Genomic DNA, 56010 nt, shown 5'->3' on the forward strand with positions numbered 1-56010 from the left:
GCAGACCTGGTGGACCCTGCCCTATGGCCCCCGTGCCGACGAAACCAACCTGACTCTGGAAGACTGGCGTGACCGGGTGCTGGACAGCACCCGTGAAGCGGTGGCCATCCGCCAACGGGCAGCGGTGGATGTGGGCGTGCTGCTGTCCGGCGGTGTCGACTCCAGCTTGCTGGTGGGCCTGCTGCGGGAGGTCGGGGTGGACAACCTGTCGACCTTCTCCATCGGCTTCGAGGACGCCGGTGGCGAGCGGGGCGACGAGTTCCAGTACTCCGACCTGATTGCCCGGCACTACGGCACCCAGCATCACCAGTTGCGCATCGACGAACGTGAAATCATCGAACAGTTGCCCGCGGCCTTTCGGGCCATGAGCGAGCCGATGGTCAGCCACGACTGCATCGCTTTCTACCTGCTGTCCCGGGAAGTGGCCAAGCACTGCAAGGTAGTGCAAAGCGGCCAGGGCGCCGACGAACTCTTTGCCGGCTACCACTGGTACCCGCAGGTGGACGGCGCCAGCGACCCCTACGCGGCCTACCGTGCGGCCTTCTTCGACCGCAGCTACGACGACTACGCGGCCACCGTACAACCGCAGTGGCTGACCGCCAACGATGCCGCCGGGGATTTTGTCCGCGAGCATTTCGCCCAGCCCGGTGCCGACGCAGCTGTGGATAAGGCCCTGCGCCTGGACAGCACGGTGATGCTGGTGGATGACCCGGTCAAGCGTGTGGATAACATGACCATGGCCTGGGGCCTGGAGGCGCGCACGCCGTTCCTCGACTACCGCTTGGTGGAGCTTTCGGCCCGTGTGCCGGCGCGCTTCAAGTTGCCGGACGGCGGCAAGCAGGTGCTCAAGGAAGCTGCGCGGCTGGTGATCCCCAGCGAGGTGATCGACCGCAAGAAAGGCTACTTCCCGGTGCCGGGCCTCAAGCACTTGCAGGGCGCGACCCTGGACTGGGTACGCGAACTGCTGCTGGACCCGAGCCAGGATCGCGGCCTGTTCAAGCCGGCCATGCTCGACCGCCTGCTGACCGATCCCCAGGGCCAGTTGACGCCCTTGCGCGGCTCCAAGCTGTGGCAGCTGGCGGCATTGAACCTGTGGCTCAGCGAACAAGGAATCTGACCGATGAAAGCTCACGCCACGGCTTACAGCCAACGCCTGCTGCGCGGCCAGGCGCCGTCCTACGAACGCCTGCAGGCGCGCTTCGCCGAAGACGGCAGCGAACCCGGGTGCGAACCGATCGCGGTACATTGCGGTTGGGGCCGCCTGCTGATCGGCCATACCTTTCCCGACTCCACCAGCCTGGCCGGGGAGTTGCTCAACGAGCGACCTGGCGAGCGCGACATCGCTCTGTATGTGGCAGCGCCGCAACAGGTGCTCGGGCTGGAACCGGCGCAACTGTTCCTCGACCCTTCCGATACCCTGCGCCTGTGGTTCAGCGATTACCGCCAGGCCACTCGGGTATTCCGCGGTTTCCGCATCCGTCGCGCCCAGAGCGAAGCCGACTGGCAAGCCATCAACCAGCTGTACCAGGCCCGCGGCATGCTGCCCATCGACCCGCAACTGCTGACCCCGCGCCATCAGGGCGGGCCGGTGTACTGGCTGGCCGAGGACGAAGACAGCGGCGCGGTGATCGGCAGCGTCATGGGCCTCAATCACCACAAGGCCTACCAGGACCCGGAACACGGCAGCAGCCTCTGGTGCCTGGCAGTGGACCCCGACTGCAGTCGCCCGGGCGTCGGCGAAGTGCTGGTGCGCCACCTGATCGAACACTTCATGAGCCGCGGCCTGAGCTACCTCGACCTGTCGGTGCTGCACGACAACCGCCAGGCCAAGAACCTCTACGCCAAACTCGGGTTTCGCACCCTGTCGACCTTCGCCATCAAGCGCAAGAACGGCATCAACCAGCCGCTGTTCCTCGGCCCCGGGCCCCAGGCGGAGTTCAACCCCTATGCGCGGATCATCGTCGAGGAAGCCCATCGCCGGGGCATCGATGTGCAGGTGGACGACGCCGACGCCGGGCTGTTCACCCTCAGCCACGGCGGGCGCCGGGTACGCTGCCGGGAATCGCTGAGCGATCTCACCAGCGCCATCAGCATGAGCCTGTGCCAGGACAAGAGCCTGACCCACAAGGTACTCAAGGGTGCTGGCTTGAACCTGCCGGCGCAGCAACTGGCGGGCAACGCCGATGACAACCTGGGCTTTCTCGACGAGCACCAGCGGGTGGTGGTCAAGCCCCTGGATGGCGAACAGGGACAAGGCGTGGCGGTGGACCTGCGGACCATCGAAGAGGTGCAAAAGGCCATCGACCACGCCCGCCGCTTTGACAGCCGGGTACTGCTGGAAAGCTTCCACGAAGGCCTGGACCTGCGCATCCTGGTGATCGGCTTTGAAGTGGTGGCAGCGGCTATCCGCCGTCCCGCGGAAATCATCGGTGATGGTCAGCACTCCATCGGCGCGCTGATCGAAGCCCGCAGCCGTCGCCGCCAGGCGGCCACCGGCGGCGAGAGCAAAATCCCCCTGGACCAGGAGACCCAGCGCACCCTGCACGCCGCCGGCTACGACTACAACAGCGTACTGGCCGCCGGGGAGCGGCTGTTTGTACGGCGCACCGCCAACCTGCACACCGGCGGCACTCTGGAAGACGTCACCGGCATCCTTCATCCGACCCTGGCCGACGCCGCCATCCGCGCAGCCCGTGCCCTGGACATTCCCGTGGTGGGCCTGGACCTGATGGTGCCGGCGGCGGATCAGCCCGAGTACGTGTTCATCGAAGCCAACGAACGCGCCGGGTTGGCCAATCACGAACCGCAACCCACCGCCGAACGTTTTGTCGACCTGCTGTTTCCCCACAGCCAACCGGCGCCGTGATCCTTCGCCGGCAAGCCGGCTCCTACCCTCACTGGTAGGAGCTGGCTTGGCAGCGAAGGCGCCCCCTGGCCCTCCATCCATGCCCTCATCGAAACCATCGATGGCCGTTTCTCATCAGGAGTTTCCATGACCCGCAAGATTCCCGAACCCGACCTCGCCTACCTGCAGAAAGTCCTCCTGGAAATGCTCGCCATTCCCAGCCCCACCGGCTTTACCGACACCATCGTGCGCTATGTCGCCGAACGCCTTGAAGAACTGGGCATCCCCTTCGAGCTGACCCGTCGCGGCACCATTCGCGCCACCCTCAAGGGCCAGAAGAACAGCCCGGACCGGGCCGTCTCGGCGCACCTGGACACCATTGGCGCCAGCGTGCGCGCGGTGAAGGACAACGGCCGCCTGACCCTGGCCCCGGTGGGCTGCTGGTCCAGCCGCTTTGCCGAGGGCAGCCGGGTCAGCCTGTTCACCGACAACGGCGTATTGCGCGGCAGCGTCCTGCCGCTGATGGCCTCCGGGCACGCCTTCAACACCGCGGTGGACGAACTGCCCATCAGTTGGGACCACATCGAGCTGCGCCTGGATGCCTACTGCACCACCCGTGCCGACTGCGAATCCCTGGGGATAGGCGTGGGTGACTTTGTTGCCTTCGACCCCTTGCCCGAGTTCACCGAAAGCGGCCATATCAGCGCCCGGCACCTGGACGACAAGGCCGGTGTCGCCGCGCTGCTGGCCGCGCTCAAGGCCATAGTCGACAGCGGCGAGCCGCTGATGATCGACTGCCATCCGCTATTCACCATCACCGAAGAAACCGGCAGTGGTGCAGCAGCGGCCCTGCCCTGGGACGTCAGCGAGTTCGTCGGCATCGACATTGCCCCGGTCGCCCCGGGCCAGCACTCCAGCGAACATGCGGTGAGCGTGGCCATGCAGGACTCCGGTGGCCCCTACGACTATCACTTGTCCCGCCACCTGCTGCGCCTGGCCGGCGAACACGAGTTGCCGGTACGTCGCGACTTGTTCCGCTACTACTTCAGCGACGCCCATTCGGCGGTCACCGCCGGCCACGACATCCGCACTGCGCTGCTGGCCTTCGGTTGCGACGCCACCCACGGCTATGAGCGCACTCATATCGACAGCCTGGCGGCACTCAGCCGCCTGCTGGGGGCCTACATCCTCAGCCCGCCGGTATTTGCCAGCGACGCGCAACCGGCCCAGGGCTCACTGGACCGCTTCAGCCATCAACTGGAGCACGATGCACAAATGGAAAGCGATACCCGGGTGCCCTCGGTGGACAGCCTGGTGGGGCAGAAATCCTGAACCCGCCCCGGAGTTTGTGCACGCCCTGGCTGGCGGCACGGCCCCGGGCGCAGTAGGATCCCGGATTGTTTGCCGGAGGCCCCCATGCTGATTCCCCACGACCAACTTGAAGTCGACACCCTGACCCGCCTGATCGAGGACTTCGTGACCCGCGAGGGCACCGACAACGGTGATGAAACGCCCCTGGAGACCCGTGTGCTGCGGGTGCGCCAGGCCTTGACCAAGGGCCAGGCGGTGATCGTCTTCGATCCGGACAGCGAACAGTGCCAACTGATGCTCAAGCACGATGTGCCCAAGGAGCTGTTCGACTGACCCTACCCCCGGCCCAGCCCCCTGGGCCGGGTTATTCAGCCATTGGAAAAACGCGGGCCGAACAGAATCACACTGGCCCCGATCACGCACAGCGCCAGCCCCAGCCAATCCGAACCCAGGGGCCGTACCCGCTCCACCACCGCCAGCCAGCCAATCGAAGCGACGATATAGATGCCTCCGTAGGCGGCATAGGCGCGCCCGGCGTAGGTGGCCTCGACCTTGGTCAGCAACAGGGCGAACAGGGTCAGGCTGACCAGCGCGGGAATCACCCACAAGGCACTCTTGCCCTGACGCAGCCACATCCAGAACGCATAGCAGCCGGCGATTTCAAACAGCGCGGCGAGGAAGAACCACAGGTAATTGAGCATGCAGGAACTCGTCAGGATTGTCGGATGCCGGCAACCCTAACGACGCCCAGGGGGATTGGGCAAGCTCAACTGGCGCTTTGCTTGGCCTTGGCGCGCATCTTGTCGGCCATCAGGGTCATTTCGTCGTACAGCGCCTGGGGATTTTTCTGCTTCAGGGCCCAGGCCAAGCGGCCCTGCTCGTGGGGCAGGATCATGAACTGGCCGGCATCGACCTGGGCATGGATGTAGTCGGCGATCTCGGCGGCTGTGATCGGCGAGTTTTCCAGCAACTTGCCCACCTGGGCCTTCATGGCCGGCGTCGGTCCCCGGAAGGAGTCCAGCAGGTTGGTCTGGAAGAACGACGGACAGACCACATGCACGCCGATTTCCTGCTGCGCGAGCTCGATCAACAGGCTCTCGGAAAGCGCCACCACTCCGGCCTTGGCCACGTTGTAGTTACTCATGGCCGGGCCCTGCATCAAGGCCGCCATGGAAGCGATATTGATGATCTTGCCCTTGCTCTGCTCCAGCAGCGGCAGGAAGGCCTTGCAGCCCTTGACCACCCCCATCAGGTTGATCGCGATCTGCCAGTCCCAATCCTCCAGCGACAGTTCGCTGAAAAACCCGCCAGAGGCCACGCCGGCGTTGTTGACGATGATGTCGATGCCGCCGAACTTCACCTCGCAGGCCTGAGCGAAGGCGGTCAACTGGCTGTAGTCACGCACATCGCAGCGCTGCACAAAACCGTCACCACCGGCCGCACGCACCAGTTTCAGGGTTTCCTGCAGGCCCGCCTCGCTGACATCGGACAAGGCCAGCCGCCAGCCCTCGCGGGCCCAGCGCAAAGCGATTTCGCGACCCAGGCCGGAGCCGGCGCCAGTGATCATCATGCGATTTTGCATAAGAGTTGCCTTGTTGTTCCGGGGAAGATGAGCCGCAGTGTAGCGAAGGCCCCTGCGCCACCCACGCACCATCAGGGTGCTGAATGCCCCGGGCAAACCGCCGGCCCGGTGCCCCCGACCTGTCATCCGCCCCCCTGCTCCGGGCAGGCGCAAAGGAAATAAGACCAAAAGCGGAAAGCTTTAAAAATACTTGGAATTTTCTAGAAGGGCGCAGAGTCGGACTTATTAAGCGGTTCGCTTTATCCCTAAAACGAACTTGTCCTTGAATAACTGCGTTGTTCAACTCTATTCCAATAAGGAAACAGCCATGGGCACCATTCTGATCGTTATTCTGATTCTGCTGCTGATTGGCGGCCTGCCAGTATTCCCGCACTCCAGAAGCTGGGGTTATGGGCCTTCAGGAATCATTGGCGTCGTGCTGGTGGTGCTGTTGGTACTCTTGCTGCTGGGCAGGATATAACGCCCTTATTGCTCGCCCCAGAGCATGTTTGAACGTAAAAAGGCGCCGGTCTTCACCGGCGCCTTTTTATTAGCCCGAATAAAAAACACCCCACTTGTGGGGTGTTCTATTCACGCGGGCAACTTGCGCCAACCCCGCATGACAGGGCCGGCGCTGCAGCGTTTAGTCCGGTTTCCCGTTGACCACGCCTGCGGTGTTGTCGAGCAAGCTCTTGGTCGCCGTCTGCAGGAAGGATTCCAGCTTCTGCTTGAGCTGCGCCTCATCGGCAGAATCCGGGATCAGTTCGCCCCCCGGTGCCGAACCCAGCTCGTACTTGTACAGCCGTGGCGGCATTTCCTTGGGCAGCACCAGCACCCGGTCCGCCGTCAGCAGCGCTACGGTCTGGTCACTGCCCGAAGGCTTGATCACGCCGAAGCCCTTGTCGCCTTCCGGCAGGTTGAGCAGGTCGCGCCCCCAGCACTGGTGCAGTACGTCGCCACCCAGGCGACCCATGATGGTGGGCACGATGTCGATCTGGGTGCCCACGGTGTGGTCACGCTGGCCGAACTTTTCCTGGATGCCCGGAGCGATCATCAGCATGGGCACGTTGAAGCGCCCCAGGTCCATTTCGGTGATCTGCTGCTCGTTGCCGAAGCCATGGTCGCCCACCACCACGAACAGGGTTTCCTTGAAGTAAGGCTCCTTGCGCGCTTTCTCGAAGAACTGGCCCAGGGCCCAGTCGGAGTAGCGCATGGCCGTCAGATGTTCGTTGAGGCTGCCGCGGTCGGTCACCTTGTCCACCGGCAAAGGCGTGGGCAGGGCATACGGCGTGTGGTTGGACAGGGTCTGCAGCAGGGCATAGAACGGCCCCTTGCCTTCCCGGGCCTTCAACTCTTCCAGGCCGCGGTTGAACATGTCCTGGTCGGACACGCCCCAGGTCGGGTCGGAGAACACCGGATTGACGAAGTCGTTACGGCCGATGAAGTTGGTCATGCCCTGGTTGCTGAAGAACCCCGACTGGTTGTCCCAGGCGAAATCGCCGTTGTAGACATACACGTCATCGTAGTTGCGAGCACTGAGCAATTGCGGCAGGCCGGACAGCTTGTGGCTGCCTTCCGGGGTCTGCATCAGGTATTCGAAGCCAGGCAGGTTGGGGAAGCACGCCATGGTGGCGAACATGCCCTGGTGGGTGTGGGTGCCGTTGGAGAAGAAGCGGTCGAACAGCAGGCCTTCCTTGGACAGTTTGTCGAAGTACGGAGTGATCTCCCCCGGACGTCCCAGGGCACCCACCGAATGCCCGGCGAAGCTTTCCATCAGGATCACCACGACGTTCTTGATCGGCAGGGTCTTTTCCCCATCCGGCGTGTAGGTGCGGCGTACGGCGGCAATATCGGCATCCACCAGCTTGTCACTCGGCACCAGCAGCATGTCGCGCACGGTCTGCTGGGCCAGAGGCTGAGGCAAGGTGGCCTTCCAGATATTGGTGCGGTCCTCGGACAGACGATCCTTGGCCGCCGCCATCAGTTGCAGCGTGCCATTGAGGCCCAACTGGTTGGCGAAGTTGGATTCGGTGGTGTAGACGTCACCCCAACGCATCGGCGGGCCCTGGCGCAGAGTGCCACGGGCTGCAACCACGCAGATCAGCAGACACACCACGAACACCGCAATGCGCGCATACCAGGGGGCAATCTGCCGGGTGCCGACATTGCCGCCGCTGAACGGGCCGCGGGGCCGGGTGGCGCGGTCGGCCCCCTTGAATGCCAGGCTCAGGATCCAGGTGCCCACGGCCCAGGCCAGCAGGTAGCGGACCACCGGGAAGCCGTACCAGAGCATGCTCATCACGGTTTTCGGGTCTTCCTTCACATACTGGAAGACCAGGCCGTTGAGGCGCTGGTGGAACTCTCGGTAGAAGTCCATCTCCATCAGGCCGAGGAACAGCGCGATGCTGGAGGTGACTGTCAGCCAGAAGCGCAACACCCCGCGAGCCGCCATGGCCCGGGCGCTGAACAGCGCCAGCAGCAGCGGTACGCTGAGGTAGACCACCAGCCGCAGATCAAAACGCAGCCCGTTGGCAAACGCTTCGAGGAAGGTCGAGGCCGGAGTGTCGAGAATCATCTCGCGGTTATAGATCAGCAGCGCGACGCGCAACAGGGAAAGCATCACCATCATGACCAGGGCGCACAACAGCGTGTAGGCCAGATGGGATTTAACGGTCGGTTGCAGCAGGCGATTCGAGGATCGCTGCTGACTCAGGGCATCCGAGTTTGCCATGTGGTTTTAGGACCCATTGGAAGTTTAAGTTGCAAAGATAAAGCTGCGTTCTGCCCTCTTGTTGCCGCCAGGGCGACGGGGGAATTCGCGGTGCGCAAATGTTGCACGATCACTCAAGGCATTGCCATTGATTAGTGGGCAGCACCGAAAAACCCACTGCCAACGGCTCTGGGACAAGAGATTGCAGAGAGTTATACCGGGGAAAAAGCGCCGGCGAATTGTCTTAGAGCGTTTGTGAAAATTTCGTTCAACGCATGTTTAGTCACACAAAAAAGGGCCTGACGGCCCTTTTCCCTGTGCAACCTGCGTCTCCCGCTTCAGAGCCGCACATTGCCTCGCGGCCCGGCGATCGCCCAGATGATCAGCCCCAGCACCGGCAGGAGAATGATCAAGAGCACCCAGAGGACCTTCATCCCAGTTTCGGCGCCGCTTTTGAGTACGTTGATGATGGCCCAGATATCCAGGGCCAGAATGATCAGGCCAACCAGGCCATTGAAGGTGGAACCCATGGTGTCGCTCCCTAAATGATGGCGTGCCTCTTTAGGATAGCCGTGCTGGATCAGGGTTCCGTTTTATTCCACAGCCGCTCGGGCTTCAGACATGAACGGCGATCTTCAAGGCCTCCAGGGCCCGCGCTGCGGCGATCCCGACCTCGGCGCACAGCTCCAGCACCCGCGGCACGTCGTTGCCGTAGACCAGTACCATCTGCAACTCGTCATCCAGCAACTGGCTGAAGTTCATCAACACATAGCCGCCGTTTTCCGGGTTCATGCTGCCCATCTGGATCTGGATGCGGTTCAAGGCCGTCAGGGCTTCGATCTTGGCCAACTGCTTGGGCTTGATGTTGAAAGCCACGTCCTTGCCGAACGAGGCGACGATCTGGGCGAACAGGTCGACATAGGTATCGGCCTGAAACAACACGGTTTCCGGCAGGCTGCCGACCACCACCCATTCCCCCAGGGGAATGGGGAAACTGTCGTCGTAGTTGATATCCGGGTTGGCTGCCAGGAATCCCTGAGGGTCGGCGTAGGCCTGGCTCGCCTCCTCGGCGATCTGCTGGATCTCGGCATCGCCCATGCACCCGGAGCTGATCTTGCTAATGAGTTCGATAAGGGCGGTTTTCATGGGCACATCCTGGAAGCGAGGAAATCAAGGGGCGCGAAGAATAGCCTAAAGTGCCCGAGCTATCACGCCAGGCAGTACCTGACGCCCGCGCGCCCCGATCATCGCCGGCTCAGGCCAGGAGTTTTTCCAGCTGCGCCGTGGTATCCATGGCGCCCATGGTCTTGGCCGCTTCCAGGGCACTCACGCCATTGCTGTCGAGGGCCTTGGGGTCGGCGCCCTGGCTGATCAGGTAGGTGACGATTTCAGTGCGGTTGAACATCGCCGCCATCATCAGCGCGGTACGTCCGTCGAAGGACGAGCCTTCCACCTGGGCGCCCCCCTCCACCAGCGCCTTGACCACCGCCAGGTCGCCCTTGAAGGCAGCCCCGGCAATCGGGCTCTGGCCATTGTCGTTGCGGATCTCGGGGTCGGCCTGGTGCTTGAGCAGCACCTGCACCGCGTCCACATGGCCGTGATAGGCGGCGAGCATCAGCAGCGTGTCGCCCTTGTGATTGCGCAGGTTGACCGGCAGGCCACTGGCAGCCAGTTTGTCGAGCATCTGTGCGTCGCCCTGGCGGGCCACGTTGAACACCTGTTCGACAAACTGGGCGGCCTCTTCTTCAGTCATCTGGCGGCTTTTGTCGGTCATCGGAAACTCCAGGTTCGGCAATTCGGAAAGGCGCTAGTTTCCCCAAGCCGGCGCCAGCCTGTCATCCCTTTTTTCCCGAGAGCCACCATAGGCAGAATCAATAACGCAGGCGTCCACCCTGAATGTCCGCGAGAATCTGCGGGGTCAGCCGCACGTAGGTATCCGAGCCCGGCAACCAGGCATACACCGGCTCGTCACCGATTTGTTGCAGATCGAATGCCTGCTCCTTGAGGCGACTCTTCTGGTACTTGAAGGTGCCGGTGGTGTCCATCTTCACTTTGATCCGCAGGAACAGCGGCACTGCGTAGGCCGGCAACTGCTGCAGGGCGAACTGCAGCAACTCGCTGAAATCCAGGGTCGCCAGGGATTCTGCCGGAGTGATCGCCACCATCCCGGCCCGACCGTTGGTGTTGTGGATCTCGACCCCATAGGCCACCACCTCGGCAACCTGCGGGTGCCCCAGGAGGACGTTCTCCACCTCGGTGGTGGAAACGTTCTCGCCCTTCCAGCGATAGGTATCTCCCAGCCGGTCGACGAACTGCACATGGCCAAAGCCGATATCGCGCAGCAGATCGCCGGTGTTGAAGTAGCAGTCGCCCTTCTCGAATACGTCCTTGAGAATCACCTTGAGGTTCTTTTCCGGGTCGGTGTAGCCATCCAGGGGCGCCTTGTCGTCGATCTTCGCCAGCAACAGCCCCTGGCCGCCCTTGGCCACCTTCTGCATGAAGCCCTGGCTGTTGCGCAGCGGCGCGCCAGTATCGTGGGCGTATTCCACCAGCGCCCAGGGGATCAGGGAAAAGCCCACGGTATTGTCGAAGTTGAGGATGTTGCTGAAACCGATATTGCCGTCGCTGGCGGCATACAACTCACAGATATGACCGACGCCGAAACGTTGCTTGAACTCGCTCCAGACGCCCGGGCGCAGCCCGTTGCCGATCATCTTCGAGACCCCGTGCTCGGTATCCCGTGCGCAAGCCGGCTGGTCGATCAGGTAGCGGCACAACTCCCCGACATAACCCACGGTCGTGGCCTTGTAGCGGCGCACATCATCCCAGAACTGGCTGGCGCTGAATTTGCGGCGGATGGCAAAGCCCGAGGCGCCGGTAATCGCCGAGCCCCAGCACACGCACAGACCGGTGGCGTGGTACAGCGGCAAGGTGCAATACACCACGTCGCCGGGCTGCATATCCAGGGCGATGGTGCCGAAGCCGGCAGAGGTGCGCATCCAGCGCCCATGCTTGAAGATCCCGGCCTTGGGCAACCCCGTGGTGCCGGAGGTATAGATATAGAAGCAGGGGTCATTGAGGAAGATGCGCTGGGTCTGCGCCAGGTTGTCCGATGGGTAACCGACGCTCTCGGCCATCAGGTTGCGCATTCCCTCGGGGGTCGGCCCGGGGTCGGCAAAGGTGTCCTGATCGGCCACGAACCAGGTGCGCTGCGGATCGATGCCCACCTGCTCGCGTACCGCCGAGTAAGCGGCCTGCAGCTCGCCGCCGAGGATGATCGCCGCCGGTTTCACCAACGCCAGGCTGTGCGCCAGCACGCCCTGGGTCTGCGCGGTGTTGAGCATCGCGCAAATGCCTCCAAGCTTGGCCACCGCCAGCACCGTGACCAGCAATTCCGGGCGGTTCTCGATGAAGATCGCCAGCACATCACCCTTGCCGATGCCCTGCTCCTGCAGGTAGGCAGCAATGCGGTTGGCCCACTGATTGACCTGGGCATAACTGAGCACCCGGTCACCGTACAGCAAGGCCGGCCCCTCGGGGTTGCGCAGGGTCGCCTGCTCAAAGCTCCAGCCCAGGCCGCAGGGCTGGTCCGGGTTGTCGATATTGCCCGCCTTCATGCCCCGCACCACCCGCGGCAGTGCCCTGGCAATGGAGGGCACCTTACGCAGCATCATGCCCCAGGTGATCATGTCGCTCTTGTGCTTGTTCATGGTTGCTCCGGTTGCACAGCAAGGATCTGGGCCCGGGCCTGGCCGGCCGGGCGTTGGCAACAGCGGCGCAAGGCTCAACCGGGGGTAGCGATCCAGGGTGCGGCGAGCGGCACGCGGGAGCTGTGGATATCTCTCGCAAAGGGATGAAGGCAGGACAAGCGCAGGGCAGCAAAGAGCACCGGCGATGAGGCGCAGGAAAGGTTCATGGAGAGCGTCCTATGTTCTTATTATTGGTCGGGCGGGATAGCAAGATCGCGCCACAACACATTCCATGTCGCAGAAACGCCGTTCAAGCCACTTTCGCGGGGCCGCCGAGGCCAGGTTGAACCCACGTGACTGGCTGGAAAATACGTCAGCTCTCGCGACGCTGTACACGGGGTTTTTGCAAACTTTTGTATCTACCCTCGGTCTCCCCACGCAGCGTGCTTGTCCCCGCTTCAACGATTGAATTTTCCACCCTGGCCCGCGGTCACAACACTGCCACGGCACCCGCCAACAACCCCTGCGGACCTGCAAAATGCAGGATGCACGATGGCCATTCATGCAATTTGCACGAACAGGCGCTTTTTGGATTTTTATAAGCTATTGTTTTTAAAGGACATTTTAAAAAAACGATACTGGCACAATCGCTGCACCTATCACTCCACGCTTGCCCTTCAAGAGCTAACGGAGCTGATAGACATGAGCCTGATCCAAGAAAAATTTTCTTCCCTGTTCTCCAACTTCGAAGTGACCACCCAGCCACGCCCTGACGGTGGCATCCTGTTGACCCTGCGCAACAGCGAAGGCAAACAGTTCAAGCGTTCGATCTCCTACGCACAGTTGCACGCCGCCGACCAACTGTCGTGGGTCATCAGCGCAATTCGTCGGGACTTGGCCGAACAGGCCAGTGAGTTGCCACAGATCTCCATGCTGCAAAGCCAGAACCGCTTTGCCCTGCCGACTTACCACTGCGCGTAAGCCGCTTGCGCTGCACCTGACCGGGCCGGCCCCACCTTGCGTGGGCCCGGTCCGTTGACGTTGTGCTCCCCGCTCAATCGTCCAGGCGCGGGAACTGGCTGGCGATCGCGTCGCCGGTCAGGCTTGCGTTCCAGCCCTGGGGGTTGTTGAACATGCGGATGGCCACCAGGTTCGGCCGCTCGCCCATGTCGAACCAATGGGCGGTGCCCGCCGGCACCGAGATCAGGTCATTCCTCTCGCACAGTACGGCGTACACATAGTCATCGATGTGCAGGTTGAACAGGCCCCGGCCCGCAACGAAGAAACGTACTTCATCCTCGCTGTGGCGGTGCTCATCGAGAAAGCTGGCGCGCAGCTCGGCCTTCTGCGGATGGTCTTCATCGAGGCTGATGACATCCACGCCGACGTAGCCACCCTCGGTCATCAGGCGATCGACCTGCTCCTGATAGGCGCTTATCACTTCTTGCTGGCCGGTGCCCGGTGCAACACGCGTGGTGGCAGGCCAGCGGTCGAAACGAATCCCCTGCTCGGCCAGGGTGGCAGCGATATCGTCGAAGTGGGTCAGGACCTTGTTCGGCAGGTCCGGACTGGATACGTGGTAGACGGACAGGCTGCTCATTACGGCAACTCCTCTTGCATGCGGGTGGCAATGATAACGGCTGCGGCCAAGGCTGCGACGCTGGCAATACTAAAGGTCAATGTGGGGCCCAGGGCATTCCAGCTATAACCCGAATACAGGGCCCCCAGGGCGCCCCCGGTTCCCGCCAGGGCCGCGTACAACGCCTGGCCCTGGCCTTGCTGGCGGGCACCGAAACTGCGCTGCACAAAATGAATGGCGGCGGCGTGGAAACTGCCGAAGGTCGCCGCGTGCAGCACCTGAGCCAACAACAGCACCCCGAGGTGTTCCGCCAGGCTGCCCAGCAGCAACCAGCGCAGAGCTGCCAGCAGGAAGCTCGCCAGCAGCACCCGCCGCACGGAAAAGCGCGCCAGAAGCCAGCTCATCGCCAGAAACATCAACACTTCGGCCACCACACCCAGGGCCCAGAGCATGCCGATCACCCCGCGGGTATAGCCCAGGCGCTCCAGGTGCAGAGTCAGGAAGGTGTAATAGGGGCCGTGGCTCATCTGCATCAGTGCCACGCACAGGTAGAAGGCCAGCACACCGGGGCTGCGCAGTTGCCTGACAAAGCCCTCCCCGGCGTGCCGCGGCCCCTGCACCCGAGGCTGGGCGTTAGGCACCCACAGGCTGCTGAGGACGATGCCCGCCATGATCACCACCAGCGCTACCGGGTAGATGTCCAGGCTCAACCACTCGAACAAACGCCCCAGGGCCACCACGGTAAGAATGAAGCCGATGGAGCCCCAGAGGCGGATCTGGCTGTAGCGCGAGGCCTGGCCTTGCAGGTGCGCCAGGGTGATCACTTCGAACTGCGGCAGCACCGCGTGCCAGAAAAAAGCATGCAGGGCCATGACCATGGCCAGCCAGGCATAGCTCTTGTCGACGAAGATCAGGGAGAAACAGACCAGGGTGCAGAGCGCACCAAAACGCACGATCGCCAGGCGCCGCCCGGTGTAGTCCCCCAGCCAGCCCCAAAGGTTGGGCGCCACGCAGCGCATGAGCATGGGAATGGCCACCAGTTCGCCGATGCGCGCACTGGAGAACCCCAGGTGATCGAAATACAGCGCCAGGAATGGCGCGGTCGAGCCCAGCAGCGCGAAATAGAACAGGTAGAAACTGGAAAGCCGCCAGTAGGGAAGTGCCGCCACGGCCTTCAGACCGTGGCGACTGGCAGGACCGGCATTACAGCTGGCCCAGCACCGGCGTGCTGACGCGCACGTCGGCATTCTGGCCGCGGTGGCGCAGCAGGTGATCCATCAGCACGATGGCCATCATCGCCTCGGCGATCGGCGTAGCGCGAATGCCCACGCATGGGTCGTGGCGCCCCTTGGTGATCACGTCCACCGGGTTGCCGTCGATATCGATGGAACGCCCGGGGGTGGTAATGCTGGAGGTCGGCTTGAGCGCCAGGTGAGCGACGATCGGCTGCCCCGAGGAGATGCCGCCCAGAATGCCGCCGGCGTTATTGCTGAGGAAACCTTGCGGGGTCAGTTCGTCACGGTGCTCGGTGCCGCGCTGGGCAACGCAGGCGAAACCGGCGCCGATCTCCACGCCCTTGACCGCGTTGATACTCATCAGCGCATGGGCCAGCTCGGCGTCCAGGCGATCGAAAATCGGCTCGCCCAGGCCCGGCATCACCCCTTCGGCCACCACGGTGATCTTCGCTCCGACCGAATCCTGGTCTCGACGCAACTGGTCCATATAGGCTTCCAGTTCCGCAACCTTGTCCGGATCAGGGCTGAAGAAGGCGTTGTTCTCTACCGAATCCCAGGTCTTGAAGGGAATCTCGATCGGGCCCAGCTGGCTCATGTAGCCGCGAATCACGATGCCCTGGCTGGCCAGGTACTTCTTGGCAATGGCCCCGGCCGCCACGCGCATGGCGGTTTCCCGGGCCGAGCTGCGGCCGCCACCACGGTAGTCGCGGATGCCGTACTTGTGGTGGTAGCTGTAGTCGGCGTGAGCCGGGCGGAACAGATCCTTGATCGCCGAATAGTCCTTGGACTTCTGATCGGTGTTGCGGATCAACAAGCCGATGGAACAGCCGGTGGTCTTGCCTTCGAACACCCCGGAGAGGATCTCGACCTCGTCGGGTTCCTGGCGCTGGGTGGTGTGGCGGCTGGTGCCAGGCTTACGCCGGTCCAGGTCACGCTGCAAGTCCTCCAGAGTCAGTTCCAGGCCCGGCGGGCAGCCGTCGACAATGGCGACCAACGCCGGACCATGGCTTTCGCCCGCGGTGGTGACAGTGAACAGCTTGCCGTAGGTATTGCCGGACATGCAGGGAGCTCCGTGAAATCAGCCGAAATAACTCAATCTGGATTAGCGCGTGCGCCAGTATACGCAGGCTACCCAACTAGTTCATCCTCGAACCTTCTGCCTGTTACCGAGTCAAACCGGCACCTTATCCATGATGGCGCGATGATGCTGCGAGTTCTTCTCTTGAGCCTTTCCCTGTTCACCGGCCTGGTTCATGCGGCCGTCCTGCAACGCCCCGTGAGCCTGGACACCGGGCACGGTGAGCTGTACGGCTCGCTGCTGCTACCCAAGTCCGAGCAGCCGGTGCCGGTGGTGCTGATCATTTCCGGCTCCGGCCCCACTGACCGCGACGGCAACAACCCCGATGGCGGGCGCAACGACAGCCTCAAGCGCCTGGCCTGGGTACTGGCCAAGCACAACATCGCCAGCGTGCGTTATGACAAGCGCGGAGTGGCCGCCAGCCTCGCCGCGACCCCGGACGAACGTAACCTGACCCTGGACGCCTATGTCGCGGATGCCGTGGCCTGGGGCAACAAGCTCAAGGCCGATCCACGCCTGGGCCAACTGATAGTCCTGGGGCATAGCGAAGGCGCACTGATCGCCACGCTGGCGGCACCGCAATTGAATGCCGCAGGCGTTATCTCGATCTCCGGAACCGCCCGCCCGGTGGACCAGATCCTGCGCCAGCAGTTGAGCTACCGCCTGCCACCGGCGCTGATGCTGCGTAGCAATGAGCTGCTGGACAGCCTCAAGGCCGGCAAGGTCGACCCGGATGTGCCCCCTGCCCTGCAAGTCATCTTTCGCCCCAGCGTGCAGCCTTACCTGATCACCCTGTTTCGCGAAGACCCGGCGGCGGCCTTCGCCCGCCTGAAGATGCCGGCGCTGATCATCCAGGGCAGCAACGACATCCAGGTCAGCGTCGATGACGCCAGGGTCCTCAAGGCCGCCAAACCGGATGCGCAACTGGCCCTGATCGAAGGCATGAACCATGTGATGCGCATCGTGCCCAATGACCTCAAGCGCCAGCTGGCCTCCTACAAGGACCCGCAATTGCCGCTGGCAGCGGAACTGGGCAGCGCGATCATCGATTTTATTGACGGACTTCACACCCGTTAGGCTGTTTTTGCCCTCCAGTCCTGAAAAAAACGGCCGATAAGCCTTTGCCGGCCGTTCAATTGCTGTCGGCGCGCAGCGATTGGACAGGATCTCGCCGTTATGACTGATACCCCGAACTCACCCGCCACCGAGCAGGAAGCCGCCGCCCCGGAAGCGCCGCCGCTGCCGTGGGCCGATGTGCAGGCCGAACACCACAAGATGCTGCGCCTGGCACCCTTGCAGACCGATCGCGCCACGGGCGGACGGCCTCTGCGCTTTGTCGAGTTCGGTTATGCCGAACGCAACAACAAAGAGCACAGCCTGCTGCGCATGACCATCAGCCTCCCCGGCCAACGGGTGCGCAAGGAACAGAATCACCTGGACGTGTGGGTAGAGCACGACACTCGCCGGGTGCACTTCGAGCCCGAAGGCGGCCTGCAGGTCGAACCGCTGAACCGCGGAATCGGCCGTTTCCTGCTGGCCCAGGCAGCGCAGTGGGCCCAGAAGAAGTGGCCGCACTACCGGGTCGACGGCTTCGACCTGGCGAACAAGGATGCCCTCAACGAAGACACGCGCCTGCGTCGTGACCACGTGCTGCGCACCCAGGGTTTCGATGTGGTGTATGCCGATGCCCAGCACCTCAAGGGCAGCGTCAAGGATGTCCAGGTGGGTGAACTGCTGGGCCAGTGGAATAGCGAAAAGCTGCAGTTCGTGGAGATTCTGGAAGCGGCGCAGATGCTCCAGCAGGCCGAACAGAATCTTGAAGAACTGGAAGTGAAGCTGCGCAAGCAGGAAGAGAAAGTCACCAAGTACAAGCGCGAGGACACCGGTCTGCGCTTCACCATCACCTGCCTGGTGGCCTTTGCGGTATTCCAGGCCGGGCTGCTGATCTGGATTGCGACTCATCGCTGAGCCGCAACGCCTGACCGCCACAGGCCCGCGTTGCGCGGGCCGGCAATCGGCTCAGACCCGGGACGCGAACAACGCCTGATGGTCGCGGCACTGCTCCGCGGTCAGCATGAACACACCGTGGCCACCGCGCTCGAAGTCCAGCCAGGCGAAGTCGACCTCCGGGTACAGCGCCTCGACATGCACCTGGCTGTTGCCCACCTCGACAATCAGCAAGCCCTTCTCGGTCAGGTGGTCCGCCGCCTCGGCCAGCATCCGCCGCACCAGGTTCAGGCCATCCTCGCCACAGGCCAGGCCCAGTTCGGGCTCGTGCTGGTATTCATCCGGCATGTCGGCGAAGTCTTCGGCATCGACATAGGGCGGGTTGGACACGATCAGGTCGAAGCGCTGCCCCGGCAGGCCATCGAAACCGTCGCCCTGGACCGTGAACACCCGCTCATCGACGCCATGGCGCTCGATGTTCTGGTTGGCCACTTCGAGGGCTTCGAAGGACAGGTCCGCCAACACCACCTCGGCATCACGGAATTCATAGGCACAAGCGATACCGATGCAGCCGGAACCGGTACACAGGTCGAGAATCCGTGCCGGCTCGCTGCCCAGCCAGGGCTCGAAACGTTTTTCGATCAGCTCGCCAATCGGCGAACGGGGAATCAGCACGCGCTCATCGACAATGAACGACATGCCGCAGAACCAGGCCTCGCCCAGCAGGTAGGCGGTAGGCACGCGTTCCTGGATACGGCGCTTGAGCAGGTGCTGCACATGGACCAGCTCGTCGTCTTCCAACGCGCAATCAAGGTAGCTGTCGGCAATTTCCCAAGGCAGGTGCAAGGCGCCGAGCACCAGTTGACGGGCCTCGTCCCAGGCATTGTCGGTACCATGGCCGAAGAACAGATCCTCCCCATGAAAGCGGCTGACAGCCCAGCGGATATGGTCGCGCAAGGTGCGCAGGCGGGAAGTGATCACGGGACAGACTCCTGACAAAACGACCGGCGATTCTAACAGCCAAAACGCTTGCCGACGACGAATGAAAAACCAGCGACGGGCAATAGTGTTCAAGCGTTTTTTTGCTCGGGAAGGCTGCATACCTTGCCCCACTTGACAAGGCTGCAGGCCAGCAACGGCGCACCTTACGTTAGTAGCGATTCACAGAAGCGCTCCGCCAGAGGACAATGGCGCAAAAGCCCCACTCACAGGAGCCCCAGAATGTCCGTTCCAAAGACGATGTTTCAACTCAGCGGTCGTGGTTATGCAGCGGCCAATTTGAGCCACGCGACCCTTGTGATCATCGACGCCCAGAAAGAATACCTCAGCGGCCCGCTGGCCCTGTCCGGCATGGACGCGGCAGTGGCCAACATCCGCCAACTGCTGGCCGCGGCCCGGGCTGCCGGTCGCCCAGTGGTGCACGTACGCCACCTCGGTACCGTCGGCGGCCTGTTCGACCCACAAGGCGAGCGCGGCGAATTCATTCCCGGCCTTGAACCCCAAGGCGACGAAACCATCATCGGCAAACTGCTGCCCAGCGCGTTCCACGGCACCGAACTGGAAAAGCGCCTGCAGGACCTCGGTTCCCTGGACCTGATCGTCGCCGGATTCATGAGCCACTCCAGCGTCAGCACCACCGTGCGCGCGGCCAAGAACCTGGGCTTTCGCTGCACCCTGGTAGAAGACGCCTGCGCCACCCGCGACCTGCCCTACAAGGGTGGCATCCTCAGCGCCGAGCACGTTCAGCAAACCGAAATGGCAATCATGGCCGACAACTTCGCCACCCTCGCCCAGACCGCAAGCCTGATCTGATCAGCCCTGGTGAGCGGCTGGCGGGCCGCTCATCCATAAACCCCTCGCCTTTGCAGCAATTGCCTTAGCCTCAGGAACCACCCGGTCAACTTCCGGTCGAAGGGCCGATACCCATTGAGGAAGGTCGGAATGAAGATATCCGATGGTTTTGACGCACGCCGATTGCGGCCCAAAAGCCCGCGAAACTGGCGGTTGCGCCTGGGTGCGGGATTCTCCGCGCTACTGGCGACATTTGGCGTGCTGCTGGCGATGGCCGGTACTGCAAGCCTGCTGGGCCGTGCCCCGGCGCTGGGGGAAATGAATGCCAGCCCGGCGGGCTCGACGGTGATCCTGGTGGTTGGCCTGTTGCTGCTGTATGTCGGCGTACGCTTGTGGCGGCGCTGCCGGCGGCGCATGCGCCAGCCCCTGGCGCTGAACATGGCGCCGCACCTGATGAAAAAACACGACTGACATTCCCGAGGCGCGATTTGCGCGCCTTAAGGTGTTCCGAGTTGGGTAAACTAGCCGCCCTTCGCGGAGGCTGACATGCAAGACGACGATTTTTCCCTGTTCAAAAACGAGATCCGCGGCGTCAAGCCGATCAAGCACGATCGTGCCGATACAGGCAAACCCAAGAGCGACCGGGCGCAGATCGCCAAGTTGCGCCAGGCGGCCACCGTATGCAGCGAGACCACCACGGTGGACGGGCTGTCCGACCAGTTCGTCATCGACGTGGGGCCGGAAGATGAGCTGATGTGGGCCCGCGACGGGGTTCAGGAAAGCCAGATGCGCAAGCTGAAAATCGGCCAGATCCCCTTTGAAGGCAGCCTCGACCTGCATGGCATGACCGTGGAAAAGGCCCGGGAAACCCTCTGGGCCTTTCTCGCTGAAGCCACCCAGTTCGAAATCCGCTGCGTGCGCGTCACCCACGGCAAGGCTGTGCGCCTGGACGGCAAACGACCGATGATCAAGAGCCATGTCAACACCTGGCTGCGCCAGCATCCGCAGGTGCTGGGCTTCACTTCCTGCCAGGCCAGGCATGGCGGTACCGGGGCGCTGTACGTCATGCTCAAGCGCACCATGATGGAAGGCCGTGACGAATAAAGCCGCTGCATCACGCTTGCAGCGTCGTGTCCGCCACCGTACCCTTGCCCTTTGCGTAAAATCCCACAGGTAGTTTCATGTCCCTGGAACAGAATTACACCGCGATCCTCGGCCAACTGGGCGAGGACGTCTCCCGCGAGGGCCTGCTCGACACGCCCAAGCGTGCCGCCAAAGCCATGCAGTACCTCTGCCGCGGTTATGCCCAAACCCTGGAAGAGGTCACCAACGGTGCCTTGTTCAGCTCCGACAACAGCGAAATGGTCCTGGTCAAGGACATCGAGCTCTACTCGTTGTGCGAACACCACCTGCTGCCGTTCATCGGCAAGGCCCACGTCGCCTACATTCCCAGCGGCAAGGTCCTGGGGCTGTCGAAAGTCGCGCGCATCGTCGATATGTATGCCCGCCGCCTGCAGATCCAGGAAAACCTCAGCCGGCAGATCGCCGACGCCGTCCAACAAGTGACCGGCGCCCTCGGGGTGGCCGTGGTGATCGAGGCCAAGCACATGTGCATGATGATGCGCGGTGTGGAGAAACAGAATTCGTCGATGATCACCTCGGTGATGCTGGGCGAGTTCCGCGAGAATGCCGCGACCCGCAGCGAATTCCTCAGCCTGATCAAGTAACAGGCTGCAGGCGAAAAAACCGGCGTTGATCGCCGGTTTTTTTTCGCCCGGGAAAAATCAGGTAAGCTGCCGCCCCTTCATTCATGGGCAAGAGGCAATAACCGTGATCGTCAAAGCGCTGCGAGTCGGCCTGGGCCAACTCATCATTTTCATCGACTTCATCACCCGCCCACGCAAGCAGCAGCGGGACGCCGCCGCTCAGGCGCAAGTCGCGGAAGCCGCCAAGGGCCTGACCCTGTACCAGTTTCACGCCTGCCCGTTTTGCGTGAAGACCCGCCGTACCCTGCATCGCCTGAATGTGCCGGTGGCCCTGCGCGACGCAAAAAACAACGAGCAGGACCGCCAGGCCCTGTTGGAGCAGGGCGGCAAGATCAAGGTGCCATGCCTGCGCATCGAAGAGAACGGCCAGACCACCTGGATGTATGAATCCAAGGTGATCATCGATTACCTGAACCAGCGCTTCGCGACCGTCTGACGCCCTCCCCCGGGGCTCTTCAGCCCCGGGTCAACTGCAAGTCAAGCAAGGCCGCGCCCAGGCACTTGCCGTGGGCATCCAGCGCCAGGGAGCGGGTCACTCCGCCGCGCAGGATGCCCGGCAAGACAAAGTTCAAGGCCCGCACATTCTCCAGGACATAGCGCTGTACCGGCGCCGCATCGCTCCCCTGCAAGCCGGCGAAATATTGCGCCACGCGCTCGGCGGTAAGCTGCTCGCAAAGAAAGGCAAAGTCCTCGGCGCGGTAGGCAATCACCGAAATATTCGAAGTGTCGCCCTTGTCCCCGGTACGCGAGTGCGCCAAGTCACGCAATTTGACCTCATTCATGCCCGTACCTCCTGATGCAAGGTGACCCTGACGGCCTCCCGGGGCAGTAACAGCGAAGCCACCGCCACCACCTGCCGCAAGCTTTTACTGGCCCCGCCGCCACCAGCGGGCCCATTGGTATAGAGGGTTTCCACCTCATTGCCGACGCGCACCGCTTCGGCCTTGTCCGTGCAGCGAGCCGCCACCCGCAGGCGCACTTCCCAGGGTTCGGCAGGCGCTCGCTGGCCCAGTTCAACACCGTGCAAGGCATCGATGCCGATCAGTTCCGCGCGCACTTCCTGCATCTGTACCCCGGTCAGGGCCAGGCGTTCGAGCACAATGTCCCGGGCCAGCCGCGCCCTGGCCACAGCCCCGGGGCCGCCATAGGAAATCTGCCCTTCGCCGATCCAGCCATCCAGGTAGCCGACGCTGACCTTGAGCCGCTCAGGCCGAGGGCTGCCTGCCGCCCCTTGCAGCCGCACCCGGTCCGGTGCCTCCTCGACAAAGCCCACCGCGGAAAAATCGGCACAGACATCCGGCGTCAGGTAGGCCGCCGGGTCATGCACTTCGTAGATCAACTGCTCGGTACAGGTAGCGCTGCTGACCTGCCCCCCGGAGCCCTTGACCTTGGTGATCAGCGCCGCGCCCTGTTCATCCACTTCGGCCAGGGGGAATCCCAGGCGCGCCAGACCGGCCACATTCTTGATCCCCGGATCGGCAAAGTAGCCGCCGCTGACCTGCCCTGCGCACTCCAGCAGGTGCCCCACCAGGGTCCCGCGCCCCAGGCGCAGCCAGTCATCCTCGGCCCAGCCGAACTCGAAGATCTGCGGCGCCAGGAACAACGAGGGGTCGGCCACCCGCCCAGTGATCACTACGTCGGCATCGGCCCGCAGCGCCTCGACGATACCCTGGGCGCCTAGGTAGGCATTGGCGGAAATCAGCCGCTGCCCCAGCGAGCCCAGGGTCTGCCCGTTGTCCAGCACCCACTCCGGCCGGGCCCGCAGAGTCTCGAGCACATCGTCCCCCAGCACCGCGATCACCTTGAGCCCTGGCAAGCCCAGCTCGGCGGCGATCCGTTGCACCTCGGCCACCGCCGCCAACGGATTGGCCGCCCCCATGTTGCTGATGATGCGCAAACGCCGCCCCGAGGCCGTGGCGCCGACAAAGGGCAGCACCCCGCGCATCCGTGCCCCCAGCAACGGGTCGTAGCCGCTGTGCGGGTCGGCCAGGCGCGCCTGCTGCGCCAGGGCGATGGTGCGCTCGGCCAGGCATTCGAACACCAGGTAATCCAGGTCGCCCTGTTGCGCCAACTCGATGGCGGGCTCGATACGGTCACCGGAGTAACCGGCGCCGGAGCCGATACGTAGGCTTTTCATCTTAAAAAACTCCCAGCAGCAGCGCGGTCAGGGTCATCAACACTGACGCAGCGAATAGAAAGGGGATGGTGAAACGCTGGTGGTCGGCCAGTTCGATCTTGCACAGGCCCACCAGCAGGAAGGTCGCCGGGGTCAGCGGGCTTACCGGGAAACCGGTGGTGTGCACGCCGAGCAACGAAGCCTGGGCCACTTGCAGCGGGTCGACACCCAGGGCCTTGCCCACTTCGGCAATCACCGGCATCACCCCGAAGTAGTAGGAGTCGGGGTCGAACAGCATGCTCAGGGGCATGGACAGGAACCCCACCACAGTCGGAATCAGCTTGCCGTGACCGGCAGGAATCTGCGCCACCGCCACTTCGGCAATCGCCTTGAGCATGCCGCTGCCCTGCATGATGCCGGTGAACACACCGGCCGCCAGGAGAATGCTGGCCATGGTCAGGGCCGTCTTGGCATGAGCATCGATGCGTGCCCGCTGGGCCTCGACATCCGGATAGTTGATGCACAGCGCCAGCACCGTGCCGACCATGAACATCACCACCGGATCGACCCAGCCGGCAATCATCACCAGCATCACCAGCACCGTGAGCAGCAGGTTGATCCAGAAGCGCCCGGGACGGCGTAGCGCCTCTTCGGCGGGGCTCAATACCCGGGTCGGGATGCCTGCACCGGCCGTGGCATCGGCACCGAGCCCCAGGCGGCGCTCCTCCCGGCGGCCGAGCCACCAGGCGCTGGCGAAGACGAACAGCAGGCCGACGATCTGCACCGGGATCAGCGGCTGGAACAGATCCGCCACCGGCACATGCAGGGCCGCTGATGAGCGCAGTACCGGGCCGGTCCAGGGCAGGAAATTGACCCCCGCAGCCATCGCCGCGACGCAGGCCAGAATCCGTCGATCGATGCCCAACCGGGTATACAGCGGCAGCATTGCCGGCACCGTCACCAGGAAGGTCACCGCGCCGGAACCGTCCAGGTGCACCAGCAGCGCCAGAAGCGCCGTGCCGACCACGATCCGCGTCGGCCGGGTGCCGACGGTGCGCAGGATGCGGTCGATGATCGGGTCGAGCATGCCGGCGTCGGTCATGATGCCGAAGAACAGGATAGCGAACACGAACATGCCTACCACGGGGGCGACGTTCTTGATGCCGGTGACGATGAAGGCGCTGGTCTGCAGACCGAAGCCGCCGATCAGCGCGGCGATGATCGGCAGCGCAATCAGCGCGACCAGAGGCGACAGGCGCTTGCTCATGACGGCCGCGAGCAGGCAGAGAATGGTGATGACACCCAGGGTGGCGAGCATGGAGCAACTCCAGTGTGCCGCCTCTTCAAGCCGGGGCCGGAAGGCGGACGGTTATTGTTTTTCTGGAGTATTGAAATCGCGCTAGTCTTTGTAAATTGGAATATTCGGCACCTTGCATTCGGAAAAACAAAATGAAGAACTCGATCCAGCATATCCAGGCCTTCCTCGCCGTGGCCCGCAGCGGCAACTTCAGCAAAGCCGCCGCCGAGCTGCACCTGTCGCCATCAGCCCTTACCGTGCAGGTCCAGCAACTGGAGGAATGGCTAGGGGTCGCCCTGCTCGATCGCAGCCCGCGCCATGTCAGCCTGACCGCTGCTGGGCTGCAGGCTCGGGGACCGATGGAGAAACTGCTGCTGGACCTGGACAACATCGTCAGTGGTTCCCGGGACCTGGCCGCCCTGCGTCGGGGCGTGGTCACCCTCGCCGCGCTGCCGTCGGTCTGCGCCGGGGTGCTGCCGCCGGCCTTGCGCCAGTTTCGCGAGCAATTTGCCGGAATCGAGGTACGCCTGCAGGACCTGGTGGCTCACCGCATTCATGCCCAGGTCCGGGCCGGCGAGGTGGATTTCGGTATCGGCGGGCGCGCCCGGCTCAGCCACGGGCTGGATTTCCAACCTCTGCTGGAGGATCGCCTGTGCCTGTTCGTGGCCACCGATCATCCCCTGGCCCAGCGCCAGTCAGTGACGCTGAAGGACCTGGCCCGCCAGCCGATCATTCTCACCGGCCGCGACAGCAGCGTGCGCGAGCAGGTCGAAGCGCTGTTCGACGACAGCCGACTGTCCCTGCTTCCAGCCATGGAAGCCAACTACATGAGCACGGTGCTGGCGCTGGTACGCCAGGGGCTGGGCATTACCCTGCTGCCGGAATCCGCCGATGACGGCCGTGAGGGCCTGCGCCGGATTGCCATCAAACACCCGGGGGTCAGCCGCGAGATCGGCCTGCTCCGCCGCAGTGGCCAGCAACTGAGCCCAGCGGCGCAGCGCTGTTATGAGTTGCTACGCCAGAACCTGGCCGGCGAACATCGTTAGCGGGCCCCACAACGCACCGAACCGGCACAAGGCCGGTCCAGTGGGGATAAAAGCACCCGCTCAGTCGAGCATCGGCACGTGTCGCGGATGGCTTTGCACTCGCTGCATCCAGGCCTGGATGCCCGGGTAGCGGCTCAGGTCGAAACCGCCCTCATCGGCCACGTGGGTGTAGGCATAGAGCGCAATATCGGCGATCGAATAGTGCTCGCCCACCAGGTACGGGGTGCGGCTCAATTGTTTCTCCATCACGTCCAGCGCCTTGTAGCCACGCTTGTGCAACTTCAGGTATTCCTCGCGGCGCTCCTCCGGCAGCCCCTCGTAAAGCTGGATGAAACGCGCCACCGCGATGTAGGGCTCATGGCTGTACTGCTCGAAGAACTGCCATTGCAGAACCTGGGTGCGCAAGCGCGGTTCGCTGGGTAGGAACTGACTGCCGTCGGCGAGGAAGTTGAGAATCGCGTTGGACTCCCACAGGCAGGTGCCGTCTTCCAGTTCCAGAACCGGAATCTTGCCGTTGGGGTTCTTTGCCAGGAAGGCCTCGGTCTGGGTATCACCCCCGAGAATATCCACCGCCTGCCATTCATAAGGCAGCCCCAGCAGACTGAGCATCAGCTTGATCTTGTAGCAGTTGCCCGAACGGTAATCGCCATAAACCTTGTACATGGCCCTCCCCTTAGGCTGCCTGTGCAGCCTGTGCTTGACGTATCACGGTGGCCAGCCGCTTGAGGCCTTCGTCCAGCCGCGCCGGATCGATATGGCTGAAATTCAACCGCAGATGCCCAGGGTTGCGTTCCGGATCGGCAAAGAACGGCTCACCGGGCATGAATGTGACGTCGTGCTCCAACGCCGACTTGAGCAAAGTGCGGGTATCCAGGGGCTGTTTCAAGCTCAGCCAGAAAAACAATCCGCCCTGGGGCACCTGCCAATCCGCCAGATCGGCGAAATGGGTAAGCAAGGCGCCCTGGAATTCATCCCGGCGCTGGCGATAGAAACTGCGCAACTGATCCAGGTGCGCCTGATACTGCTCGCTGCCGATCCACTGCATGGCCTGCCACTGGCCAACCCGATTGGTGTGCAGGTCCGCCGACTGCTTCAGCCGCAGCAGGTGCGGAAACAGGTCCGGGCTGGCAATCAGGTAACCCACCCGCAGGCCCGGCAACAGGGTTTTAGACACGGTGCCGGTGTAGATCCAACTGGCTTTTTCCAGGCGGCCGACAATAGGCGTGGCACTGCCACCATCGAACGTCAGCTCACGGTAGGGCTCGTCCTCGATCAGGGTCACGCCGAACTCGTCCAGCAAAGCCGCCACGGCATCACGCTTGGCTTCGCTGTAGCGCACCGCCGAGGGGTTCTGGAACGTCGGAATCAGGTAGATGAACGCCGGCCGGTGCTGCTCCAGGCGCGCGCGCATCTGCACCAGGTCCGGGCCATCGGCCTGCAGCGGTACTGTCAGGCAGTCGGCGCCGAACAGCTGGAAAATCTGCAGGGCGGCCAGGTAGGTCGGCGCTTCCAGCATGATCTGGGTGCCCTTGTCGATGTACAGCTTGGCTGCCAGATCGAGGGTCTGCTGGGAACCACTGACCACCAGCACCTGGCTCGCCTCGCAAGGCACCCCGAGCTGGCGCGCCTGGGCCGCCAGGGCTTCACGCAATTGCGGCTCGCCTTCGCTCATGCCGTATTGGCCCATGGCCAACGGCATGTCCTGCCATTGCACCTTGGGCAGCATCACTTCGGCCGGCAGGCCCCCGGCGAACGACATCACTTCCGGGCGCTGGGCCGCGGCAAGGATTTCACGGATCAGAGAGCTTTTGAGACGCGATACACGTTCGGAGAAGGCCATGGAGATCACCGCTAGCGAAGGCTGAGGGAAATACGTCAAACTGCTTGACCGAAATTACGCCGACCTTTGCAGATACGTCAATATGCTTGACCTTAAAAACCAGGCTTCGCAGCAAGCGGCCATGGAAGCTTTCTTCTTCGGCTATCAAGCGTTTACCGCCAAGGCCGACGAAATGCTCGAACGCCGGGGCCTGAGCCGGGTGCACCAGCGCATCGTGTTTTTCATCGCCCGCTATCCCGGGCTCAGCGTCAAGGAACTGCTCAATCTGCTGGGGGTGAGCAAGCAGGCATTGAACACACCGTTGCGCCAATTGATGGAAATGCACCTGGTGGACAGCGTCGCACCGGACAGCGACAAGCGTAAGCGCCTGTTGCAGTTGACCGCCGATGGCACAGGCTTCGAGCAATCCCTGCGCCGCGAGCAGGTCAAACTCCTGCAACGGGCCTTCAGCGAAGCTGGCGAGAGTGCGGTCAATGGCTGGCTGGCGGTGAACCAGGCGCTGGCCGGCAAACCCGTCGAAGACTGAGCCCCTGCGGGCGCCATTCATTGGTGCGCCGGCCCCGGCCTTGCCCCAAACCCTTGCACACCCCGGCGCAACGTCGGGGCCGCGATATAGCCATGTTCGCAGATTTTTCGCACACACCCCCAAAAACATTATTTGCTTTCTTTGTATACAAACGCATAATTCGCCCGACGAGTTCTTGACCCGCAGGTCAACAAAACCCGCACGCCTTACCTGCCTCAAAGAGCCGCTGCCCACCCTTGCGTGTCCGGCTCTGGAAAAAACAATAAAACTCTTGAGGAGTACTCGCTGTGGAAAGCCGCAAATCCGAAGCCTCTACGCTCGATCTCTCGCCGTCGCTGAACAGCGGCTGGCTGGAGCGCATCTTCAAACTCAGGTTGCATGGCACCACGGTGAAGACCGAGTTGATTGCCGGTCTGACAACCTTCATCACCATGGCCTACATCATCTTCGTCAACCCCAACATCATGGCCGACGCCGGCATCGATCACGGCGCAGCCTTCGTCGCCACCTGCATCGCCGCCGCCCTGGGCTGCCTGTTGATGGGCCTGTACGCCAACTGGCCGGTGGGCCTGGCACCGGGCATGGGGCTCAACGCCTTCTTCACCTACACCGTGGTCGGCACCATGGGCTACCACTGGGAAACCGCCCTTGGCGCGGTGTTCATTTCCGGTGTGCTGTTCATGATCCTGACCCTGTCGCGGGTACGTGAATGGCTGCTCAACAGCATTCCGGTGAGCCTGCGGTTCGCCATGGGTGCCGGGGTCGGGCTGTTTCTCGGCCTGATCGGCCTGAAGACGGCCAACATCATCGTCGACAGCCCGGCCACCCTGATCAAGCTCGGCAACCTGCGAGACCCCGGCCCACTGCTGGCGGCCGTCTGCTTCTTGATGATCGCAGTGCTCAGCTATCACCGGGTCTTCGGCGCGATTCTCATCAGTATCATCGCCGTGACCCTGGCCGGCTGGGGCCTGGACCTGGTGCACTACAACGGGATCATGTCCACTCCGCCGAGCCTGGCGCCGACCTGGATGGCCATGGACATCGCCGGCGTGTTCAACGTCAGCATGATCAGCGTGGTCCTGGCGTTCCTCTTCGTGCACATGTTCGACACAGCCGGCACCCTGATGGGCGTGGCCCAGCGCGCCGGCCTGGTGAACGCCGATGGCAAGATCGAGAACCTCTCCCGCGCACTCAAGGCGGACAGTGCCTCCAGCGTGTTCGGTGCCGTGGTCGGTGTACCACCAGTCACCAGCTATGTGGAAAGTGCCGCCGGGGTCGCCGCTGGTGGCCGCACCGGGCTGACCGCGGTCACCGTGGGCGTGCTGTTCATTGCCGCGATGTTCTTCGCTCCCCTGGCAGGCATGATCCCCGCCTATGCCACCGCCGGCGCGCTGATCTATGTGGCGATGCTGATGATGGGCGGCATGGCCCACATCAACTGGGACGAGGCCACCGACAGCATTCCGGCCATCGTCACCGCAATCATGATGCCCCTGACCTTTTCCGTCGCCGATGGCATTGCCCTGGGCTTCATCACCTATGTGGTGCTGAAGGCCGGCACCGGCAAGTACAAGGAAATCTCCATCAGCCTGTATGTGCTGTGCGCGATTTTCATCGCCAAGTTCATTTTCCTCTAGGACGCCCTGCTCCACACAGGCCCCATCCCGCTGGATGGGGCTTTTTCGTTACCGATGATCGGCTGTGGCCAGCAGGTCCGGGGCGGTCACAGGGCCCTTTCGGCGGCGAGCCGGCTCCTGCGGGATCTAGTGGAGCCGACGACCAGTGAAGGCTTTATGCCAGACGAAAAAAAGCCCGCAGTGTGGGCGGGCAAGGACCAAAGAAGCTATTTGCGCAGGATTCTTGGGGGGAAAGTCCTAGCTTCCTCTGTAGGTCGAATAGCTGTAAGGCGAGATCAGTAGCGGTACGTGATAGTGGTCCTGCTCGGCGCTGATGCCGAACCGCAGTACCACCACATCCAGGAACGCCGGCTGCGGCAGTTGCACACCACGGGCACGGTAGTAGTCACCGGCATGGAAGTGCAGCTGGTACACCCCGGAACGGTAGTCATCACCCTGCAGCAGCGGCGCATCGCAACGGCCATCGCTGTTGGTCAGGGTGCTGGCGACCAATTCCAGCTGGGCCCCTTCCACTCGATACAGCTCGACCTTGATAGCGCTGCCAGGGCAGCCATGTGCGGCATCCAAAACGTGTGTAGTCAAACGTCCCATTGATTCTGCGTGCCTGGCGCCTTCAAGCGTTCAGGCCTCGCGCCTCCCGGAGTCAGTAATTGAAGGAGACCGCAGCGTTTCGACCGGTGAAAAGCTGCGGCGAGAGCAAGATTAAGACATTTTTCAAAAAAATTGTACACAATAATAATCGCAAATATTCCCGGCCCCGCGACCCTTCGAATGCATCAGCGGATTTGCCTGAACGCCATAGTGACAGACGACTTGTCATCCATTAGCTGACCATCCAGGCAAGTTTCTTGCAGGTGACAGCCATAGCGATAAAAGCGGAAAAATGCAAAAAATCAGGCTTACAAAGTGAAGACAAACTTGTATACAATCATTCCATCGCAGTGACGCCCACCTGGCTTTCCGGCTTCAGGTTCCGCCACGCCACCGTTATCACGAATAAGAAGGAAGACTGCAGTGAGCGCTGACTACCCTCGCGACCTGATCGGTTACGGCTCCAACCCTCCTCACCCTCACTGGCCGGGCAATGCCCGCGTCGCCCTGTCCTTCGTGCTCAATTACGAAGAGGGCGGCGAGCGCAACATCCTTCATGGCGACAAGGAATCGGAAGCCTTCCTCTCGGAAATGGTCTCGGCGCAACCCCTGCAGGGCGAGCGCAACATGAGCATGGAATCGCTGTACGAGTATGGCAGCCGTGCCGGCGTCTGGCGGATCCTCAAGCTGTTCAAGGAATTCGACATTCCACTGACCATCTTCGCCGTGGCCATGGCCGCCCAGCGTCACCCGGACGTGATCCGCGCCATGGTCGAAGCCGGCCACGAGATCTGCAGCCACGGCTACCGCTGGATCGACTACCAGTACATGGACGAGGCCCAGGAACGCGAGCACATGCTCGAAGCGATCCGCATCCTCACCGAAATCACCGGCGAACGCCCACTGGGCTGGTACACCGGCCGCACCGGCCCGAACACCCGGCGCCTGGTGATGGAGGAAGGCGGCTTCCTCTATGACTGCGACACCTACGACGACGACCTGCCCTATTGGGAACCCAACAACCCCACCGGCAAGCCGCACCTGGTGATCCCCTACACCCTGGACACCAACGACATGCGCTTTACCCAGGTGCAGGGCTTCAACAAGGGCGACGACTTCTTCCAGTACCTGAAGGACGCCTTCGATGTGCTCTACGCCGAAGGTGCCGAAGCGCCGAAGATGCTTTCCATAGGCCTGCACTGCCGCCTGATCGGCCGCCCGGCGCGCCTGGCCTCGCTCAAGCGCTTCCTCGAATACGTCAAGGGTCACGAGCAGGTGTGGTTCAGCCGCCGGGTGGACATCGCCCGTCACTGGCAACAGACCCACCCTTACCAGGGAGCGGCGAAATGACTGCCTTCCAGAGCCTCAAGCCCTCGACCCTGAGCCGCGAAGATTTCGTCAAGGCCTTCGCCGACATCTACGAACACTCGCCGTGGGTTGCCGAAAAGGCCTACGAACTGGGGCTTGACGCCTCCGTCGACCAGATCGAGACCCTGCACCAGCGCATGAGCGACATCCTGTTGAGCGCCGATCACGCCAGCCAGCTGGCACTGATCAACGCTCACCCGGACCTGGCCGGCAAAGCCGCCGTCCAGGGCCAGTTGACCGAAGCCAGTACCAATGAGCAGGCCGGCGCTGGTATTCACCAATGCACCGCCGAAGAGTTCCAGCGCTTCACCGAGCTCAACGACGCCTACAAGGCCAAGTTCAAGTTTCCCTTCATCATGGCGGTGAAGGGCAGCAATCGGCACCAGATCCTCGCTGCATTCGAAACCCGCATCCACAACTCGGTGGACACCGAGTTCAAATGCGCACTGGCAGAAATCAACAAGATCGCCCTGTTCCGCTTGCTGACCCTGTAGCGATTGCCCGCCTGGCCCGAGAAAGCATCTGCAACGATGCATTTCCCAGGGCCTCGCGAGCACCCCGGCCACTGAATTCAAGGCAGACAAGAAGAATGAAAACCAACGCCGTAGCTTTCGAGAAGTTCGTCAACCTGGCCGATGCCCGGCTGGGGACCAAGATCATCTCGGTCACCGATGACTGGTTCGCCGACGCCAACCGCCTGTTCCAACCGACTCCGGCGGTGTGGAAGGAAGGCGTATTCGATGACAACGGCAAGTGGATGGATGGCTGGGAATCACGCCGCAAGCGCTTCGAAGGCTACGACAGTGCGGTCATCCGCCTCGGCGTGGCCGGCTCGATCAAGGGCGTGGACATCGACACTTCATTCTTCACCGGCAACTTCCCGCCCTCGGCCTCCCTGGAAGCCTGCTTCCTGGCCGCAGGCGAACCGGATGAAAACACCCAGTGGACCGAAGTGCTGTCGGCGGTGGAGTTGCAGGGCAACAGCCACCACTACCACGAGATCCACAACCACCAGCCGTTCAGCCACCTGCGCTTCAACATCTACCCCGATGGCGGCGTAGCACGGCTGCGGGTCTACGGCATTCCCTACCGCGACTGGTCGGCCATCGGCGACGACGAACAGGTCGACCTGGCTGCCGCCCTCAACGGCGGCCGCGCCCTGGCCTGCTCCGACGAGCACTTCGGGCGCATGGGCAACCTCCTCAACCCCGGCCGCGGCATCAACATGGGTGACGGCTGGGAAACCGCCCGGCGCCGTACTCCCGGCAACGACTGGGTGATCATCGCCCTGGGCCATGCCGGTGAAATCGAAAAGATCATCGTCGACACCCTGCACTTCAAGGGCAACTACCCGGACAGCTGCTCGATCCAGGGCGCCCTCGTCAAGGGTGGCACCGACAGCCAGATCGAAACCCAGAGCCTGTTCTGGCGTGAACTGCTACCCAGCCAGAAATTGGAAATGCACACCGAACACAGCTTCGTCGAACAGATCAGGGCGCTGGGGGCTATTACCCACGTGCGCCTGAATGTATTCCCGGACGGTGGCGTCAGCCGCCTGCGACTGCTGGGCAAGGTCAAAAAATAAAGGGTCGCGCAGCGCGCGGGCGACCGGTTTGCCCGCAGTAGCCACGGACCAGACAACAACGAACTCGAGATAAGAAGAACAGCATGCGCACATTAGTGATTGAGCCCCTGAGCAAAGAAGCCTTCGCCCCTTTCGGTGACGTAATCGAGACCGACGGCAGCGATCACTTCATGATCAACAACGGTTCGACCATGCGCTTCCACCGCCTGGCAACGGTCGAGACCGCTGCGCCGGAAGACCAGGCCATCATCAGCATCTTCCGCGCCGACGCGCTGGACATGCCGCTGACCATCCGCATGCTGGAACGCCATCCGCTGGGCAGCCAGGCTTTCATCCCGCTGCTCGGCAATCCCTTTCTGATCGTGGTCGCGCCACTTGGCGATGAACCTGTATCGGGCTTGGTCCGTGCCTTTGTCAGTAATGGCAGGCAGGGCATTAATTACCATCGCGGCGTCTGGCACCACCCGGTGCTGACGATCGAAAAGCGGGATGACTTCCTGGTGGTTGATCGCAGTGGCACTGGCAATAACTGCGATGAGCATTTCTTCAAAGAGGATGAGTGTTTGATCCTCGCCCCCCACCAATAAGAGAAGGTCTGATCACCCGACAACAAGGGTGGCAGGCAAGAGGTAAAGACTGTGGAAGCACATCTGTTGGAATGGCTCAACCTGAGCGTGCGTTGGGTACATATGATCACTGGTGTGGCCTGGATCGGCGCATCGTTCTATTTCGTCTGGCTGGAGAACAACCTCAACCGCGTCAACCCCAAGGACGGCCTGTCCGGCGACCTCTGGGCGATTCACGGCGGTGGTATCTATCACCTGGAAAAATACAAGCTGGCACCGCCCTCGATGCCGGAGAACCTGCACTGGTTCAAATGGGAAGCCTACTTCACCTGGATGTCCGGGATTGCCCTGCTGTGCCTGGTGTTCTACTTCAACCCGATGCTCTACCTGGTTGCCCCCGGCAGCGGCCTGACCGGCCCTGAAGGCGTTGCCATCGGTATCGGTGCGTTGATCGCCGGCTGGTTCGTCTATGACTTCCTCTGCGATTCGCCACTGGGCAAGAAACCCGCCCTGCTCGGCTTCATCCTGTTCCTCCTGCTGATCGGCGCTGCCTATGGCTTCAGCAAGGTGTTCAGTGGCCGTGGCGCGTACCTGCACGTGGGCGCCATCATCGGCACCATCATGGTGGGCAACGTGTTCCGCATCATCATGCCGGCCCAGCGCGCGCTGGTGGCAGCGATCGCGGAAAACCGCACCCCCGACCCGACCCTGCCGGCCAAGGGCCTGCTGCGCTCGCGTCACAACAACTACTTCACCCTGCCCGTGCTGTTCATCATGATCAGCAACCACTTCCCGAGCACCTACGGCAGCCAGTACAACTGGTTGATCCTGGCCGGGATCGCGGTCCTGGCGGTATTGGTGCGTCATTACTTCAACACCCGTCATGACAGCCACAAGTTCGCCTGGACCCTGCCCGTCGCGGCACTGGGCATGATCTGCCTGGCCTACGTAACCGGCCCGACCCCAGCGCCAAGCGCTCCGGAAGTGGCCAAGGCCCAGACCCAGTACCAGCCATTGCCGGAAACCGCCCTGGGCGGCAAGCCGGCAACCTCGGCTGCGACAGAGGCACCGGCACCGGCCGCTCCAGCCGCTGCGGCAACGGCTCCGGCCAGCGCCCCGGCGCAGGCGGCCAATTCCGGCCCGTCCTTCGACAAGGTGCATAGCGTGATCCAGGAGCGTTGCGCGGTCTGCCATTCGGCCAAGCCCACCAGCCCCCTGTTCAGCACAGCACCGGCAGGGGTGATGTTCGACACTCCTGAGCAGATCCGCCTGCAAGCCGCGCGGATCCAGGCCCAGGCCGTCGCCAGCCAGATCATGCCGCTGGGCAACATCACCCAGATGACCCAGCAGGAACGCGAGCTGGTCGGTGCCTGGATTACCCAGGGAGCCCAGACCAACTGATCAGCCTGGTACCCGGCTGATTCGCGAGCAAGCTCGCTCCTACAGAACCGCAATTGTCTGTAGGAGCGGGCTTTCTTGCCATCAGTCAGAAGATTCGCCTGTTGCAAACACGTTGCGCGTAAAGACGCAGCGGTTAAATCACAAGAATAAAAAGATCCGAGGTGTTGCATGTCCGATTCATCCGAACAGTGCGTCCCCGATGCGCCCGCCATTCAGCGCTTGCCCTTCCTGCAACTGATCCTGGTCGGCCTGCAGCACGTCCTGCTGATGTATGGCGGTGCAATCGCGGTACCGCTGATCATCGGACAGGCCGCTGGCCTGAGTCGTGAAGAAATCGCCTTCCTGATCAATGCCGACCTGCTGGTTGCCGGGATCGCCACCATCGTCCAGTCAATGGGCATCGGCCCCATGGGCATTCGCATGCCGGTGATGATGGGGGCCAGCTTCGCCGCGGTGGGCAGCATGGTGGCCATGGCCGGCATGCCCGGCATCGGCATGCAGGGAATTTTCGGCGCAACCATCGCCGCCGGTTTCTTCGGCATGCTGATCGCGCCATTCATGTCCAAGGTGGTGCGCTTCTTCCCGCCGCTGGTCACTGGCACGGTCATCACCTCGATCGGTCTCTCGCTGTTTCCCGTGGCGGTGAACTGGGCAGGCGGAGGCAGCAGCGCAGCCCAGTTCGGCTCGCCCATCTACCTGACCATCGCCGCCCTGGTGCTGGGTACCATCCTGCTGATCCACCGCTTCATGCGCGGCTTCTGGGTGAACATCTCGGTACTGATCGGCATGGGCCTGGGCTACATCCTCTGCGGCCTGATCGGTATGGTCGACCTCAGCGGCATGGCCCAGGCGCCCTGGCTGCAGGTAGTCACACCGCTGCACTTCGGCATGCCGCAGTTCCACCTGGCCCCGATCCTCTCCATGTGCCTGGTGGTGGTGATCATCTTCGTCGAGTCCACCGGGATGTTCCTGGCCCTGGGCAAGATCACCGGCCAGGAGGTCACCCCACGCATGCTGCGTCGCGGCTTGCTGTGTGATGCCGGGGCATCGTTCTTCGCTGGCTTCCTCAACACCTTCACCCACTCCTCTTTTGCCCAGAACATCGGCCTGGTGCAGATGACCGGCGTGCGCTGCCGTTCCGTGACCATGGTCGCCGGCGGCCTGCTGATCGTCCTCAGCCTGCTGCCCAAGGCGGCGTTCCTGGTGGCGTCGATTCCACCGGCGGTGCTGGGGGGCGCGGCCATCGCCATGTTCGGCATGGTGGCTGCGACCGGGATCAAGATCCTCCAGGAAGCCGACATCGCCGACCGGCGCAATCAGCTGCTGGTGGCCGTGAGCATCGGCATGGGCCTGATTCCCGTGGTGCGCCCCGAGTTCTTCGCCCACCTGCCCCTGTGGATGAGCCCCATCACCCACAGTGGCATCGCCATGGCGACCTTGAGTGCGCTGGTGCTGAACCTGCTGTTCAACATTCTCGGGGGCAGCGAGCGCGCGGCCAGCAATGCGCATCACGCCCATCAGCACTGAGTCACCAGCAGGGTGCCGGTTCGGCGCCCTGACCTTGCTTCACCGTTCATGCTTGACCGCAGCGCTCGCCCACTCAGGATCGAGCGCTGCCCATTAGACGCTGCGCCTTGAAAATAAGAACAAACAGGGAGCAACACCTATGCAGCCTGCCCAGGCTTTCCTGGCGGTGGCCGCTGGACGGCCATTAGCGCCATGCAATCCCCCTGACGGCCGCCAGTCATTGGCACTCTATTGCCCTTCAATGCGGATGCTTGCCTGAGATGGCCCGCATACCCGCCCCAAAGTGGTTGCAAGTGCGCCGTTGCGGAGCACTTGAGCCCTGCCGTGAGAGCCAGTATTCTCCGCGGCCGCGCAAGTCTGGTCTAAAAAAAAGCCCGGATGAAAAACCTGACCCAAGAGCCAACTTATCCCGGCCTGGACAGGTAACAAGGCGCAAGAAAACATCGCGAAAAACACTCTCGCCCGGCGGTATCGCTACAGCCGGACGGGAGTTTTTTGCTTTTTTTCGGCCTTGGCTCAGCTCTTGCTAACAGCAACAAAGCTGACCGATCGGATGGTTTTTTGCAGCAACGAAAAAAGGCGCCAAACCAGAGCGCCAAGCCAAAAAAACGTGGAACTACCTACTTGGGAGCAACCGAATGAAACCGATGTGCAAGAGCCTGATGTTGGCCGCCAGCTTGCTGGCCGGGGGGCAGGCCGTGGCTGGCGACCTGTTGCAATGGCAGAACAACAGCCTGACTTACTTGTATGGCAAGAACTTCGAAGTTAACCCGCAGATTCAACAGACGGTCACTTTCGAACATGCCGATGCCTGGAAGTACGGGGATAACTTTTTCTTCCTCGACCGCATCTTCTATAACGGCAAGGAAGACGGCAACGTCGGCCCGGACACTTACTACGGCGAGTTCACGCCACGCCTGTCGTTCGGCAAGATCTTCGACCAGAAACTTGAATTCGGCCCGATCAAGGACGTGCTCCTGGCGTTCACCTACGAGTTTGGCGAAGGTGACAACGAGTCCTACCTGATCGGCCCGGGCTTCGACCTGGCAGTCCCTGGCTTCGACTATTTCCAGCTGAACTTCTACCAGCGCCACACCGAGGGCAGCCGCCCGGGCGACAACGTCTGGCAGATCACGCCAGTGTGGTCCTACACCATTCCCGTGGGCCGTTCGGACATCCTGATCGACGGCTACATGGACTGGGTGGTGGACAACGACCAGAACGCCAAGGGTACCTACCACGCCAACCTGCACTTCAACCCGCAGATCAAGTACGACCTGGGCAAGGCGCTGAATTGGGGCGCCAAGCAGCTGTACGTCGGCTTCGAGTACGACTACTGGAAGAACAAGTACGGTATCGAGGACTCGCGCAACTTCGAGACCAACCAGGACACCGCCAGCCTGCTGGTCAAGTACCACTTCTGATGCTTGGCTGATGCCGCCTGCGCCCCTCCATGGAGGGGCGCAGGCGGTATTTGCCATCAGGCAATGCGTGAACCGGAATCACGCCAGAATGCCGGATCGGCACTCTTGAGCCGCTCCACCGCGTTATGGATGTGGCTCAGCGCCGCTTGCCTCGCCCCTTCGACATCCCGCGCCGCAATCGCCCGATAGACCGCCAGATGCTCGGCACGCACCGTGCGCGCCAGATCCTTGCGCCGCTCCTCATTGGAGCGGGTGATACGAATCGCTTCCTTGATGAATTGCGCAATGAATTCATGCAGGGAGGGGTACAGCGGATTACCGATGGCCTGGGAAATCGACAGGTGGAATGCCAGGTCCTGCTCCACCCCATCCTGACCCGCATGCTCGGCGCTATCGATGGCCAGCAGCGCCTGATGAATCGCCTCTAACTGCGAAGAGGTATGGCGCTGGGCCGCCAGGGCCGCCGCCTCGCCTTCGATACCACGACGCAGTTCGGTGACCCTGAGCACCGCCTCGATCGAGCCGCGCACGTCCAGGTCGATAGTGAACGCCTTGATATGGGCGCCCTCGCATACCACGGTGCCGCTGCCTTGGCGCACCTCCACCAGGCCCGCCGACTTCAAGCGCGATATGGCCTCGCGGATGACGGTGCGGCTGACGCCGAAACGCTCACACAGAACCGGTTCGGTGGGCAGGCGCGCTCCCGGCAGAACTTCGCCATTGGCGATGTGTGCCTTGAGCGCCGCAGTCACCTGGTCCGCCAGCGTGCCCTTGGCCGAATCCTTGAGCGTCGCCAGGGAATCGGCGGCGGGGAAAGCGTTATCAGGCTTGGACATGGGCATCTCGGTAGTCAAATTGGCTAACGGTACTGCATTTCAGGCACGCCGTCCTGCCCGAAGCCTGCCATTGAATTCGTATGATGTATTATGTTATCTAAGCCATGTCAGCAAGTCCGATAAAAACAAAATCACCCAAATACAAGAAACAAGGATGGGTAAAGACATGCCTGAATCACTGTCGCAAACCGCCTCGGCCCCGGTCACCGCCTCCTTCGAGGACCTGGCCTACCGTAAAGTCGCCTGGCGCATCCTGCCGCTATTGTTGCTGTGCTACCTGGTGGCCTATCTGGACCGGGTCAACGTCGGCTTCGCCAAGCTGCAGATGTCCGAAGACCTGCAGTTTTCCGAAGCGGTCTATGGCCTGGGCGCCGGGATCTTCTTCATTGCCTACTTTCTGGTGGAGATCCCCAGCAACCTGATCCTGCATCGAGTCGGCGCGCGGCTGTGGATCGCGCGCATCATGATCAGCTGGGGCCTCATTTCCTCGTGCATGGCCTTCGTCAGCACCCCCACCTCCTTCTATGTCATGCGCTTTCTGCTGGGCATCGCCGAGGCCGGGTTCTACCCGGGGGTGATCCTCTATCTGTCGTACTGGTTCCCCTCCAACCGCCGCGGCAAGATGTACGCACTGTTCGCTACCGCCGTGCCGCTTTCGGGGCTGATCGGCGCACCGCTATCCGGGTGGATCATGAGCGCCCTCAATGGCCATCACGGATTCGCCGGCTGGCAGTGGATGTTCTTTCTCGAAGGCCTGCCCTCGATTCTGGTGGGCGGCCTGGTGATCTACTGCCTCAGCGACCGGATCGCCGACGCAGGCTGGCTGACCCGGGAGCAGAAGACCCTGCTGCAGAGCAGGATCGAGGCCGAAACCGACGGCCACCAGGTACACAGCGTGCGCCAAGTGTTCGGGCAGCCGCGGATCTGGCTGCTGACCGCCATCTACTTCTGCATGATCGCCGGCTTCTACACCGTCGGTTTCTGGCTGCCCTCCTTGATTCGCCAGGCAGGCGTCAGCGACGTCTTCCAGGTCGGCATGCTCACCGCGATTCCCTATGCCGCAGCGGCGCTGACCATGGTGCTGATATCCCGCAGTGCCGACCGCCTGCGCGAACGTCGCTGGCACCTGGCGTTGACCGCGGTGCTGGGTGGGGTGGGGCTGATGATTTCCGCCACCTGGAGCGACAACTTCACAGTGTCGATGATCGGCCTGACCCTGGGGGCCATGGGCGCCTTCAGCACCCTGCCACTGTTCTGGAGCCTGCCCACTGCCTTTCTCGGCGGCACCGCAGCGGCAGCCGGGATTGCCCTGATCAACTCCTGGGGCAACCTCGCCGGGTTCGTTTCGCCCTACCTAATGGGCTTTCTCAAGGACCTGACCCAGAGCACCACCATCGGCATGTACGTGATGGCCAGTGCGCTGTTCGTCGGAGCCCTGCTGGTCTTCAAGATCCCCGGAAAACTGGTCAATCGCTGATAGTTGGAGTTACTCATGAATATTCTTGTCACCGGCGCCGCCGGGTTTCTCGGACGCCGCCTGATCCAGGCCCTGCTCGAGCGCGGCTCACTCACCGACCGTCACGGCCAGTTGCGCCCCATTCAGCGGATTACCGCGTTCGACCGCGACCCCGTGCAAGGCCTCGACGACCCTCGGGTCCAGGTCAAGGGTGGGGATATCACCGATCCCCAGGTCCTGGCGAACCTGATCGACGCCAACACCCAGGGCATCTTTCACCTGGCCGCAGTGGTCTCCAGCCAGGCAGAAAGCGATTTCGATCTGGGCATGCGCGTCAACTTCAGCGCCACCCAGGGACTGCTGGAACGCGCGCGACAGTTGGGTACTTGCCCGAAGTGGGTGATGACCAGCTCGGTGGCCGTCTTCGGTGGACAACTGCCGGACACCGTCGGCGATGATCAAGTCTGGTCACCCCAGAGTTCCTATGGCACCCAGAAAGCCATGAACGACCTGCTGCTGGCCGACTATAGCCGGCGCGGCTTCGTCGATGGCCGCAGCCTGCGCATGCCCACCATCGTCGTGCGCCCGGGCAAGCCGAATCTGGCGGCATCAAGCTTTGCCAGCGGCATCATCCGTGAGCCCCTCAACGGTCAGGCCAGTGTCTGCCCGGTGCCCTTGAACACCCGGCTATGGCTGATGTCACCGGCACAGGCCATTGCCAACCTGGTTCACGGTCATGAGCTGGCCGCCGAGCGCTTGAGCCAGGGCCGGGTGATCAACATGCCCGGTTTGTCACAGACAGTGGAGCAGATGATCGATGCGCTGCGCGAGGTGGCCGGTGACGCGGTGGCCCGGCAGGTTCAATTGCGGCCGGATGCAGCCATCGAACGCATCGTCGGCTCTTGGCCGGGAGCGTTCAGCACACCGTATGCAAACCAACTGGGCTTCACCTCGGACCCGGACTTCGCCAGCGTGATCCGACAGTTCATCAGGGATTACCTGCATCGTTGAACAACGGACCGCCCCCAGGATGGCCTCCTTGAGCTGGAGGCCGTCCTCGCTGGGTTTGCCACAAGACCTGCAAGCACTACCAGCTGTAGCTCAGGTTCAACTGCCCGCCGTAACCGTACTCGCTGACGCTTCCCGAATGGCCGAATAGATGACTGGATAGCTCCACATCCCGAGCGACCCGCACCTGGGCTCCGACCTTCAACTCCAGAGCATCCCGCGATGGCCTGGCATCGAAGCTGTTACTCCCCATCCGTACCGACGGCACCGCCTCGCTATGCAGCCAGTTGGTTTCGACAAAGGGTCGCAGCACCGATTCATCGGCTGCCTGACCAGGCTGCTGGTAGAGCCGCACGCCAATACTGGAGCGCCAGGCATCGGCAGTGCCATTGCGCAACCGCGTATCCTGCAATTCCGCGTCCCTGGCGGTATAACGGCTATAGATCAGCTGCCCGCGAGGCTCCACCACCCAGGCCCGGAAGGGAGAATCAGCGGCAAATGGCGCCAATGCATAGCCCGATTCCAGGGAGGCCGACCATAGGTTCGAATCATAATCGGCGGACCCCAGTTCACTGCTCAGCCGGTTGGTATAGCGACCGTACTGCAACCAGGTGTCGACATAGGCACCCAGCCGGTTCACGTCATCCGCATAGAAAGTGCCATACACGCCCGCCGAATAACCCGAGACCTTGCCATGGGCCTTCGCGCGAACAGAAGTATTGGTGTCGCGGCGCATCAATGTGGAGGTCGAGTCGATGCGCGCGTCGCCATAGCCCGCCATGAGCCCGGCATAGAGCGCACCTTGCGCGCCCACCGGCCGGCGCAGCAACGCCCCGCCCATCTGCACCACATCGCTGCTGGAGTCGATATCGACCTTGCCTTCGGCCATGCGCATGCCCTTGTCATGCCGCCCCTGGGCCCGCATCCAGAGTCCCGAATCCTGGCGGTCAGCCCCCAGGCTGCGCTTGCTTGCACGGTCCTGCAGGCCATGGTCGAACATTGTCCTGGTGGCCTGCTGGGTGCCGATATATGCCCCGCCTTCCGGTGCCACCTGGCGGGCAGCGGAATTCGCTCCTGCAGGCGGATCCGTGGGTAACGCCGGGCCGTTGTACTCTGAGGTCAGGTACCAGTCATTCGTGTTGCCCGAGTTGCCACCTTGCACCAGGCTGTACTCATAGCCATTGATCGAAAGGCTGCCGACACTCCGACGATAACCGCTGGAGCCCGTGTCCAGGTAGAAGGCGTCGGCTGCGATGGTTCCGCCATTGATCGCCTGCACCAGGGGGATCCCCTCCTGCGTCAGTCCCCCCTTACCCCCAGCGTTGAGCACTCGCACTGCGGTTCGGCCACTGGCCGTTCCACCATCGATGACCAGCCGGTCGCTGGGAGACGTGTCGTCGCCCAGGTAGGTGCTGAGTACCATCGCGCCATTACCGATGTAGTCGTTAACGGTCAGGGTCTGGAAACCGGCTGCGCCGAACACCAGCGTACCGTTGTTGGTCAAGGTGCCCAGTGTCGAGTCACTGCGTATGTTCCAGCGGCTGCTGTCATCGAGCAGCAGGCTGTTGATCCGCCCTCCGCTCTCGGCCCGCAGAGCCCCCGTCAATTCCGAGCCGGCGCTGAGGCTCAGGTCCACACTGCCGTTCTGGGCAAGGACATCGCCCACCAGCGTCGAGCCGCTGGCCTCGACACTGACCTGGCCGGTATCGACGGGAACATTGTTCAACATTGCCTGGCGGGTCTGCAGAAAGATGCCTTGGGCCTCCTGCCCCTCGGCACGCGCAACAATGCTCGAGTTCACCAGAGTGAACTGATGATCGCCGCCACTGGCCAGCAAGCCTGCGCCATCCTGGGTACTGATCTGACTGCCGGTCAGCGAAAGGGTATTGCTCGCCGTCCCGCTGTTGACATAACTCCAGACGCCAGACGCCAGGTCCCCGTGAGTGGCCAGCCGGGAGTTCTCCAAAGTTGCTACCGCACCATTGCCCAGTGCCAGGGCGGACGCACCGTTGCCGTGGGTGATGACTTCGGTGCTACTGGCGGCCAGACGTGCATCGTCAGCCCGCACGAACAGACCATGGGCCGCTTGCCCATGGGTGACGACCTCAGACTGTGCCAGGCGCAGGTCGGCTCCCGTAGTTTGTGCCAAGGCGCCAAAGGATCCGGTGCCGAAGGTTTCAATCCTCATATTGCTCGCCTCAATGCTGGCATCGCTGTCGAACTGGTTGTACAGGTACAAACCCAGCGAATTCTCACCGTGAGTGAAGATGGTGCCATTGCTCAGCGTCGCCTGGCCGGCCCGATTATCCAGCCCGTGGGCAAACTGGGCACCGAAGGTGCTGATGCTGAACTGATCGGCGATCAGCTGGGACTCGGGCATGAACATCCATACCCCTCCTGCTTGCTCTCCATAGGTGCTGATGCTGACTTCGTACAACGTGGCACGGGCGGCGTCGCCGTTGAGGTTGAGCCCATAGCCGGTGCTGGAACTCAAGTTTGCATAGCGAATATCGGCTGACGAGCCAACGCCGTCGAAGTCGTACCCCAGATATACTGCGTCCTCGTGGGCGGTGAGGCTGCCGCCTAACATCGAGAATTGGCCACCATAAAGTCGGGCGCCGGAGTAGCGGGCAGAAGTGCCATGGCTGTCGATGAAGGCCAGGCTTGACCCGGCCCCCCTGACATCCAGAACCGAAGCGCTCTCGCCCGCCGTATTGATGGTGACCGCCTCCAGCGTCATTGAGGCGCGCTGGGACACCTCGGCGCCATATCCGTTGGCATTACTGGTAGAGATGCTCAGATTATGAGCGTCCAGAGCCGTTCCCGCACCCGAGGCGACCACACCATGGCCATAGGTGCCGAGGGTGGTAATGCTGCCACCGTCAAGCGTGATACGGCCACCACCGTACGCGTACGCACCAAATGACTGCCGGGAAGTGAGCGAGGTGCCGGTGGCGACGATTTCACTGCCAGGACCACGGGCCTCGAGCGCGTAAGTGCGGTGGCTCAGTACCTGGCTATCCACCAGAGTCACGTGTCCACCATCGCTGGCGCTGACCCCGACCGTGAAGTTGCCGACCGGGGAGCCGGCCTGGATATCAACCCCTTCGGCATTCAGGTTATTGCCCTTGGCCGAAATGTTGATCGCCGCCCCCGGGCCGTCATAGATCACGGAGTCGCCCGGATGCAGGCTCATCGAATCACCGCCAGCCGGATTGGAGAGATCAATCTGGCCGTACTCAGCAGCTCGCGCCTGGATCGACACAGCCACGAGGGACATCGTAAAAAGGCCCGACAGCGTCGAGCGGACCAATCGTTGCATGAGACTACCTACCACATTTGCGTCGCAGGCTCCTCAAGACAATGTCCACAATTGACAGCAAATGGCCGTAGAAAGCAGGAGGAACCGCGATGATGATCGACATTGATCACCACCATCATCCAAGCGATCCCGAACCTTTGTAATCAGATTGATCTCAAAAGACTGCACCGGCCCTCGGCAGCGCCGGCAATAGAGAGCAGGAAGGGCTGCGCGCATTGTTCCGCACGCAGGCGCGTGCATGCTCCCAAGCGGATTCAGGCCCGTGGCGCGCGCGTCAGCCCAAGGAAGCGCGCCAGCTCCTCGCGCTTGGCCAGGGCGTCACTGCGGCCCAGCTCGATCAGCTCGTTGCAGTAGGGCGCTTCGAACAGCAGATAACTCAAGACCCCTGCGCCGCTGGTGCGGGTCGCCCCGGGGCCGCGCAGAAACACTCGCAGCGCCGCTGGCAACTCATGCCGGTGGCGTGCCGCTATCTCGTCGATAGGCTGGCTCGGGGCAATCACCAGTACTTCCACTGGAGCAATGCCCAGGGCACGGTCGGCCGCACTGCCGGGCAGCAACCGGCTGAAGTGATTGAGCCGCTCCAGCAATTCGATATCGCTTTCCAGGCTGTCAATGAAGGTGCTGTTGAGCATGTGCCCGCCAATCTGCGCCAGGGTCGGCTCCTGACCGGTATAGGTCCGCTGCCCGGCACTCTCCGGATCGTTGCCCCGCGGGTTGCCGCTGACGCCCACCACCAGCACACGGCTGGCCCCCAGGTGCAGGGCCGGGCTGATGGGCGCCGACTGGCGCACCGCCCCATCGCCGAAATACTCCTGGTCGAGCTTCACCGGCGCGAACAGCAAGGGGATCGCCGAACTGGCCAGCAAGTGGTCCACCGTCAGATGGGTGGGAATGCCGATCCGTCGATGCCGCAGCCAGGGATCGATCACCCCGCCCCCTTGATAGAAGGTCACCGCCTGGCCGGATTCGTAGCCGAACGCGGTTACCGCCACAGCGTGCAATTGGCCCTGGGCAATCGCGTCGTTGATGCCCGACAGGTGCATGTGTTCGTTGAGCAGCTCGCGCAGCGGCGAGTTGTTGATCAGCGCCACCGGCACCTGGGCACCCAGCCCCAGCAGGCTGTGGCCGACAAAGCGGCTGGCCTGGCGAATGACCCCGGGCCAGTCGCTGCGCATTACCTGATCACTGCGAAAGTTGCGCCAGAACGCCGTGAGGCGCTGGATCGCCGCAGAAAAGTCCGCGGCGCCACTGGCCAGGCTGACGGCATTGATGGCCCCCGCTGAAGTGCCGACGATCACCGGGAACGGGTTGCGCGCCCCCGGGCCCAGCAACTCGGCAATCGCCGCCAGCACGCCGACTTGATAAGCGGCCCGGGCACCACCGCCGGAAAGAATCAAACCTGTTACCGGTCCAGCACTCATTGCTTCACTCCATCCATGGCGTACCAGGGCCGCTCATCGAGGCCGGAGGGTCAACCGCGCTTCTTATAGAGCTTGGGCTCGCCTGGCGGCCGGCTCTTGAAGCGACGGTGAGCCCAGAGGTACTGCTCGGGGCAGGCGCGCAAGGCGGTTTCCACCCACTGATTGATCCGCAGGCAATCCTCCTCTTCGGTGGCGCCGGGAAAATCCGCCAGGGGGGCATGGATCACCAGACGGTACCCACTGCCATCGGCCAGGCGTTCCTGGGTGAAAGGCACCACCAGCGCCTTGCCCAGGCGGGCGAACTTGCTGGTAGCGGTGACCGTCGCGGCCTGGATACCGAACAGCGGCACGAAAACGCTCTGCTTGGCGCCATAGTCCTGGTCCGGCGCATACCAGATCGCCCGCCCGGACCGCAGCAGCTTGAGCATGCCGCGCACGTCGTCGCGCTCCACCGCCAGGGAATCGAGGTTGTGGCGCTCGCGGCCGCGGCGCTGGATGAAGTCGAACAGTGGGTTCTTGTGTTCGCGGTACATGCCATCGATGGTGTGTTGCTGGCCCAGCAGCGCCGCGCCGATCTCCAGGGTGGTGAAGTGCAGGGCCATGAGAATCACCCCATGACCGTCGCGCTGGGCCTGCTTGAGGTAGTCCAGCCCTTCGACATGGGCCAGCCGAGCCAGCCGCGGCTTGGACCACCACCAGCTCATGGCCATCTCGAAGAAGGCGATCCCGGTGGAGGCGAAGTTCTCCTTGAGCAGGCGTTTGCGTTCCTCGGCGGACTTTTCCGGGAAACACAGTTCCAGGTTGCGCTTGGCAATCCGCCGGCGCTCACCGGCCACCCGGTACATCAGCGCCCCGAGGGCGCGACCGATGTGCAGCAGTGCGGCATAGGGCAACTGGACGATCAGCCATAACACACCAAGCCCCAGCCACAGCGGCCAGAAACGTGGAGACAAGAATGCAGCTCGAAAACGCGGGCGATCCATTACAGATTCCGGGACAGACAACAAGGTCGCGCATTCTACATCGGTTCGACCTGGCTTGCGGGGCGCGGGCGATCTCGTTATAAGTCTCGGCACTTTTAGTGACAAGCCGCCTTCTGCAGACCATGAGCCAAACCGAATCGCTAGACCAAGATCCTGTGTTCCAGTTAAAGGGCAGCATGCTCGCCATCACCGTGCTGGAACTGGCCCGCAACGACCTCGAAGGCCTCGATCGCCAACTGGCCGCGAAAGTCGCCCAGGCGCCGAACTTCTTCAGCAACGCCCCGCTGGTACTGGCCCTGGACAAGCTGCCTGCTGGCGAAGGCTCGGTGGATCTGCCCGGGCTGATGCGCGTCTGCCGCCAGCACGGCCTGCGGACCCTGGCGATCCGCGCCAGCCGCATCGAAGACATTGCCGCGGCGATTGCCGTCGACCTGCCGGTGCTGCCGCCTTCCGGCGCCCGGGAGCGGCCGCTGGAGCCACCGGAAAGTGAAATCAAGAAGCCGGAAAAACCGCCGGAACCCACCATCAAACCGACTCGCATCATCACCTCGCCCGTACGCGGCGGGCAGCAGATCTATGCCCAGGGTGGCGATCTGGTAGTGGTGTCCTCGGTCAGCCCCGGTGCGGAACTTCTCGCCGATGGCAATATCCATGTATACGGCCCCATGCGCGGTCGTGCCCTGGCTGGAGTCAAGGGTGACACCAAGGCGCGGATTTTCTGTCAGCAATTGAGCGCTGAACTGATCTCCATCGCAGGCCAGTACAAGGTTTCCGAGGACCTGCGACGCGACCCGCTGTGGGGCTCCGGAGTCCAGGTCAGCCTGTCGGGTGACGTGTTGAACATCACACGTCTTTAACGGATACTGCCGCATTTTCCAAGCATCTCTAAAACGTAGCGAAAACGGCTCAAACGAAGTAGGAAATTGGCAATCAGCAGTGTTTATCGACGATAAACCCTGCCGCTGACCGAGCTCCAGCCAAGGCTGTCCGACTGCAGTAGTTTTCAAGAGATGTTTTTCAGGGGCTAAAAGTCCTTTTTCCTTAGGGGTGAAACACCTTGGCCAAGATTCTCGTGGTTACATCCGGCAAGGGTGGTGTGGGTAAAACCACCACCAGCGCCGCTATCGGTACCGGCCTCGCTCTGCGCGGCCACAAAACAGTGATCGTCGACTTCGACGTCGGCCTGCGTAACCTCGACCTGATCATGGGCTGCGAGCGTCGCGTGGTGTATGACTTCGTCAACGTGGTCAACGGCGAAGCCAACCTGCAGCAAGCCCTGATCAAAGACAAGCGCCTGGAAAACCTCTACGTACTGGCCGCCAGCCAGACCCGCGACAAAGACGCGCTGACCCTGGAAGGCGTGGAAAAGGTCCTGATGGAACTCAAGGAAACCTTCGAGTTCGTGGTCTGCGACTCCCCGGCCGGTATCGAGAAAGGCGCGCACCTGGCCATGTACTTCGCCGACGAAGCGATTGTCGTGACCAACCCTGAAGTGTCTTCGGTGCGTGACTCCGACCGTATGCTCGGCCTGCTGGCCAGCAAATCCCGTCGCGCCGAAAAGGGCGAGGACGCGATCAAGGAACACCTGCTGTTGACCCGCTACAACCCGGAGCGTGTCAGCAATGGCGAAATGCTCGGTGTTGAAGACGTCAAAGAAATTCTGGCAGTGACCCTGCTCGGCGTCATTCCGGAATCCCAGGCAGTGCTCAAGGCTTCCAACCAGGGCGTGCCGGTGATTCTCGACGACCAGAGTGATGCTGGCCAGGCCTACAGCGATGCGGTTGACCGCCTGCTGGGCAAAACCGTGGAGCACCGGTTCCTTGATGTCGAGAAGAAGGGATTCTTCGAGCGCCTGTTTGGAGGTAGATAATGAATCTTTTTGACTTCTTTCGTGCCAGCAAAAAGGTCAGCACCGCGTCGGTAGCGAAAGAGCGTCTACAGATCATCGTGGCGCATGAACGCGGCCAGCGCAGCACCCCTGATTACTTGCCCGCCTTGCAGAAGGAACTGGTGGAAGTGATCCGCAAGTACGTCAATATCGGGTCCGACGACGTGCACGTCGCTCTGGAAAACCAGGGCAGTTGCTCGATCCTGGAACTCAATATCACCCTGCCTGATCGCTGATTGATCCGACGGGAGCCACGGCGGCTCGCGGGCCTCATGCATTGCATCGAGGTCGGCGAGCCGCCGTTGGCGTTTGTTACGAGGCTGTTTCAATGCCGTTGTCGAATATCCACATCCTGCATCAGGACGCCGCCGTCCTGGTGGTGAACAAACCCACCCTGCTGCTCTCCGTCCCCGGCCGCGCCGACGACAACAAGGATTGCCTGATTACCCGCCTGCAGGAAAACGGCTACCCGGAAGCCCGCATCGTCCACCGCCTGGACTGGGAAACCTCGGGGATCATTCTGCTGGCTCGGGACGCAGACACTCATCGCGAACTGTCCCGACAGTTTCATGACCGCGAAACGGAAAAAGCCTACACCGCACTCTGCTGGGGCCAGCCGGAACTGGACAGCGGCAGCATTGACCTGCCCCTGCGCTACGATCCGCCCACCAAGCCCCGGCACGTGGTGGACCACGAATTCGGCAAGCATGCCCTGACCTTCTGGCGCGTCCTGGAACGCTGCGGCGATTGGTGCCGGGTCGAATTGACCCCCATCACCGGCCGCTCCCATCAGTTGCGGGTACACATGCTGTCCATCGGACACCCGCTGCTGGGCGATGGCCTGTACGCCCATCCCCAGGCGCTGGCGGCCTGGCCACGCCTGTGCCTGCATGCCAGCATGCTCAGCTTCACCCACCCCCAGACCGGCGAGCGCCTGCGCTTCGACTGCCCCGCTCCGTTCTGAGCGCACGCCGCCCAAGCCGGCTTGCGGGCAAAGGCCGCCCCAGCGGCCCTTGTTCGCCGGCAAGCCGGCTCCTACAAGGCACTCCTATACGTTAAACTCGCGCCACTGCTGTCTGGAGCTACTTATGCGCGAAGAGTTGAACCAAGGCCTGATCGACTTTCTCAAGGCCTCCCCTACCCCTTTCCATGCCACTGCCAGCCTCGTTCAACGCCTGGAAGCGGCGGGTTACCAGCGCCTCGACGAGCGCGAGCCATGGACCACCGAAGCCAACGGCCGCTACTACGTCACTCGTAACGATTCCTCCATCGTCGCCTTCAAACTGGGCCGGCATTCGCCCCTGCAAGGCGGCATCCGCCTGGTAGGCGCCCACACCGACAGCCCCTGCCTGCGGGTCAAGCCCCAGCCGGAACTGCAACGCCAGGGCTTCTGGCAACTGGGCGTCGAAGTCTACGGCGGCGCATTGCTGGCTCCGTGGTTCGACCGCGACCTGTCCCTGGCCGGCCGCGTGACCTTCCGCCGCGACGGCAAGGTGGAAAGCCAACTGATCGACTTCAAGGCACCGATCGCGATCATTCCCAACCTGGCCATTCACCTCAACCGTGAAGCCAACCAGGGCTGGGCGATCAACGCGCAGAACGAACTGCCACCGATCCTGGCCCAGTTCGCCGGTGACGAACGGGTGGATTTCCGCGCGGTGTTGACCGACCAACTGGCCCGCGAGCATGGTCTGAACGCCGACGTGGTGCTGGACTACGAACTGAGCTTCTACGACACCCAGAGCGCCGCGGTGATAGGACTGCACGGTGACTTCATCGCCGGCGCACGCCTGGACAACCTGGTGTCCTGCTACGCCGGGCTGCAGGCCCTGCTGACGGCCGACAGCGATGAAACCTGCGTGCTGGTGTGCAACGACCACGAAGAAGTCGGCTCCTGCTCGGCCTGCGGCGCCGACGGCCCTATGCTCGAACAGACCCTGCGCCGCCTGTTGCCCGAAGGTGACGAATTCGTCCGTACCATTCAGAAGTCGCTGTTGATCTCCGCAGACAACGCCCACGGCGTGCACCCCAACTATGCCGACAAGCACGACGCCAACCACGGGCCGAAGCTCAATGCCGGCCCGGTGATCAAGGTCAACAGCAACCAGCGCTACGCCACCAACAGCGAAACCGCCGGCTTCTTCCGCCACCTGTGCATGGCCGAAGAAGTGCCGGTACAGAGCTTCGTGGTGCGCAGCGACATGGGCTGCGGCTCGACCATCGGCCCGATCACCGCCAGCCATCTGGGGGTACGCACTGTGGACATAGGCCTGCCGACCTTCGCCATGCACTCGATCCGCGAGCTCTGTGGCAGCCATGACCTGGCTCATCTGGTGAAAGTGCTGAGCGCCTTCTACGCTAGCCACGAACTGCCATGAGGCAGAGGGCGGGCGCGTGAACACACGCCCGCCTGTTTCTGATGCACATCAACCCGGGCCGCGACAAAGCGACCTAGACTTACAGTTACTCCTCCTGACAAGGCTGTCGCCATGATCTCGATGTCTTCGTTCCACTCCATGCTCATCCCCATTCTCACGGGCATGATCCTGCTGGCCATCGGCTTCAACTTCCGGGACAAGAACCTCGGTGTGTTCAGCATGTGGATCGGCATGCTGCTGATTCTCGGCACCGTGGTCTACAAGATCCTGGCCAAGCTCGCGGAATAAATGCAGCACTCACCCTCGCATTGAATTTGGCGGCCTCGTACACTCGGTCGATCCATTTTTCCCGAGGTTGACCGCCAAGTGTTCGCTCGTCTTTTTGCCCTGCCCTGCTATGTGCTCGTCTGCCTGCTGACCCTGCTGCCCCTGGGGAGCGCCCAGGCGGTGGGCTTGCCTGGCTTGCTGGGCAACCAGACCAAGGCGCAGCCCCAGGCTGAGGAACCCCTGGGGCAATCCCTGGACGAGGTGATCAAGTCCCTGGAGAACGACCAGCAACGGGCCAAGCTGCTGGCGGACCTGAAGAAACTGCGGGATGCCACGAAAAAAGCCCAGCCAACTCCAGAAGAAGGCGTACTGGGCCTGATCGGCGGCACCCTGTCGAACCTGGAAAAGCAATTCTCCGGGGCCGACAGCCCGGTTACCCGCTGGTCCGACGAGTTCGACCTGGCCAAGGAAGAACTCTCGGCACTGATGCTGCCAGCCAGCCAGTGGCTGCCGATCATCTTTGCCTTTGCCCTGATCCTCATGGTCTGGAGCCTGCTGGCAGCAGCGCTGATCTGGCTCAGCCACCGGGTGCGCCTGCGCTTCGGCCTGACCGAAGACCTGCCCCAGCATCCCAAGACCTGGGACCTGCTGCGCTTTGCCCTGCGCAAGCTCGGCCCCTGGCTGATCGCCCTGTTGATCACGGTCTACATGACCTACTCCCTGCCCTCTTCCCTGGGCAAGGACCTGGCCATGGTCCTGGCCTACGCCCTGGTGGTCGGCACCTGTTTCTCGGCGATCTGCGTGGTGGCGTTCTCCGTACTCGATGGCCCGCACCGCCATCGCGCCCTGTACATCCTGCGGCGCCAGGCCTTCCGCCCGCTGTGGTGGATCGGCAGCTTCGCCGCCTTTGGCGAGGCCCTGAGCGACCCACGCATGGTGGCCAGCCTGGGCCAGCACCTGGCCCATACCGCGGCGACCTTCGCCAATGTCATGGCGGCGCTGTCCACCGGCGTGTTCATCCTGCGTTTCCGCCGCCCCATCGCCCACCTGATCCGCAATCAGCCGCTGTCACGGCGCCTGACCCGCCGGGCCCTGAGCGACACCATCGAGATCATCGGCACCTTCTGGTACCTGCCGGCCCTGGTGCTGGTAGGTATCTCGCTGTTCGCCACCTTCGTTTCCGCCGGCGACACCAGCACCGCCCTGCGCCAGTCGTTGCTGTGCACGGTACTGCTGGTGCTGTGCATGGTGATCAACGGCCTGGTACGCCGCCATGCCCTCAAGCCCCAGCGCGGGCACAAACGCCATGCGCTGTACTCCGAGCGGCTGAAAAGCTTCTTCTACACCCTGGCTCACCTGGCGGTCTGGCTGGCATTCATCGAGCTCGGCCTGCGGGTCTGGGGCATGTCGCTGATCCGCTTCACCGAAGGCGATGGCCATGAAGTCAGCGTCAAGCTGTTCAGCCTCGGCGGCACCCTGATCTTTGCCTGGCTGATCTGGATTCTCAGCGACACCGCGGTGCATCACGCCCTGACCCGTTCGCGCAAGGGCCTGGCCAACGCGCGCGCGCAAACCATGATGCCGCTGATCCGCAACGTGCTGTTCGTGGCGATCTTCATCATTGCCACCATCGTTGCCCTGGCGAACATGGGCATGAACGTCACGCCGCTGCTGGCCGGTGCCGGTGTCATCGGCCTGGCCATCGGTTTCGGCGCCCAGTCCCTGGTAGCGGACTTGATCACCGGCCTGTTCATCATCATCGAGGACTCCCTGGCCATCGACGACTACGTCGATGTCGGCGGCCACCTGGGCACCGTCGAGGGCCTGACTATCCGTACCGTGCGCCTGCGGGACATCGACGGCATCGTGCACACCATCCCGTTCAGCGAAATCAAGAGCATCAAGAACTACTCCCGGGAGTTCGGCTACGCGATCTTCCGCGTGGCGATCCCGTACAACATGGAAATCGACGACGCAATCAAGCTGATGCGCGATGTCGGCCAGAAGATGCGCACCGACCCCCTGCAGCGCCGCAATATCTGGTCGCCGCTGGAAATCCAGGGGGTGGAGAGTTTCGAGTCCGGCAGCGCCATCCTCCGGGCCCGCTTCAAGACCGCACCGATCAAGCAGTGGGAAGTGTCCCGGGCGTTCAACCTGTCCCTCAAGCGTCACCTCGACGAAGCCGGGCTGGACCTGGCTACGCCGCGCATGAGCATCCAGGTGATCACCGCAGGCGGCGGCGCGGAAAAGGAGTGATCCTGTAGGAGCCGGCTTGCCGGCGAACGACACTGGCGCCTAAAGAACGTCAACACCGACATGAATCGCGTCATGGCGCCAGAACTCCAGGTCGCAATCGATCAGCCGCTCGTGCTGGTCATAGTTCACCCGGGCAATCCGCAGCCCCGGGCTGCCCACCGAAACCTTCAAGGCCGCCGCCGCTTCCGGCTGCAGTGAGGTGGGCACGATTTCAAAGCGTACCCGTCCGTAGTGCAGGTCGTAATGCCGGGCATAGAGTTCGGTGATCGACTGGTTCAGGTCCAGATCGAGAATCTTCGGAAAATACTTGGGGTTCAGGTAGTGCTCGACATACAGCACCAGCCGCTCATCGATGCGTCGTGCGCGACAAATCTGGATCACGCTGGACAGTGCCGGCAATTGCAGCCAGGCGCAGACCGCCGCCGATGCCGGTTGCAGGCGCGCGGAAATCACCTCGGTGGAGGGCACCCGCCCCTGGGCACTGACCATGGCGTGGAAGTGGCTGCGCTGCATCAGGTTGTAGGCCAGGCGCGGCGGCGAAACAAACCAGCCACGACGCTCTTCACGGTAGATCTGGCCCTGGGCCTCCAGTTGCAGCAGGGCCTCACGCACAGTGATGCGGGTGGTGGCAAATAGCTCGCTGAGCTTGCGTTCGGCCGGCAGCTTGCTACCGGGCGCCAACAGCCCGTGGGCGATCTGCTCCTGCAGGACCTGGCCGATGGCTGTCACCGCTTTGGTTGCATCAATACGCATCAACGTTACCTATCTGGACTAGACCAGCACTGTTTCAGGGCAGCGCTATGGCCGGGGCAGTGCTCTGCATCCGTGCACAAAGCCTAGGCAATGCATATGACTGACAGATGACAAAGGCGCTCAGCGGGCCTGCCACTCGCTTGCAAATTACCCGCCAGATCCTTGTTCTGCGCGTGTTTGGCCATGGTCTACGCTTATTTCGCAGCCCCGGACCTGCGCCCTAATCCACGCGCCGATCGTTGGTACCGACATCAAAGTGTCATCCAACCCGCCTAAATTGGCTCAGGTATTGCTGACCTAGACCAACCCACCGCAAGACTGTCGATAAAACGCAGCGTTGAACACGCCCAAAGGAGCTTCGGATGAAACAGCTTTTCCTGGCATCACTGTTAGGCTCGACCATTGCCCTGTGCACTGCCGCCATGGCTGCTGATAACGATTTGAAAACCCTGGAAGCCGCTGCGAAAGCAGAAGGCGCGGTCAACAGCGTCGGCATGCCCGATGACTGGGCCAACTGGAAAGGCACCTGGGAAGACCTGGCCAAGACCTACGGCCTCAAGCACATCGACACCGACATGAGCTCGGCCCAGGAGATCGCCAAGTTCGCCGCCGAGAAAGACAATGCCAGCGCCGATATCGGCGACGTTGGCGCGGCCTTCGGCCCGATCGCGGTCAAGCAGGGCGTGGCCCAGCCCTACAAGCCGAGCACCTGGGCCCAGGTCCCGGATTGGGCCAAGGACAAGGACGGCAACTGGGCGCTGGCCTACACCGGCACCATCGCCTTCATCATCAACAAGAAGCTGCTGCACGGCTCCGAAGCGCCGAAGAGCTGGGCCGACCTGGAAAAGGGCAAGTACAAGGTGTCCATCGGTGACGTGAGCACCGCCGCCCAGGCCGCCAACGGCGTACTGGCCGCCGCCATCGCCAAGGGCGGTGACGAGAAGAACATCCAGCCGGCGCTGCTGATGTTCGCCGAAATCGCCAAGCAGGGGCGCCTGTCCCTGGC

Annotated in this window: 55 protein-coding genes (2 of these 55 only partly in view); 33 read left to right on the forward strand and 22 right to left on the reverse strand. The window is 62.6% G+C overall.

Translation table 11 applies throughout. From position 1 onward, the window contains the following. The 4 genes from ABCR88_RS23875 to ABCR88_RS23890 form a co-directional block, all read left to right on the forward strand. Positions 1-1117, forward strand: partial view of an N-acetylglutaminylglutamine amidotransferase gene (locus ABCR88_RS23875; RefSeq protein WP_350403624.1) — the 3' portion only. Its footprint begins 656 nt before the window's first position; the window shows 1117 of its 1773 coding nt (coding positions 657-1773); the start codon falls outside the window, past its left edge; it ends in the stop codon at positions 1115-1117. Between the two features lie 3 nt (positions 1118-1120). Continuing rightward, positions 1121-2866: an N-acetylglutaminylglutamine synthetase gene (ngg, locus tag ABCR88_RS23880; RefSeq protein ID WP_350403625.1), complete on the forward strand. Its 1746-nt coding sequence runs from the start codon at positions 1121-1123 to the stop codon at positions 2864-2866. 126 nt (positions 2867-2992) lie between these two features. Then, positions 2993-4177 carry an osmoprotectant NAGGN system M42 family peptidase gene (locus ABCR88_RS23885; RefSeq protein ID WP_015636583.1) on the forward strand — a complete coding sequence of 395 codons (1185 nt, stop codon included), beginning with the start codon at positions 2993-2995 and terminating at the stop codon, positions 4175-4177. Between the two features lie 84 nt (positions 4178-4261). Continuing rightward, entirely contained in the window at positions 4262-4489 is a 228-nt protein-coding gene (locus ABCR88_RS23890) for a YheU family protein (RefSeq protein WP_011062606.1), read from the forward strand. Between the two features lie 35 nt (positions 4490-4524). On the opposite strand, the gene ABCR88_RS23895 is transcribed toward ABCR88_RS23890, so the two are convergent. Together ABCR88_RS23895 and ABCR88_RS23900 are read right to left on the reverse strand one after the other, a co-directional pair. After that, positions 4525-4857, reverse strand: a complete 333-nt coding sequence (locus tag ABCR88_RS23895) for a YnfA family protein (RefSeq protein ID WP_011062607.1) — start codon at positions 4855-4857, stop codon at positions 4525-4527. Between the two features lie 65 nt (positions 4858-4922). Beyond that, on the reverse strand, positions 4923-5738 hold the full coding sequence (locus ABCR88_RS23900) for an SDR family oxidoreductase (RefSeq protein WP_236183940.1): 816 nt from the start codon (positions 5736-5738) through the stop codon (positions 4923-4925). 307 nt (positions 5739-6045) lie between these two features. Between ABCR88_RS23900 and ABCR88_RS23905 the strand changes: the two genes are divergently transcribed. Continuing rightward, the gene (locus ABCR88_RS23905) at positions 6046-6198 is read left to right on the forward strand and encodes a DUF3309 family protein (RefSeq protein ID WP_007945780.1); all 153 of its coding nucleotides are present in this window, start codon (positions 6046-6048) and stop codon (positions 6196-6198) included. A gap of 162 nt (positions 6199-6360) precedes the next feature. Here ABCR88_RS23905 and ABCR88_RS23910 read toward each other — a convergent pair whose 3' ends face one another. From ABCR88_RS23910 to ABCR88_RS23930, 5 genes are all read right to left on the reverse strand, one after another. Further along, positions 6361-8448 carry an LTA synthase family protein gene (locus ABCR88_RS23910; RefSeq protein ID WP_011062610.1) on the reverse strand — a complete coding sequence of 696 codons (2088 nt, stop codon included), beginning with the start codon at positions 8446-8448 and terminating at the stop codon, positions 6361-6363. A 317-nt stretch (positions 8449-8765) separates the two neighbouring features. Next, entirely contained in the window at positions 8766-8957 is a 192-nt protein-coding gene (locus ABCR88_RS23915; protein WP_015636585.1) for a PLDc N-terminal domain-containing protein, read from the reverse strand. Positions 8958-9042: 85 nt separating this feature from the next. Further along, positions 9043-9573: a hypothetical protein gene (locus ABCR88_RS23920; protein WP_350403626.1), complete on the reverse strand. Its 531-nt coding sequence runs from the start codon at positions 9571-9573 to the stop codon at positions 9043-9045. A gap of 109 nt (positions 9574-9682) precedes the next feature. Next, a complete protein-coding gene (locus ABCR88_RS23925; protein WP_093407781.1) occupies positions 9683-10201 on the reverse strand; it encodes an ankyrin repeat domain-containing protein in 519 nt (172 codons plus the stop codon). A 97-nt stretch (positions 10202-10298) separates the two neighbouring features. Further along, positions 10299-12137 carry a long-chain-acyl-CoA synthetase gene (locus ABCR88_RS23930; RefSeq protein WP_350403627.1) on the reverse strand — a complete coding sequence of 613 codons (1839 nt, stop codon included), beginning with the start codon at positions 12135-12137 and terminating at the stop codon, positions 10299-10301. Between the two features lie 681 nt (positions 12138-12818). Here ABCR88_RS23930 and ABCR88_RS23935 point away from each other — a divergent pair. After that, positions 12819-13097 (forward strand): DUF3509 domain-containing protein, encoded by a 279-nt coding sequence (locus tag ABCR88_RS23935; protein ID WP_015636588.1) that lies wholly within the window; start codon positions 12819-12821, stop codon positions 13095-13097. 73 nt (positions 13098-13170) lie between these two features. Here ABCR88_RS23935 and ABCR88_RS23940 read toward each other — a convergent pair whose 3' ends face one another. From ABCR88_RS23940 to aroC, 3 genes are read right to left on the reverse strand one after another with little or no spacing between them, the layout of a single operon-like run. Next, positions 13171-13716, reverse strand: a complete 546-nt coding sequence (locus ABCR88_RS23940; protein WP_041119435.1) for an acireductone dioxygenase — start codon at positions 13714-13716, stop codon at positions 13171-13173. Beyond that, on the reverse strand, positions 13716-14864 hold the full coding sequence (locus ABCR88_RS23945) for an MFS transporter (protein ID WP_041119436.1): 1149 nt from the start codon (positions 14862-14864) through the stop codon (positions 13716-13718). The genes ABCR88_RS23940 and ABCR88_RS23945 overlap by 1 nt, the downstream gene beginning before the upstream one ends. Before the next feature lie 34 nt (positions 14865-14898). Next, the gene (gene aroC, locus ABCR88_RS23950; RefSeq protein WP_011062618.1) at positions 14899-15990 is read right to left on the reverse strand and encodes a chorismate synthase; all 1092 of its coding nucleotides are present in this window, start codon (positions 15988-15990) and stop codon (positions 14899-14901) included. A gap of 141 nt (positions 15991-16131) precedes the next feature. Here aroC and ABCR88_RS23955 point away from each other — a divergent pair, with 141 nt between their 5' ends. Both ABCR88_RS23955 and ABCR88_RS23960 read left to right on the forward strand, forming a co-directional pair. Continuing rightward, a complete protein-coding gene (locus tag ABCR88_RS23955) occupies positions 16132-17085 on the forward strand; it encodes an alpha/beta fold hydrolase (RefSeq protein WP_015636592.1) in 954 nt (317 codons plus the stop codon). A gap of 99 nt (positions 17086-17184) precedes the next feature. Next, positions 17185-17976 carry a hypothetical protein gene (locus ABCR88_RS23960; RefSeq protein WP_011062620.1) on the forward strand — a complete coding sequence of 264 codons (792 nt, stop codon included), beginning with the start codon at positions 17185-17187 and terminating at the stop codon, positions 17974-17976. A 51-nt stretch (positions 17977-18027) separates the two neighbouring features. On the opposite strand, the gene prmB is transcribed toward ABCR88_RS23960, so the two are convergent. Beyond that, positions 18028-18936 (reverse strand): 50S ribosomal protein L3 N(5)-glutamine methyltransferase, encoded by a 909-nt coding sequence (gene prmB / locus ABCR88_RS23965; protein ID WP_041119437.1) that lies wholly within the window; start codon positions 18934-18936, stop codon positions 18028-18030. Positions 18937-19176: 240 nt separating this feature from the next. Between prmB and ABCR88_RS23970 the strand changes: the two genes are divergently transcribed. The 5 genes from ABCR88_RS23970 to ABCR88_RS23990 all read left to right on the forward strand — a co-directional run bounded on the left by ABCR88_RS23970 (position 19177) and on the right by ABCR88_RS23990 (position 21948). Further along, a complete protein-coding gene (locus ABCR88_RS23970) occupies positions 19177-19767 on the forward strand; it encodes a cysteine hydrolase family protein (RefSeq protein ID WP_011062622.1) in 591 nt (196 codons plus the stop codon). Between the two features lie 129 nt (positions 19768-19896). Next, on the forward strand, positions 19897-20217 hold the full coding sequence (locus ABCR88_RS23975) for a hypothetical protein (protein ID WP_041119438.1): 321 nt from the start codon (positions 19897-19899) through the stop codon (positions 20215-20217). 75 nt (positions 20218-20292) lie between these two features. Beyond that, a complete protein-coding gene (locus ABCR88_RS23980; RefSeq protein ID WP_350403628.1) occupies positions 20293-20850 on the forward strand; it encodes a Smr/MutS family protein in 558 nt (185 codons plus the stop codon). Between the two features lie 77 nt (positions 20851-20927). Beyond that, positions 20928-21473: a GTP cyclohydrolase I FolE gene (folE, locus tag ABCR88_RS23985; protein ID WP_011062625.1), complete on the forward strand. Its 546-nt coding sequence runs from the start codon at positions 20928-20930 to the stop codon at positions 21471-21473. 103 nt (positions 21474-21576) lie between these two features. Beyond that, positions 21577-21948 carry a glutathione S-transferase N-terminal domain-containing protein gene (locus ABCR88_RS23990; protein ID WP_041119439.1) on the forward strand — a complete coding sequence of 124 codons (372 nt, stop codon included), beginning with the start codon at positions 21577-21579 and terminating at the stop codon, positions 21946-21948. 19 nt (positions 21949-21967) lie between these two features. On the opposite strand, the gene ABCR88_RS23995 is transcribed toward ABCR88_RS23990, so the two are convergent. The 3 genes from ABCR88_RS23995 to ABCR88_RS24005 are packed head-to-tail and all read right to left on the reverse strand — an operon-like array spanning position 21968 to position 24946. Further along, entirely contained in the window at positions 21968-22294 is a 327-nt protein-coding gene (locus ABCR88_RS23995; protein WP_041119440.1) for a hypothetical protein, read from the reverse strand. Then, on the reverse strand, positions 22291-23649 hold the full coding sequence (locus ABCR88_RS24000; protein WP_041119441.1) for an acyclic terpene utilization AtuA family protein: 1359 nt from the start codon (positions 23647-23649) through the stop codon (positions 22291-22293). The genes ABCR88_RS23995 and ABCR88_RS24000 overlap by 4 nt, the downstream gene beginning before the upstream one ends. A 1-nt stretch (position 23650) precedes the next feature. Next, positions 23651-24946, reverse strand: a complete 1296-nt coding sequence (locus ABCR88_RS24005; protein WP_011062629.1) for a citrate:proton symporter — start codon at positions 24944-24946, stop codon at positions 23651-23653. Between the two features lie 131 nt (positions 24947-25077). Between ABCR88_RS24005 and ABCR88_RS24010 the strand changes: the two genes are divergently transcribed. Beyond that, positions 25078-25971 carry a LysR family transcriptional regulator gene (locus ABCR88_RS24010; protein WP_320335227.1) on the forward strand — a complete coding sequence of 298 codons (894 nt, stop codon included), beginning with the start codon at positions 25078-25080 and terminating at the stop codon, positions 25969-25971. Between the two features lie 60 nt (positions 25972-26031). Here the strand turns inward: ABCR88_RS24010 and ABCR88_RS24015 are convergent, their stop codons facing one another. Together ABCR88_RS24015 and ABCR88_RS24020 are read right to left on the reverse strand one after the other, a co-directional pair. After that, complete coding sequence (locus tag ABCR88_RS24015) at positions 26032-26634, reverse strand: glutathione S-transferase family protein (protein WP_161466130.1); 603 nt, start codon at positions 26632-26634, stop codon at positions 26032-26034. Positions 26635-26644: 10 nt separating this feature from the next. Next, positions 26645-27811, reverse strand: a complete 1167-nt coding sequence (locus ABCR88_RS24020; RefSeq protein WP_011062632.1) for a PLP-dependent aminotransferase family protein — start codon at positions 27809-27811, stop codon at positions 26645-26647. A gap of 82 nt (positions 27812-27893) precedes the next feature. Here ABCR88_RS24020 and ABCR88_RS24025 point away from each other — a divergent pair, with 82 nt between their 5' ends. Both ABCR88_RS24025 and ABCR88_RS24030 read left to right on the forward strand, forming a co-directional pair. Then, a complete protein-coding gene (locus ABCR88_RS24025) occupies positions 27894-28337 on the forward strand; it encodes a MarR family transcriptional regulator (RefSeq protein WP_011062633.1) in 444 nt (147 codons plus the stop codon). 287 nt (positions 28338-28624) lie between these two features. Beyond that, positions 28625-29974 (forward strand): NCS2 family permease, encoded by a 1350-nt coding sequence (locus ABCR88_RS24030; protein ID WP_015636600.1) that lies wholly within the window; start codon positions 28625-28627, stop codon positions 29972-29974. A gap of 237 nt (positions 29975-30211) precedes the next feature. Here the strand turns inward: ABCR88_RS24030 and uraH are convergent, their stop codons facing one another. After that, positions 30212-30565 carry a hydroxyisourate hydrolase gene (uraH, locus tag ABCR88_RS24035; RefSeq protein ID WP_011062635.1) on the reverse strand — a complete coding sequence of 118 codons (354 nt, stop codon included), beginning with the start codon at positions 30563-30565 and terminating at the stop codon, positions 30212-30214. Between the two features lie 423 nt (positions 30566-30988). Between uraH and puuE the strand changes: the two genes are divergently transcribed. The 7 genes from puuE (at position 30989) to ABCR88_RS24070 (ending at position 38436) form a co-directional block, all read left to right on the forward strand. Further along, positions 30989-31915, forward strand: a complete 927-nt coding sequence (puuE, locus tag ABCR88_RS24040) for an allantoinase PuuE (protein ID WP_011062636.1) — start codon at positions 30989-30991, stop codon at positions 31913-31915. Next, complete coding sequence (gene uraD, locus ABCR88_RS24045) at positions 31912-32427, forward strand: 2-oxo-4-hydroxy-4-carboxy-5-ureidoimidazoline decarboxylase (protein ID WP_011062637.1); 516 nt, start codon at positions 31912-31914, stop codon at positions 32425-32427. The genes puuE and uraD overlap by 4 nt, the downstream gene beginning before the upstream one ends. Positions 32428-32522: 95 nt before the next feature. Next, on the forward strand, positions 32523-33518 hold the full coding sequence (alc, locus tag ABCR88_RS24050) for an allantoicase (protein WP_325985100.1): 996 nt from the start codon (positions 32523-32525) through the stop codon (positions 33516-33518). An 83-nt stretch (positions 33519-33601) separates the two neighbouring features. Next, the gene (locus ABCR88_RS24055) at positions 33602-34105 is read left to right on the forward strand and encodes an ureidoglycolate lyase (RefSeq protein WP_325985101.1); all 504 of its coding nucleotides are present in this window, start codon (positions 33602-33604) and stop codon (positions 34103-34105) included. A 51-nt stretch (positions 34106-34156) separates the two neighbouring features. Beyond that, entirely contained in the window at positions 34157-35485 is a 1329-nt protein-coding gene (locus ABCR88_RS24060) for a urate hydroxylase PuuD (RefSeq protein ID WP_350023086.1), read from the forward strand. A gap of 168 nt (positions 35486-35653) precedes the next feature. Then, positions 35654-37012 carry a nucleobase:cation symporter-2 family protein gene (locus tag ABCR88_RS24065; protein ID WP_015636603.1) on the forward strand — a complete coding sequence of 453 codons (1359 nt, stop codon included), beginning with the start codon at positions 35654-35656 and terminating at the stop codon, positions 37010-37012. Positions 37013-37650: 638 nt separating this feature from the next. Beyond that, entirely contained in the window at positions 37651-38436 is a 786-nt protein-coding gene (locus tag ABCR88_RS24070; protein WP_011062642.1) for an outer membrane protein OmpK, read from the forward strand. A gap of 56 nt (positions 38437-38492) precedes the next feature. Here the strand turns inward: ABCR88_RS24070 and ABCR88_RS24075 are convergent, their stop codons facing one another. Next, positions 38493-39278 (reverse strand): FadR/GntR family transcriptional regulator, encoded by a 786-nt coding sequence (locus ABCR88_RS24075; RefSeq protein ID WP_350403629.1) that lies wholly within the window; start codon positions 39276-39278, stop codon positions 38493-38495. A 160-nt stretch (positions 39279-39438) separates the two neighbouring features. On the opposite strand from ABCR88_RS24075, the gene ABCR88_RS24080 reads away from it, so the two are divergent. Further along, positions 39439-40749 carry an MFS transporter gene (locus tag ABCR88_RS24080; protein WP_011062644.1) on the forward strand — a complete coding sequence of 437 codons (1311 nt, stop codon included), beginning with the start codon at positions 39439-39441 and terminating at the stop codon, positions 40747-40749. Between the two features lie 15 nt (positions 40750-40764). Continuing rightward, positions 40765-41739, forward strand: a complete 975-nt coding sequence (gene denD / locus ABCR88_RS24085; protein ID WP_350403630.1) for a D-erythronate dehydrogenase — start codon at positions 40765-40767, stop codon at positions 41737-41739. Positions 41740-41815: 76 nt separating this feature from the next. Here the strand turns inward: denD and ABCR88_RS24090 are convergent, their stop codons facing one another. From ABCR88_RS24090 to ABCR88_RS24100, 3 genes are all read right to left on the reverse strand, one after another. Beyond that, positions 41816-45058, reverse strand: coding sequence for an autotransporter outer membrane beta-barrel domain-containing protein (locus tag ABCR88_RS24090; RefSeq protein WP_232512066.1), 3243 nt, complete (start codon positions 45056-45058; stop codon positions 41816-41818). Between the two features lie 254 nt (positions 45059-45312). Next, on the reverse strand, positions 45313-46479 hold the full coding sequence (locus ABCR88_RS24095; protein WP_041119451.1) for a patatin-like phospholipase family protein: 1167 nt from the start codon (positions 46477-46479) through the stop codon (positions 45313-45315). Positions 46480-46529: 50 nt separating this feature from the next. Further along, positions 46530-47462, reverse strand: coding sequence for a lipid A biosynthesis lauroyl acyltransferase (locus ABCR88_RS24100; RefSeq protein ID WP_041119452.1), 933 nt, complete (start codon positions 47460-47462; stop codon positions 46530-46532). Between the two features lie 122 nt (positions 47463-47584). Here ABCR88_RS24100 and minC point away from each other — a divergent pair, with 122 nt between their 5' ends. The 7 genes from minC to ABCR88_RS24135 all read left to right on the forward strand — a co-directional run bounded on the left by minC (position 47585) and on the right by ABCR88_RS24135 (position 54251). Then, complete coding sequence (gene minC, locus ABCR88_RS24105; protein WP_011062649.1) at positions 47585-48319, forward strand: septum site-determining protein MinC; 735 nt, start codon at positions 47585-47587, stop codon at positions 48317-48319. A 200-nt stretch (positions 48320-48519) separates the two neighbouring features. Beyond that, positions 48520-49332: a septum site-determining protein MinD gene (minD, locus tag ABCR88_RS24110; protein WP_011062650.1), complete on the forward strand. Its 813-nt coding sequence runs from the start codon at positions 48520-48522 to the stop codon at positions 49330-49332. Then, positions 49332-49586, forward strand: a complete 255-nt coding sequence (gene minE, locus ABCR88_RS24115) for a cell division topological specificity factor MinE (protein WP_007898843.1) — start codon at positions 49332-49334, stop codon at positions 49584-49586. Before minD ends, minE begins: the two co-directional genes overlap by 1 nt. A gap of 92 nt (positions 49587-49678) precedes the next feature. Beyond that, a complete protein-coding gene (locus ABCR88_RS24120) occupies positions 49679-50314 on the forward strand; it encodes an RluA family pseudouridine synthase (protein WP_041119453.1) in 636 nt (211 codons plus the stop codon). 124 nt (positions 50315-50438) lie between these two features. After that, positions 50439-51728, forward strand: coding sequence for a M18 family aminopeptidase (locus ABCR88_RS24125; protein ID WP_350023088.1), 1290 nt, complete (start codon positions 50439-50441; stop codon positions 51726-51728). A gap of 111 nt (positions 51729-51839) precedes the next feature. Then, on the forward strand, positions 51840-52016 hold the full coding sequence (locus tag ABCR88_RS24130; protein ID WP_011062653.1) for a hypothetical protein: 177 nt from the start codon (positions 51840-51842) through the stop codon (positions 52014-52016). Between the two features lie 78 nt (positions 52017-52094). Next, on the forward strand, positions 52095-54251 hold the full coding sequence (locus ABCR88_RS24135; protein ID WP_041119455.1) for a mechanosensitive ion channel domain-containing protein: 2157 nt from the start codon (positions 52095-52097) through the stop codon (positions 54249-54251). Between the two features lie 39 nt (positions 54252-54290). Here the strand turns inward: ABCR88_RS24135 and ABCR88_RS24140 are convergent, their stop codons facing one another. Continuing rightward, positions 54291-55004 carry a UTRA domain-containing protein gene (locus ABCR88_RS24140; RefSeq protein ID WP_011062655.1) on the reverse strand — a complete coding sequence of 238 codons (714 nt, stop codon included), beginning with the start codon at positions 55002-55004 and terminating at the stop codon, positions 54291-54293. A gap of 362 nt (positions 55005-55366) precedes the next feature. On the opposite strand from ABCR88_RS24140, the gene ABCR88_RS24145 reads away from it, so the two are divergent. Continuing rightward, positions 55367-56010, forward strand: the 5' portion of a protein-coding gene (locus tag ABCR88_RS24145) for an ABC transporter substrate-binding protein (protein WP_015636612.1). 424 nt of this gene lie beyond the right edge of the window; only the first 644 of its 1068 coding nucleotides appear in the window; it begins with the start codon at positions 55367-55369; its stop codon lies beyond the right edge, outside the window.

The organism is Pseudomonas sp. W17 (assembly GCF_040268305.1).
GTDB classification, from domain to species: Bacteria; Pseudomonadota; Gammaproteobacteria; order Pseudomonadales; family Pseudomonadaceae; genus Aquipseudomonas; species Aquipseudomonas protegens.

What these genes read in the sequence shown, in the direction of transcription:
- ABCR88_RS24005 (WP_011062629.1), bottom strand. Translation starts at nt 24,946, where the DNA reads ATGCTCGCCACCCTGGGTGTCATCACCATTCTCTGCCTGCTCGCGGCC.
- ABCR88_RS23940 (WP_041119435.1), bottom strand. Translation starts at nt 13,716, where the DNA reads ATGAGCAGCCTGTCCGTCTACCACGTATCCAGTCCGGACCTGCCGAAC.
- ABCR88_RS24020 (WP_011062632.1), bottom strand. Translation starts at nt 27,811, where the DNA reads ATGGCCTTCTCCGAACGTGTATCGCGTCTCAAAAGCTCTCTGATCCGT.
- ABCR88_RS24025 (WP_011062633.1), top strand. Translation starts at nt 27,894, where the DNA reads ATGCTTGACCTTAAAAACCAGGCTTCGCAGCAAGCGGCCATGGAAGCT.
- ABCR88_RS24120 (WP_041119453.1), top strand. Translation starts at nt 49,679, where the DNA reads ATGCCGTTGTCGAATATCCACATCCTGCATCAGGACGCCGCCGTCCTG.
- uraD (WP_011062637.1), top strand. Translation starts at nt 31,912, where the DNA reads ATGACTGCCTTCCAGAGCCTCAAGCCCTCGACCCTGAGCCGCGAAGAT.
- ABCR88_RS24065 (WP_015636603.1), top strand. Translation starts at nt 35,654, where the DNA reads ATGTCCGATTCATCCGAACAGTGCGTCCCCGATGCGCCCGCCATTCAG.
- ABCR88_RS23975 (WP_041119438.1), top strand. Translation starts at nt 19,897, where the DNA reads ATGAAGATATCCGATGGTTTTGACGCACGCCGATTGCGGCCCAAAAGC.
- ABCR88_RS24010 (WP_320335227.1), top strand. Translation starts at nt 25,078, where the DNA reads ATGAAGAACTCGATCCAGCATATCCAGGCCTTCCTCGCCGTGGCCCGC.
- ABCR88_RS23890 (WP_011062606.1), top strand. Translation starts at nt 4,262, where the DNA reads ATGCTGATTCCCCACGACCAACTTGAAGTCGACACCCTGACCCGCCTG.
- minC (WP_011062649.1), top strand. Translation starts at nt 47,585, where the DNA reads ATGAGCCAAACCGAATCGCTAGACCAAGATCCTGTGTTCCAGTTAAAG.
- alc (WP_325985100.1), top strand. Translation starts at nt 32,523, where the DNA reads ATGAAAACCAACGCCGTAGCTTTCGAGAAGTTCGTCAACCTGGCCGAT.
- folE (WP_011062625.1), top strand. Translation starts at nt 20,928, where the DNA reads ATGTCCCTGGAACAGAATTACACCGCGATCCTCGGCCAACTGGGCGAG.
- ABCR88_RS23920 (WP_350403626.1), bottom strand. Translation starts at nt 9,573, where the DNA reads ATGAAAACCGCCCTTATCGAACTCATTAGCAAGATCAGCTCCGGGTGC.
- ABCR88_RS24090 (WP_232512066.1), bottom strand. Translation starts at nt 45,058, where the DNA reads ATGCAACGATTGGTCCGCTCGACGCTGTCGGGCCTTTTTACGATGTCC.
- ngg (WP_350403625.1), top strand. Translation starts at nt 1,121, where the DNA reads ATGAAAGCTCACGCCACGGCTTACAGCCAACGCCTGCTGCGCGGCCAG.
- ABCR88_RS23905 (WP_007945780.1), top strand. Translation starts at nt 6,046, where the DNA reads ATGGGCACCATTCTGATCGTTATTCTGATTCTGCTGCTGATTGGCGGC.
- ABCR88_RS23910 (WP_011062610.1), bottom strand. Translation starts at nt 8,448, where the DNA reads ATGGCAAACTCGGATGCCCTGAGTCAGCAGCGATCCTCGAATCGCCTG.
- ABCR88_RS23900 (WP_236183940.1), bottom strand. Translation starts at nt 5,738, where the DNA reads ATGCAAAATCGCATGATGATCACTGGCGCCGGCTCCGGCCTGGGTCGC.
- minE (WP_007898843.1), top strand. Translation starts at nt 49,332, where the DNA reads ATGAATCTTTTTGACTTCTTTCGTGCCAGCAAAAAGGTCAGCACCGCG.
- ABCR88_RS23915 (WP_015636585.1), bottom strand. Translation starts at nt 8,957, where the DNA reads ATGGGTTCCACCTTCAATGGCCTGGTTGGCCTGATCATTCTGGCCCTG.
- ABCR88_RS24000 (WP_041119441.1), bottom strand. Translation starts at nt 23,649, where the DNA reads ATGAAAAGCCTACGTATCGGCTCCGGCGCCGGTTACTCCGGTGACCGT.
- ABCR88_RS23960 (WP_011062620.1), top strand. Translation starts at nt 17,185, where the DNA reads ATGACTGATACCCCGAACTCACCCGCCACCGAGCAGGAAGCCGCCGCC.
- ABCR88_RS24125 (WP_350023088.1), top strand. Translation starts at nt 50,439, where the DNA reads ATGCGCGAAGAGTTGAACCAAGGCCTGATCGACTTTCTCAAGGCCTCC.
- ABCR88_RS23970 (WP_011062622.1), top strand. Translation starts at nt 19,177, where the DNA reads ATGTCCGTTCCAAAGACGATGTTTCAACTCAGCGGTCGTGGTTATGCA.
- ABCR88_RS23885 (WP_015636583.1), top strand. Translation starts at nt 2,993, where the DNA reads ATGACCCGCAAGATTCCCGAACCCGACCTCGCCTACCTGCAGAAAGTC.
- ABCR88_RS23995 (WP_041119440.1), bottom strand. Translation starts at nt 22,294, where the DNA reads ATGAATGAGGTCAAATTGCGTGACTTGGCGCACTCGCGTACCGGGGAC.
- ABCR88_RS24015 (WP_161466130.1), bottom strand. Translation starts at nt 26,634, where the DNA reads ATGTACAAGGTTTATGGCGATTACCGTTCGGGCAACTGCTACAAGATC.
- ABCR88_RS23925 (WP_093407781.1), bottom strand. Translation starts at nt 10,201, where the DNA reads ATGACCGACAAAAGCCGCCAGATGACTGAAGAAGAGGCCGCCCAGTTT.
- ABCR88_RS24075 (WP_350403629.1), bottom strand. Translation starts at nt 39,278, where the DNA reads ATGCCCATGTCCAAGCCTGATAACGCTTTCCCCGCCGCCGATTCCCTG.
- ABCR88_RS23935 (WP_015636588.1), top strand. Translation starts at nt 12,819, where the DNA reads ATGAGCCTGATCCAAGAAAAATTTTCTTCCCTGTTCTCCAACTTCGAA.
- ABCR88_RS23895 (WP_011062607.1), bottom strand. Translation starts at nt 4,857, where the DNA reads ATGCTCAATTACCTGTGGTTCTTCCTCGCCGCGCTGTTTGAAATCGCC.
- ABCR88_RS23955 (WP_015636592.1), top strand. Translation starts at nt 16,132, where the DNA reads ATGATGCTGCGAGTTCTTCTCTTGAGCCTTTCCCTGTTCACCGGCCTG.
- ABCR88_RS24080 (WP_011062644.1), top strand. Translation starts at nt 39,439, where the DNA reads ATGCCTGAATCACTGTCGCAAACCGCCTCGGCCCCGGTCACCGCCTCC.
- ABCR88_RS23930 (WP_350403627.1), bottom strand. Translation starts at nt 12,137, where the DNA reads ATGAACAAGCACAAGAGCGACATGATCACCTGGGGCATGATGCTGCGT.
- ABCR88_RS24100 (WP_041119452.1), bottom strand. Translation starts at nt 47,462, where the DNA reads ATGGATCGCCCGCGTTTTCGAGCTGCATTCTTGTCTCCACGTTTCTGG.
- ABCR88_RS24070 (WP_011062642.1), top strand. Translation starts at nt 37,651, where the DNA reads ATGAAACCGATGTGCAAGAGCCTGATGTTGGCCGCCAGCTTGCTGGCC.
- ABCR88_RS23980 (WP_350403628.1), top strand. Translation starts at nt 20,293, where the DNA reads ATGCAAGACGACGATTTTTCCCTGTTCAAAAACGAGATCCGCGGCGTC.
- denD (WP_350403630.1), top strand. Translation starts at nt 40,765, where the DNA reads ATGAATATTCTTGTCACCGGCGCCGCCGGGTTTCTCGGACGCCGCCTG.
- ABCR88_RS24140 (WP_011062655.1), bottom strand. Translation starts at nt 55,004, where the DNA reads ATGCGTATTGATGCAACCAAAGCGGTGACAGCCATCGGCCAGGTCCTG.
- ABCR88_RS24095 (WP_041119451.1), bottom strand. Translation starts at nt 46,479, where the DNA reads ATGAGTGCTGGACCGGTAACAGGTTTGATTCTTTCCGGCGGTGGTGCC.
- uraH (WP_011062635.1), bottom strand. Translation starts at nt 30,565, where the DNA reads ATGGGACGTTTGACTACACACGTTTTGGATGCCGCACATGGCTGCCCT.
- ABCR88_RS24055 (WP_325985101.1), top strand. Translation starts at nt 33,602, where the DNA reads ATGCGCACATTAGTGATTGAGCCCCTGAGCAAAGAAGCCTTCGCCCCT.
- aroC (WP_011062618.1), bottom strand. Translation starts at nt 15,990, where the DNA reads ATGTCCGGCAATACCTACGGCAAGCTGTTCACTGTCACCACCGCGGGC.
- ABCR88_RS24130 (WP_011062653.1), top strand. Translation starts at nt 51,840, where the DNA reads ATGATCTCGATGTCTTCGTTCCACTCCATGCTCATCCCCATTCTCACG.